The organism is Paraburkholderia phosphatilytica, assembly GCF_003443895.1.
GTDB lineage: Bacteria > Pseudomonadota > Gammaproteobacteria > Burkholderiales > Burkholderiaceae > Paraburkholderia > Paraburkholderia phosphatilytica.
On the sequence record NZ_QQOA01000036.1, the window covers coordinates 1 to 57360 of the forward strand.

Below are 57360 nucleotides of genomic sequence, written 5' to 3' on the forward strand. Positions count from 1 at the left end.
GACGCCTCGGTCTTGCCGACGATCACCGTCACGCGCTCCGCGTTGCCCGAGTCGTACACCTCGCGTTCGTAGGCCACCGCGCGAATCCGCGAGCCGGCCAGACTCGTGTGATAGAACACCGGAACGCGCGCCGGACCCGGCGGCCCTTCGAGGTCCGGGTTGCCGCCCAGCAGCCGGTCGCCGTTCACGACGACCTTGTAGAACACCTGATCCTTATACGGCGACTCGAAAATTTCGAGCGCCGCGGGCGGGATGACCGCGGTCAGCGAGCCATTGTCCCAGTCGACGTCTTCGATGATGGTGCGCGCCGACGACAGCAGCGCATTGTCCTGCAGCAGATCGGCGGTTTGCCGCGCCGCCTCGTACGACATGCTGCCCGTCACAAACACGAACGCTGCCAAAGGCAGCAGGAGCCACAGCAGCAGACGCGCGCGCAGGCTTGGCAACATCGGGAACTCTCCGGCATTCGTCATGCGCGCCCCGGACCGGCGCGACACGCTCTCTGTTTCCGCCGGACGGGAAAGCGATTCGCTTCCCGTCCAGCCACATCCTCGTTCAGAAGGCTGCGGGCCTCCACTTCAGCAGGCGCTTTTCCAGCGCCGTCAGCAGATAGTCGGTAGACAGCGCGACCACCGCCAGCACGATCATCGCCGCGAATACGCCGCTCGCATTGAACGCGCCCTGCGCGGTCGAGATCAGGAGACCGATACCCTGCTTCGAACCGAGAAACTCGCCCACCACCGCGCCGACCAGCGCGAAGCCGAAGCTCACGTGCAGGCTCGCGAGAATCCACGACAGCGCGGACGGAATCACGACGGCCGTCGTCACCTGACGCTTCGACGCACCCAGAATCTGTGCATTCGCGATCATGTAGCGGTCTGCTTCGCGCACGCCCTGGAACGCATTGCCGAACACGACGAAGAACACCATCACGACCGCCAGCGCCACCTTCGACGCCATGCCGAGACCGAGCGCGATCACGAACACGGAGCCGAGCACCACGCGCGGAATCGAATTCGCGACCTTGATGTAAATGCTGAAGACATCGGAGAGCAGCTTGTTGCGGCCCAGCACCACGCCGCACACGATACCCCCGGCGGAGCCGATCAGAAAGCCGAGCAGGGTTTCCTCCAGGGTCACCCACACCTGCACGAGCAGCGGCCCCTGCGAGGTGCCGTTCTGGAACCAGTCGACGATCTGCAGGAAGATCAGCGACGGCATCGAGAAGAAGAACGGGTCGATCCATTTCTGCCGCCCCGCCACTTCCCATCCGCCGAGCACGACGATGAGAACGAGGATGCGCAGGCCGATGATCAGCGCGTGCCGTTGCCGCAACTGGCGCTGGGCGATCTGCTCGGCCTTGGCCGGCGATAGGCTGTCGAAGGACATGTTCAAGGTGCTGTTGCGGGATGCCATGGGTTATTCCGTAGTTCTGACGGGTTACGCGATCTGCACTTCTTCGCGCAGGTCATGCCAGATGTCGCGCGAGATTTCGATGAAACGGGGTTCGTAGCGGATCTCCGACGTGATGCGCGGACGCGGCAGATCGATCTCGTAGACCTTCTTCAGCGTCGCGGGGCGCGCCGTCAGCACGAATACTCGATCGGCCAGCGCGATCGCTTCCTCGAGATCGTGCGTGACGAACACCACCGAACCCGCGTTCGCGGACCACAGTTGCAGCAGTTCGTCCTGCATCAGCGTGCGGGTCTGCATGTCGAGCGCCGAGAACGGCTCGTCCATCAGCAGGATTTCCGGCTTGTTGATGAAGGTCTGCGCGAGCGCGACGCGCTTGCGCATGCCGCCCGACAGTTGATGCGGATAGTGCTTCGCGAATTTTTCCAGACCGACGCGGCGCAGCCACTGGTTCGCTTCGTCGTAGGCCGCGGACTTCGAGCGGCCGCGAAACAGCGGGCCCGCCGCGACGTTGTCGATCACCGAGCGCCACGGAAACACCGCGTCCGCCTGGAACACGAAGCCGATGCGCGGATCGATGCCGTCCACCGGCGCGCCCATCACGCGCACTTCGCCGGCGGTCGGCTTCAGGAGGCCCGTGATCATGCTGAGCGTCGTCGACTTGCCGCAGCCGGTCGGCCCGACGATCGCGACGAACTCGCCTTGCGCGACGGACATGCTGAAATCGCGCAGCGCGACGGTCGCCTTGCCGTCCGGCGAAATGAAGCGGCACGACACCGAGCGAAACTCGATTACCGGCGTGTCCTGGGTTTGCTGGGATTGAACCGGGCTCATCAGGTATTTCCATTGAATGGCCGGCGCTGCGCGTGTCGCAGCCCCGGCGTCACAGTCGTATCAGGCACGCGTCGCCGCATGCCCGGAATGCAGGCACTCGTAGCGCAGCGTCACTTCGCGCTGACGAAGTCGTTCGTGTAGGTTTTCGCGAGATCGACGTGCTTGCCCTTCACCGAAGGATTGAAGGCCGACAGCACCTTCAGCACCGTTGCCGGACCGTCGGCGGGCATCTTGCCGTCCGGCGTGTACATCGGCAGCGAGGCCTTCAGCGCGCTCACGTAGAGCGTCTTGTCCTTTTGATAGTCGGCGGGCATCTTCGCGGCGATTTCGTCGGCGCTATGCGTATGGATGAACTGCATCGTGCGCGCGAATGCATGCGCGAGCTTCGCGGCTTCGGCCTTGTGCGAATCCGCCCACGCCGCCTGCACGTACAGGCTGGCGGCCGGATAGGTGCCGCCGAGCGCGGCCTTCGTGCCGTCCACGGTGCGCATGTCGACCAGCACCTTCGCTTCGCCGGTCTTTTCCAGCGCGGACACTGTCGGTTCCGTGGTCATGCCGGCATCGATGCGGCCTTGCTTGATCGCCGCGATGAAGGTCGCGTCGGCGCCCACCGGCAGCATCGTGTAGTCGCTCGTCTGCACGCCGTGCTGGCCGGCAAGGTACTGCGTGAGAAAGCTGGTCGACGAACCGAGGCCCGTCACGCCCAGCGTTTTCCCCTTGACGTCGCCCATCGAATGGATCGTGTCGGCCGCTTTCGTCGACACCATTTCGACCTCGCCCGGCACCTGGCCGAGCACGGCGATCGCCTTGACTTCCTTGCCCTTCGTCTGCAGATCGATCGTGTGATCGTAGAAGCCCACGACGCCTTGCACGGCGCCCGCGAGCAGTTCGTTTTCGGCATCGACGCCGGCCGGTTGCGACAGCAGTTCGACGTCGAGACCTTCGTCCTTGAAGTAGCCGAGTTCTTCGGTCAGACGGGCCGGCAGATAGATCAGCTTGGTGATGCCGCCAACCATGATCGTGATCTTCGACGCGTCGTCGGCCATCGCATGTTGCGACGCAATAGCGGCAAAGATGCTCGCGGCGAGCGCGATCTGGCGAAACGTGTGGCGAGTGGCGCGCATAGCTTGTCTCCGTTGTTGTCATCGCGGCGGACTGCCGCGTGTGTGTCGATGGCGGGATTCTATTGGCCGAAACCCTTCTCCCTGCTTTCACACCAAGCCGTCTGACGTAAGGGGTTTCCATGATCTTTAGCGGCCGCGTGAATCGATCTCGCTCAATCCTTAAGGGACGCTTAAGCGAACGGATTTTCTTGTTGATCTATGCGACAAACCACACCAATCCTCAAGAGACAGCGAAACGAAAGTCCCGCTTCACGGATAAGCCTTACGCGCGATGCACATTGACAATCCTTACCGCGCATTTCTCACTCGCAACCAACAGGAAGGGGGAGTCATGGAACGAGCAATACGAAGGAAACAACTCGGCAAGCTGGTAAGTTTCAGCATCGCGGCACTCGCTGCGATTCACTGCGCAGATGCATCCGCGGACGACGATCACGGGAACCGCGGCGATCGCCACGGCGACACGAAGCACGTGCTCCTGATCAGCTTCGACGGTCTGCATGAACAGGACGTCGCGCGTTGTATCGCCGGCAACACCTGCCCGAATCTCGCGGTACTCGCGAAGTCGGGTCTCACCTATACGAACGCACACACGCCTGGGCTGTCGGATTCGTTCCCGGGCCTCACCGCGCTTCTCACGGGGGGCTCGCCGAAAACAGCCGGCCTCTTCTACGACGTCTCGTATGACCGCACGCTGTACTCGCCGTCCGACCCGACGTGCTCCGGCAAGCAAGGCTGGAACGTCGTGTTCGACGAAACGACGGGCATCGATGCCGAAAACGGCGGCGTGTTGAAGAACCTGAACGGCGGCGGCGCGTTCAATCCGCAGGCCATTCCGCATGCGATGGTCAACGGCGCGTGCGTGCCGGTCTATCCGCACAACTACATCAAGACCAATACGCTTTTCGAAGTGGTCAAGGAAGACCGTCCCAATGCGCGCACCGCGTGGGCCGACAAGCACGCATGGGGTTACGACTGGGTCAACGGTCCCTCGGGCAAGGGCGTGGACGATCTCGCGCGCACCGAGATCAACTCGATCGACCCGGTGACGCAAACGTACTATCTCGACACCTATACGCACACCGAGGTGTTCGACAACATCCACGTGCAGGAACTGATCAACGAGATCGACGGCCTCGACTCGACGGGCAAGACGAGCGTTCCGGTGCCGACGGTGTTCGGCGCGAACTTCCAGACGCTGAGCGTCGCGCAGAAGTCGCCGGTCGCGGACAACGGCGGCTATCTCGACGCCGACTTCACGCCGGGTCAGCAGGTGAGCGGCGCGATCACGTACCTCGACAATGCGCTCGGCCGCCTCGTGTCGGAACTGAAGACGAAGAACCTGTATTCGTCGACGACGATCATCGTCACGGCGAAACATGGTCAATCGCCGACCGACCACACGAAGCTCGTCAAGAACGGCGACACGCTGACGAAGCTGCTGGAGACGAACAACTACCTGAACTCCGCAGGCAACTTCGGCCAGAACGCCACGACGACCGGAAACCTGAACGACGGTAGCGGTCTCGTCGGTACGGGCTTCGTGCAGACGGACGATGTGGGCCTCATCTGGCTGAACGATCAAAGCCAGCTGAGCGCGGTCGTGAAGACGCTGAAGGACAACCTGTCGTGCAACGCGCCGGGCATCTGCGCGGATGGTTCGCAGGCGTACATCCTGTACGGACCGCAACTCGCGGCGCGCTTCGGCAGTCCGCTGCAGGGCCGTACGCCCGACATCATCGTGCAGCCGAATCCGGGCGTGATCTATACGTCGAGCACCGCGAAGGATGAAGAGCACGGCGGCAACGCACCGGACGACAGCCACCTCGGCCTCGTGATCGAAGCGCCGGAAATCCATCACGGCGGACTCACGATCGATGACCGCGTGCTGACCACGCAGGTCGCACCGACGATCCTGCGCCTGCTCGATCTCGATCCGAACCAGTTGCATTCGGTCGCGATCGAAGGGACGCAGACGCTGCCGGGTATCGGTTCGCGGCGGTTCTAACGGCTAGTCAGCGCGCTTCTCAGTCGCCGGCGATGCTGTTCGCCGGCGACGAGGCGGACGCGGTCGTGCTCACGTCGTCGTGATGCGCGGCCGCCCACATCTCGCGGTTGTGCTGGATCACGGCCGGCGACGGCGGATAGTTGTTCCGGTTCGTCGGCAGCAGGCCATCGGCTTCCGCCTGCACGAGCTGCGCGCGAACCTGCGCGCGGGTCAGTTCCGGTGCGCTCGTCTGTGCAAAGGCGCTTGCGCCGAAGGCGAGGCCGAGTGCGGCGATAACAGCATTGGTCAGGATCTTCATGATGTCGCTCCAGTGAGATTGAGTAGGCATGGCACAGGCCACATGAGCCATTCTTCTCTCCCGACCTGAGGAGCCCCTTACCCGTGAATTACATTTTTGACATCTGCCGGCGGCCGCCCGCTCCGCTTGCGTTCCAGCCAAGATAACGAACCCGTAATGTGAGGGTCAGTATCGGGTAAAGCCCTGTTATTCACACTGCAGTCTCTCGAAGCCCGCGTCGCGCCGAAATTCGTTTCGCGCAACGCGCCGTCACTTCTCCAGAGACTTTCATGTGGATTGTCAGGCTTGCCCTTCGCAGACCGTATACGTTCGTCGTGCTCGCCGTCCTGATCTTCGCGATCGGACCGCTCGCGATCATGCGCACGCCGACCGATATCTTCCCGAACATCGATATTCCGGTCGTCAGCATCGTCTGGACCTACAACGGTTTCTCCGCGCAGGACATGGCGAACCGCATCACGTCCAGCTACGAGCGCGCGTTGACGTCGGACGTCGACGACATCGAGCACATCGAATCGCAGTCGCTCAACGGCGTATCGGTCGTGAAGATCTTTTTTCACCCCGGCGCCGACATCAACCGCGCGATTGCCGAAGCGGTGTCGAACTCCGAGTCGATCCTGCGCGTCCTGCCGCCCGGCACGCTGCCGCCGAACATCATCACGTACAACGCTTCGACCGTACCGATCCTGCAGCTTGGCCTGTCCAGCGACACGCTGTCCGAACAGCAGCTGTACGACCTCGGCAACAGCTTCATCCGCACCCAGCTCGCGACGGTACAAGGCGCCGCGGTACCGCTGCCGTTCGGCGGCAAGGTCCGTCAGATCATGATCGACATCGATCCGCGCGCGCTGCAGGCGAAAGGCCTCGCGCCGATCGACGTCGTCAACGCGGTAAACGCACAGAACCTGATCCTGCCCGGCGGCACCGCGAAAATCGGTTCGCGCGAATACAACGTGCAGATGAACGGCAGCACGGACAGCGTCGCGGCGCTGAACAACCTGCCCATCAAGACGGTGGCAGGCGGCGTGGTCTACGTGCGCGACGTCGCGCAGGTTCGCGACGGCTATGCGCCGCAAACCAACATCGTGCGCAGCGACGGCAAACGCGGTGCGCTGCTCACGATCGAGAAATCCGGCAATGCGTCGACGCTGACCATCATCCAGCAGGTCAAGGCGATGCTGCCGCACATCGCCGCGGGTCTACCCAGTGCGCTGAAGATCACGCCGCTGTCGGACCAGTCGGTGTTCGTGAAGTCCGCGATCACCGGCGTGGCGCGTGAAGCGCTGATCGCCGCCGCGCTGACCGCGATGATGATCCTGCTGTTTCTCGGCAGCTGGCGTGCGACGCTGATCATCGCGATCTCGATTCCGCTCGCGGTGCTCACCTCGCTGATCGCACTGGCCGCGCTGGGGCAGACGATCAACATCATGACGCTCGGCGGCCTCGCGCTCGCGGTCGGCATTCTGGTCGACGACGCGACCGTCGCGATCGAGAACATCACGCATCATCTGGAGAACGGCGAGCCGTTGCACGATGCGATCCTGAAAGGCTCCGGAGAAATCGCGGTGCCGACCTTCGTGTCGACGCTGTCGATCTGCATCGTGTTCGTGCCGATGTTTCTGCTCTCCGGCGTGGCACGCTATCTGTTCGTGCCGCTCGCGGAAGCCGTGGTGTTCGCGATGTGCGCGTCGTATTTCTTCTCGCGCACGCTGGTGCCGACGCTCGCGATGTACCTGATGCGTCCGCGCGATCCGAACGCGCCGCAAGGCAACGGTGCGTTCGCGCGCCTTGCCCGTTTTCAGGCCGCGTTCGAGCGCCGTTTCGAAGCGTTGCGCACACGCTATCGTGAGGTGCTGGCACGCGCGATCGCCGCGCCGCGCGTTTTCATCGCGTCGTTTCTGCTGATCTGTATCGCGTCGCTCGCACTCGTTCCGTTCACGGGCCGCGACTTTTTCCCCTCGGTCGATACCGGCGAAATCCGTCTGCACGTTCGCGCGCCCACCGGCACCCGTATCGAGGAAACCGCGCGTCTGACCGATCAGGTGGAGTCGACGATCCGCAGCGTGATTCCGAAGCAGGACCTCGCCGCGATGCTCGACAACATCGGCCTGCCGATCAGCGGCATCAACCTCACTTACGATTCGTCGGACCCGATCGGCTCCGAAGATGCCGACGTGATGGTCACGCTTGCCGCTCACCACCGTCCCACCGCGCAATACGTGACCAAGCTGCGCAACACGCTGAACCAGCGCTTTCCCGGCGTGACGTTCGCATTCCTGCCGGCCGACATCGTCAGCCAGATTCTGAACTTCGGACTGCCGGCGCCCATCGATATCCAGATCGTCGGCAACAAGCTCGATGCGAACCGCGCGGTGGCGAACCAGCTGCTCGCGAAGCTGCGCGGCGTGCGCGGTCTCGTCGACGCGCGTATCCAGCAACCCGGCGACGAGCCGTCGATCAACGTCGACGTGGATCGCACGAAGGCGATCGAAGCCGGCCTCCAGCAGCGCGACGTGTCGCAGAACCTGCTGATCGCGCTGTCCGGCAGCTCGCAGACCACGCCGAATTTCTGGCTCGACCCGAAGAACGGCGTGAGTTACCCGCTCGTCGCGATGGTCCCGCAATACGCGATCCATTCGCTGCAGTCGCTCGAAAACGTGCCGCTCGCGAAGAACGGTGCGTCGCCGGTGTTCACAACCGGCCCCAACGGTCCTCAACCGGCGAACCTGCTCGGCACGCTGGGCACGCTGTCGCGCGGCACGCAACAAGCGGTGGTCTCGCACTACAACGTGCAGCCCGTGCTCGATATCTTCGCGTCCGCGCAGGGCCGCGATCTCGGCAGTGTTGCAACGGACGTGACGAAGCTCGTCGACGAAGCGAAGGCGCAGTTGCCGCCGGGCTCGTCGATCGTGATCCGCGGCCAGGTGCAGGCGATGCACGACTCGTTCGAAGGTCTCGCGAGCGGCCTCGCGTTCGCGATCGCACTGGTGTATCTGCTGATGGTCGTGAATTTCCAGTCGTGGATCGATCCGCTGATCATCGTCAGCGGTTTGCCGGCTTCGCTCGCGGGCATCGCGTGGATGCTGTTCACTACCGGAACCACGCTGTCCGTACCGGCGCTGACCGGCACGATCCTGTGTATCGGCATCGCGACGGCCAACAGCATTCTCGTCGTCACCCGCGCGCGCGAGTTGCTGCACGGTGGCGATGCCCCGCTGCACGCGGCGCTCGAAGCCGGCTTCAGCCGGTTCCGGCCGGTCTTGATGACCGCGCTCGCGATGCTGATCGGCATGCTGCCGATGGCGCTCGGCCTCGGCGACGGCGGCGAGCAGAACGCGCCGCTCGGCCGCGCGGTGATCGGCGGTCTCGCGATCGGCACCGTCTCGACCTTGCTGTTCGTGCCGGTCGTGTTCGGGCTCGTTCATCAATGGCTCGCGAAGCGGCAGGCAGCGAAACCGCCGCGCGCCTCGGGCCAGCCGACGACGAACTGAGCGACGGCACATCGACACTCGCAACGAATCTCACGCTACGCAAGGAAGCATCATGTCCACCCGAATCTCCGAGGATTCGTCATCCTCCACAGGCACGGAAGCGGAACGCACCGCAGGCGTCGCGCCGGTTGCTATGCGGCGGCGTCTGCGCGCACCGCTCGCGCTTGCCGTGCTGGCGGCCGCGTTGCTTGCCATCGGCATCGTGCCGAGGCTGCGCGCCAGCACCGCGCTGACCGCGCAGACCGAAGCGCAGCAGTTGCCGACTGTGGCCGTCATCGCGCCGACGCTCGCGCCCAGCCACCAGGACCTGCTGCTGCCCGGTTCGGTCACGCCATTCGCGGAAGCCTCGGTGTACGCGCGTACGAGCGGCTATATCGCGCACTGGAACACCGATATCGGCGTGCACGTGAAGGCAGGCCAGGTGCTCGCGACGATCGAAGCGCCCGAACTCGACGCACAGCTTCGCCAGGCCCGCGCCGACGAAGCCACCGCGCAGGCCAACTACACGTACGCGAAAACCACCGCGCAGCGCTGGCAACAGATGTTGACGACGCAATCCGTCTCGCAGCAGGACACCGACTCGCGCGTCGCGGACATGCAGGCCAAACAGGCCGCGCTCGATGCGGCCCGCGCGAACGTCGCGCATCTCGCCGAACTGGTCGGCTACGAGCAGGTGCAGGCGCCGTTCGACGGTGTCGTCACCGCGCGCAACATCGACGTCGGCACGCTCGTCACGGCGGGCGGCACGCCGGGCAGCGCGGGCGTATCCGGCGAGCTGTTCCATATCCAGCAGACCGACACGCTGCGCGTGTTCGTCGACGTGCCGCAGGACGATGCGCCCTACGTGACGACCAGCACGGGCGTCTATCTGAAGACGCAGCAGTATCCTGGCCGCGAGATCGCGGCGCACGTCGCACGCAATGCCGGCGCGATCGATCCAGCGAGCCGCACGCTGCGCGTCGAAGTGGACGTCGACAATCGTGACGGCGCACTGATGCCCGGCGCCTACGCGCAGGTCCATCTGGCGCTCGCCACGACGCAGCCCGCGCTCGATCTGCCGGTCAGCGCGCTGCTGTTCCGCCCCGACGGCGTGACCGTCGCCACCGTCGATCACAACGGCCGCACCGCGCTCAAGACCGTGCACGTGGGGCGCGATTTCGGCACGCACATCGAGATCACGAGCGGACTTCAGGCAACCGATCGCGTGATCGACAATCCCGGCGATGCGATCACGAGCGGGCAGGCCGTGCGGATCGCCACGCAGCCCGCGTCCAATCCGCACGATGCGCAGCAGCAGCATGGTCATGCGTGAAATGAGCACACGAGACGCTACGATGCCGCGCCGCATGTTCCGCGTATTGCGCGTGTTGCCGGTCCGCGTTCGCCGCACGACTGCAGCGACGATGTTCGGCCTCGCGCTCACGGCATGTTCGACGATCCCTGACACCACGCCGCCCCAGGTCACAGTGCCCACGCACTATGCGAACGCGCCGGAGGCAGCGAGCGGATGGAAAGCCGGCACGCCCGCCAATGGTCAACCGCTCGGCCCATGGTGGACCGTCTTCAACGATGCCGAACTCAACACGCTCGAAGCGAAGGTCGACGTCTCGAACCAGACCGTGCGCAAAGCGGTCGCGCAATTGCAGCAGGCGCGCGCGATGGTCGACTATCAGCACGCGGGGTTCCTGCCCACCATCACCGCGGGCGCGGACGCGCAACGTTTCCGGACTTCGCAGAACGTCGTCGACCGGTCGCTTGCGGGCAAGACCGTGCCGGACTATTCGATGGGTCTGTCGGCCAGCTGGGAACCCGATCTGTTTGGTCGCATCCGCGCTGCGAATGCCAATGCGGCGGACACGGCACAGGCAAGCGCCGCGGATCTCGAAGCGGTGCGCCTGTCGGTCACGGCGGATCTCGCGAAAGACTACTTCGACCTGCGCTCGCTCGATAATCAAAAGCAGCTGCTCGATGCGTCCGTGAACGCATATGCCGCGGCGCTGCGACTGCTTCAGCAGCAGCTGAAAGACGGCGCGATCGACGCGTCCGCGATCGCACAGGCGCAAACGCAGCTCGAATCCACGCGTACCCGCGATGCCGACGTCGACGTCAGCCGCGCGCAGTTGCAGCACGCGATCGCGACGCTGATCGGCGAGCCGGCGTCGACATTCACGCTGCCGCCCGCGGTCGTCTCGTTCACAGTGCCCGCGATTCCGCCGGGACTGCCATCCGAGCTGCTGCAGCGCCGGCCCGACATCGCGGCTGCGGAGCGGCGCGTAGCCGCCGCCAACGCGCAGATCGGCGAAGCGCACGCGGCCTTCTTCCCGGACCTCGTACTGTCGGCGAGCGCCGGTCTCGAAAGCACGTTCTACGCACCGTGGTTCACCGCGCCAAGTCTCTTCTGGTCGATCGGGCCGCAGCTGGCCGGCACGCTGTTCGACGGCGGTAAACGCGAAGCGAGCCTGCATGCCGCCAACGCGCAGTACGACGGCACCGTCGCCGATTATCGTCAGTCGGTGCTCGTCGCGCTTCAGCAGGTCGAAGACAATCTGTCCGCGCTGCAGACGCTCGCAACCGAAGCGCAAAGCGAAGCGCGCGCGGTGTCGGCGGCGAACCTGTCGCTGACGCTGACGACGAACCGCTTCAACGCAGGCGCGGTCAGCTATCTCGACGTCGTCACGGCGCAGACGATCGCGCTGTCGAACCAGTTGCAGGCGGAAGACATCGGCGCGCGCAGGATGGACGCGAGCGTCGCGCTGCTGAAGGCGCTGGGCGGTCCGTGGCAGGATCGCGCCAGCGCGGGTTAGGTCGCCATTGCGCGTCGCAACGGCTATGATCGTCGTGATGCGGGCAAGAGGGGGAACGCAATGCGTATTCTGATAGTCGAGGACGAGCTCAAGACGAGTGCTTACCTGAAGAAGGGCCTCGAAGAATCGGGCTACTCGGTCGACGTCGCCAACGAGGGGCACGAAGGGCTCCTGCTCGCCGAAGAGGAAGAGTACGACGTGATCGTGCTCGACGTGATGCTGCCCGGCATCGACGGCTGGACGATCGTGAAGAAGCTGCGCGCGAGCCGGCAAACGCCGGTGCTGTTCCTGACCGCGCGCGATGAAGTGGACGACCGCGTGCGCGGCCTCGAACTCGGCGCGGACGATTATCTGGTGAAGCCGTTCGCGTTCGTCGAGCTGCTCGCGCGGGTCCGCACGCTCGCACGTCGTGGACCGGTACGCGAGACGAACGTGATCAAGGTCGGCGACCTCGAGATGGACATCACCCGGCGGCGCGTGAAGCGCGGCGATCAGCGCATCGATCTCACGCCGCGCGAATTCTCGCTGCTGCAACTGCTGGCCCGGCGCCAGGGCGAAGTGCTAAGCCGCACGCAGATCGCGTCGTACGTGTGGGACATGAACTTCGACAGCGACACCAACGTCGTCGAGGTGGCGATCCGCCGGTTGCGCGCGAAAATCGACGATGCGTTTGCGGTCAAGCTGATTCATACCGTGCGTGGGGTCGGCTACGTGCTCGAACCGAAACAGCCGTCATGATGCGGCGCCTTTCGCTGACCGCCACCCTCGCGATCGCGTTCGGCTGCACGACGCTCGCGGTGTTCATCGCTGTCGGCGGATTCGTGTATGAAGCGCTGGAACAGCGGATCGCCGCGCAGGACGACCTCGACATCGTGCTCGCCGCGCGTCACGCACGGCGGCTAACCGACGAGCTGAACACGCTGTCGGGTATCGAAGAGCACGAGGAGCGGCTCGAAAGCATCGTGCTGGGCAACCAGGCGTTGTACATGAAAGTTGCCGATGCGCAGGGCCATGTGCTGCTGACGCACAACGTCAGGAAAGAGGACACCGCGCCACCGCCTGCAACCGGTCCCGGTCTTGCGCCGGCTACGATCATGCAGGCCACGGCGCGCATCACCACCGGTTCGATCGCCCAATGGACCGATGCCGACGGCGAGCCGGTGCGCGGCATCGTCACGCTGGCCACGCTGCGAGACAACAGCACGGCGATGCTGCTGATTGCGCGCAGGATGACCGACCGCGTCGCGCTGCTCGATCGCTATCGCGACACGCTTAAAGCAGCCGGCGTAGCCGGCGTGCTGTTTTCGGCCGCGCTCGGTTACGTGCTGATCTGGCTGTCGTTGAAGCCGCTGCGCGCCATTTCCGAGCGGTCGAAAAACGTGACGGTCGCGAAACTCGACGCGCGGCTCGCGCTTGAGCACGTGCCGGTGGAGTTCGTATCGCTCGTCAATGCGCTCAACGCGATGCTCGCGCGGCTCGAAACGGGCTTTCAGCATATGCAGCGCTTCACGGCCGATCTCGCGCACGACATGCGCACGCCTGTCTCCAACATGCGCGGCGCGATGGAAGTCGCGCTCGCGCGGCCGCGCTCCACGGAAGACTACGAGCAACTGCTCGCGTCGAACGTGGAAGAATGCGACCGGCTATCGCGCATGATCGAAAACGTGCTGTTTCTCGCGCGCGCCGAGCATCCACAGTTCGTCAGGCACATGCAGGCGTTCGATGTGGGTGACGAGCTGGCGCGCATGTCCGAATACTTCGAAGGGCTCGCGGACGAAGCAGGCATTGCGATCCGCGCGACAGGCGGCGGCCGGCTCACTGCGGACGTCGAACTGTTCCGGCGCGCGGTCGGCAATCTGCTGGCGAATGCGATCCGTCACACACCGCGGAACGGCAGCGTCGAACTCTCGTCGCGCGAGACGCCTGATGGCTTGCAGGTCTCGGTGTTCAATCAGGGAGCGCTCGTACCCGACGCGGAACTCGAACGGATTTTCGACCGCTTCTATCGCGGCGACCCTTCGCGCAATCTTGCATCGGGATCGACGGGGCTGGGCCTTGCCATCGTTCGCGCGATCATGGAACTGCACGGCGGCTCGGCGCGCGCCGTTCGCGACGAACAGGGCATGCGGTTCGTGCTGCTGTTTCCTGTGCGAAGTCTTTTGTGAACATCAATGGAGACCGCATGCTGAAACGGATGTTGTTTGCGGTGCTGCTGATAGCGGGCAGCTTTGGCTTGACCGAATCTTGTGCAGCCGCAGAAACCGTTCTCACACTCACAATAGCCGGCAAAACACAGACGTTCGAACGGCAGGCATTGCTCGCCCGCAAGGATGCAGCGGATATCCACGTGCCGCGCGATATCGCGTACGGGATGCCGATGACGTACCGCGCGGTGCCGCTCGCGAATCTGCTAGACGGCGCCACGCTGCCGGCGGACAGCGTGCTCGAAGCGCGCGCCGACGATGGCTTCGCCGCGCAGCTGCCGATGGACCTGGTTCGCAATCGCGACGCTTCAACCGCCGTGGCATGGCTCGCGATAGAAGACCCCGCGCACCCGTGGCCGAAGCTGCCGGGCAAGACGGTCGACGCGGGGCCGTTCTATCTCGTGTGGGTCGGCAAGCAAGCCGCGTCCGTTCGCAGCGAGCAGTGGCCGTACCGGATCGTGCAGCTCGACACGCAACCGTCACCGTCCACCCGATGGCCCGCGCTTGCCGTGGATGCATCGCTGCCCGCCACCGACCCGATCCGTGCCGGCCAGAGTCTTTTCATCACGCAATGCCTGGCCTGCCACAAGCTCAACGGTGCGGGAAACGCGAACGTCGGCCCCGATCTCAACGTGCCGATGAATCCGGTCGACTATTTTCAACCCGCCGCGTTGCACCGCTATATCCGCAACCCGGCATCGGTGCGCAACTGGCCCGGCCGCACGATGCCGGGCTTCGCGCCGGACCAGCTGAGCGATCGCGAGATCGATCTGGTTATTGCGTATCTCGCCTACATGGCGCCGCGCAAAATCAAACCGTAGCAACCAACCGATATCACGGCACCAGCGGCAGGCAGATGTCGGTCAGCAGATGTGCCGGCGCGGTGTCTTTAGGGTTGTTCAGATATTCCTCGAACGCCGGCGCATCCGCGGCTTCGTAGATGGAATTCACGAGCCACTCGCCATAGAGCCACTGATAGGCCGCTGCCATGTCCGCATACGGCCCGCGGTGCCGCAGCACCGCGTACTTGCCGCCAGTAACATGCGTCACGCTCAGCGGGCTGCCGGACACATCCACCGCTTGCGGCAGCCAGACGCCGGCCTTCGAGCGCAGTTCGCTTTCGGCCACCACGGTCGGGTCGTCGTAGTAGAGGCCCATCATGCGCATCTCGCCGGAGAGCAAACCTTGCGATGCCAGCCATCCCATCAGGGAATCGAACGCCTTGCCGATCTGCATGTAGGGCCCGACGTGATCGATTGTCAACAGATCGAAGCCATCGATGTGGCGAATCTCGACATCATGCATGGTCATGTCATGTTCTCCCGGGTTCGCAAGAGACGGCCGGAAACGCGTGTGCGTTCCGGCTTTCCGATACTGCGCGGGCGGCATGCCGAAGACGGCACTGAAGGTCCGCGTAAAGGCCTGCAAGCTGCTGTATCCCGACCGCTCGGCAATCTCGGGGATCGGCATCGCGCCGTTCGCGAGAAAGCCCGCCGCGCGATGCAAACGCAACCGGCGCACGGTCGTCGCGACGCTTTCACCGTGCATCGCGTGATAGATGCGATGCCAGTGATACGGCGACAGGCACGCGATCTCCGCGAGTCGTTCGATGTCCAGCGGCTCGTCGAGATGATCGTAAATATGGTCGAGCACGCGGGCGAGTCGGGCCGCATAACGGGCGCGCTGGGCGATGTCGTTCATGACATTCGTCGAGAGAGGTCGATGAAGAACACGATAGCACGCGGCGATTTAGCAAATCCTGCTGAATCGCGGGGATCGGGTGCTGCTTCGCGCATACCGCGGAAATGGAAACGCCCCGGCGCGAATGCACCGGGGCGTGGATGGACCTGCTTGTGGCTTAGCCGCTAGCTGCCAGCCGTTAGCCTTGCAGCAGCTTCAGCACCTGTTGCGGCAGCGAGTTGGCCTGCGCCAGCACCGAGATGCCGGCCTGCTGCAACACCTGCGCCTTCGAAAGATTCGCGGTTTCCTGCGCGAAGTCCGCGTCGGTGATCTGCGATTGCGCGCTGGCCAGGTTCGTCGACGCGCTTTGCTGCGTCGACACGAGCGCGGCGAAGCGGTTCTGCGCAGCACCAAGCGTTGCCTGCAGGTTGTTCACCGTCGCGAGCGCATTGTCGATCGATTCCATCGCGGCGCTCGCGCCGGTCGTCGTGCTGATGTCGATGTTCGACACGAGCGGCGGCGCGCTGTCGGCCGAAATCTGCGTCAGCTCGGTGTTGATCGTGCTGAGCGCGGCCGAGCCCATCGCGGAGAAGCCCGCGCCGGACGAGAGCGACGCGAACGACGGCAACGAGGCCGATGCGGTGACGCCCGCGGCCTGCGTGAACGTGCTCGCGCCGAACATACCGCTGATCGCGCCGCCGCCGATCGTCTGGTTGTTCTGATCGGTGAAGGTGAAACCGCCGTTGCCGTCCGCGATCACGTTGACCGACGTGATTTCCGACGTCGACGACGATCCATACGCGCCGCCCGTCGAACCGTCGATCGCAAGGCCGCTCAGCGTGCCGAGCGTCGTGCCCGAAGCCGGGTGAGCGCCGCCCAGATTCGCCGCCGACATGTCGGTGCCGAGGTCCAGCGTCATCGTCTGGCCGGTGTTCGCGCCGATCTGGAAGTTGATGCTGCCGGCGGTGCCGTTCAACAGGCTCACGCCGTTGTACGTCGTCTGCGACGAAATGCGGTTCACTTCGCCGATCTGCTGCGACACTTCCTGCTGCAGCGCGGCCTGGTCGCTCGTCGAGAGCGAGCCGTTCGACGCTTCCACCGCCAGCGAGCGGATGGTTTGCAGCGACTGCGTGATCTGGCTCAACGCGCTGCTGGCCGTCTGCACGATCGACGTACCGTCGTTCGCGTTCGCCACGCCCTGATTCAGGCCGTTGATCTGCGTTTGCAGCGTGGTTGAGATCGCGAGACCGGCCGCGTCGTCGGCCGCGCTATTGATGCGCTTGCCCGACGAAAGGCGCGTAATGGCTTGCGAGAGGGCAGTGCCCGAACCGGTCAGGTTCTCTTGGGCGACGAGCGAGCTGATATTGCTGTTGATCGAAAGCATGATGTTTCCAACTGCGCCGGCGTCATCGCCTAAGGAGTCACTGGCTCGTGGCTCACCGGCCTAAATGTTCAGGAATGGCGCCGCGGCAGCCAGGGCCACCATGCGACGTGATGCCATTCTAGTTTTGCAGTGCAACGATCGAAGTCGCGAAGAGGCCGGGATTTTTCGCGCTTTTTGGTCGTTTGTGATTGCTTTGGCGGCCGCGAAAATCGCGCAATGCGAATGCCGCTACGCAGTCTGTAAAGATTAAAGCGCCGGCCGTTATTATTTTGATTCGATCCCTAAAGTCGTTGCGCGACACACCGTAATCCAGATCAGGTGAGCGAGGGCCTTAAGTACCGGTCCGTTTCGCTCACACTTCATCGACGAGAACGGAGACGGACAGATGGCAGCACATCGCACCCGCAACCCCGCAACGATTCGGACGCTACTCGCACGATCGCTCAGGGCAGCCGGCTTCGCCCTTTTCTGCAGCGCGACGATCGCGCCGCTCGCGCATGCCGATACGATCCCGATGGTGAACCAGTTTCCGTTCGCGATGCCCTGGGACTTCGGGCCGCGCATCGTGCGCCTGTTCGGCTCCATTCAGCCGGCCGATGCCGCGGTTCTGCTTGCCGGGCAACACGACATGGCGCTCGCGTGGAGTTCGCGCGTGAATCAGCCGTTCGGAGAATCGTGGCCGGCGCCGATCGCAGCGGCCTGGCCCGACGACGTCGCGAGCCTGCAGACCGATGACAAAGGCAACGGCGCATGGGCCATGAAGTCGCGCGAATTTACGTCGTGGCCGTGAGCGGTTCGCGCGCCGGCCGCCGCGCCGGCGAAGGATACAGCGTAAACCCTGACTGATCGCTGCTCGCCATGCTGGCATTGGCGAACAGCGATTTGTAAAGTACGTGGCGTTCAAGCCTCGCACGCAACATGTCGTTAAACGGTCCGAACTCACGCGATGAGTTGCATACCTGCACTCACCCTGCCCCGGAGAACGGACTCTCATGCTCGCATCGATCCGCGCACGAATTCTCGCGACCTGCGTCGCCATCGTCGTCACTGCGCTCGCCCTCACCGGCGGTCTCGTCTATGTCGTCGTCAAGCATCACAACGATCAGACGATCGATGAAAACCTGCAGTCGACCCTGACCGGTCACGCACTAGCCATCGACGAATGGGTCGCGGGTCGCGGCAAGCAGACCCAGGCGCTTGCCGACACGATCGCCGTCGGCGAAGGCGACCCGCTGCCGGCGCTGCAGCTGCTGCGCAAATCCGGCGGCTTCGAGATCATGACGCTCGGCCTGCCCGACAAGACCGCGTTCTCCAATGTGCCGCTCGCATCTGGCTACGACCCGACAGCGCGGCCCTGGTACAAGCAGGCCGTCGACGCCGGGCATCTCGTCGTTACCGCGCTGTACCGCGATGCATCGTCGGGCAAACCGGCGTTCGCGTTCGCCGCGCCGATCGTTCGCGACGGCAACGTGAAAGGCGTGATCGCGGCCAGCCTCTTTATGGAGAGCGTGAGCGGGATCGTGACGTCGGTGCATCCGACGCCATCGAGCTTCGCGTTCCTCGTCGACAAAAGCGGACGCGTGATCGCCGGCGCCAAGACCGATCTGATCATGAAGCCGGCCACCGACATGTCGGCAGGGCTGACGCCGGACATGCTGCAGTCGCTGCAGTCCGCATCCGCGCCGGTGGCGATGGACATCGACGGCGCCACGAAGCTGCTGCGCGCGAAGGCGATCGACGGTACCGACTGGAGCCTCGTGCTTGCGCTCGACAAGGCCGACGTCACGGCCGGCATGCGCGCGGTCGCAACGACGACGCTGATCGCGATGGTGGTCGTCGCGCTGATCGCCGCCGCGCTCGTCGGCGCGCTGACCAATGCCGCGTTCAAGCACATCCTGCTCGTGCGCGACGCGCTCAACGACGTCGCAAGCGGCAGCGGCGACCTGACGAAACGCCTGCCTGCGGAAGGTACGGACGAAGCCGCGCAGATCGCCCGCGCGTTCAACCTGTTCGCCGGCAAGCTGAGCACCATCCTGCTGCAGATCCGCGAGTTCAGCGAGTCGGTCAGCACCGCCAGCGCGGAAATCGCGCAAGGCAATCAGGATCTCTCGAGCCGCACCGAACATACCGCGTCGAATCTTCAGGAGACCGCAGCCGCGCTCGAGGAAATTGCCGGCACCGCGCGCAACTCCGCGGATGCAGCGACGCAGGCAAGCCACCTCGCGACGTCCGCGTCGGGCGTCGCGGTGCGCGGCGGCGAAGTGGTGAGCGAAGTCGTCTCGACGATGAACGACATCACGGCCGCGTCGGCGAAGATCGCGGACATCATCGGCGTGATCGACGGCATCGCGTTCCAGACGAATATTCTCGCGCTCAACGCGGCGGTCGAAGCGGCGCGCGCTAGCGAACATGGCCGCGGCTTCGCGGTCGTAGCGGGCGAAGTGCGCGCGCTGGCCCAGCGCAGCGCGCAAGCGGCACGGGAAATCAAGGAACTGATCCACTCGTCGGTCGAGAAGATCGAGGCGGGTTCGGGACTCGTGCAGACCGCCGGTACGACGATGGATGAAATCGTCGCGGGCGTGCGCAGCATCACCGGCGTCATCAACGAGATCACCATCGCCGCAAGCGAACAGAGCACCGGCCTCGGCCAGGTGAATCAGTCGCTGTCGCAACTCGATCACACGACGCAGCAGAACGCCGCGCTCGTCGAGCAATCGGCGGCTGCCGCGGCGATGCTGCGCGAGCAGGCCGCGAAGCTGTCGGAGACGATCGGCGAGTTCAAACTGGCCGCTGCCTGACGCGATTCGCCGTCAGGCGGCGCCGGCTGCGGCCGCGCGCACGCCGCGCTTCTTCGGCGCGTGGTAGTCGAGCAGCAGCAGGTCGCGAAAGCCCTGCGCGACGGCGGGCAGCGGACGCGCAGTCGAGCTGATCAGATACGCCCGATAGTCGACGCGCGGCCTGAACGCTGCCATGTGATAGCCGAGGTGCGCGAATTCCTCCGCGGATTCGCGAATCACGAGCGACACCCCCAGCCCCTGCGCCACCAGATGACAGACCGTCGACGCCCACGGCGCCTCCGCGCGGATGCGCCGCTCCACGCCACTCGAATCGAATATCGCATCGATCGACGTGCGCGCCTTCACCTTCGACGACATCGAAATAAAGTCTTCGCCGGATAGATCGGCGGGCTGAATCAGCTGCTTGCCCGTTAGCCGGTGCCCCTTGGGCACGATGCAGACGATTTCCGATACACAGATCTCTTCGCTGCGGATGCCCTCGCGATCCGATGCGCGCAGCGCAATGCCAAGGTCGACCGCCTGACGCGACACGGCATCGAACACGCTATCCGTCGACATCGGAATCAGCGACGTCAATACGTCTTCGCGATCGGCGACGTAACGCGTGATGCGCTCGCCGATCCAGGCTTCCGCGAACGCGGGAAAGACGCCGACACGCAGATAGCCGCGGCGAGCCCCGCCGATGTCCCGCGCGACCTCATTCAGATACTCGAGCCCACGATAAACCTGCGTCACCTCGGCGAAAAAGATCTCCGATTCGGGCGTGGGCACCAGTTTGCCTCTACGACGCTCGAACGCGACGAAGCCGGCTTCGTGCTCGAAGCGTTCGATCATCCGGCTGACGGCCGGCTGCGACACGTTGAGGTGCTGCGCAGCGGCCGTGATCGAGCCGTGCGCCATCACCGCAACGAACACTTCCATCTGCTTTGCGTTGAGCTTTGCCAATCGCTGTTCCTCCTGAACATTCGCGTCCGCCGGCCGCTTTTGCGCCACCAGGGGTCAACCCGGATGCATTACATAGTTTTAGTTTGAACGAACAAAATTGTAGTGGATGTAATGGTTTTGACTATCTATATTCGGCTTCAACGAATGCAATCGGCCGACGCAATCCGCTGGCATTCGCCCTGACCCACAGGCATCGCAGACGTGGTGTCCGCCGTTCCGAGCAGTGCTGGACAACTGGTTCCCAAGGATAGGCAAGTGAACATCGAAGCTCAAAACGACGTGCAGGACAATGCCGCGTTCTTCAGAGACACGGCCGATGCAGCGGCCGCGAGACCGGAGGCGCATCGCCCGCCGGACACGCTGCGCATCCACCCCCGCCCGAAAAAATCCGACTGGCTCTGGTACGCGATGCTGCTGATCGTCGTCGTGCTGTTCGTCGAGCTGGTGATTAACAACCCGAGATGGCAGTGGGACGTCGTCGCCCACTATCTGTTCAACAAGCGCGTGATGGCGGGACTCGCGAACACGCTGATCCTCACGATGGTGTCGAGCGCGCTCGGGCTGTGCTTCGGCGTGGTGATCGCCGCGTGCCGGATGGCCGAGAGCCCGGTGCTGCGCGGCGCCGGCTATGTGTACATCTGGATCATTCGCGCCACACCGCCACTCGCGATGCTGCTGTTCCTGTTCTTTCTGTCGGCGCTGGTGCCACGGCTGTATCTCCCCATTCCGGTGCTGCACGTCAACCTGTTCGACATCGACACCAACCGGCTCATCTCCCGCTTCAGCGCGGCAGTGATCGGACTCGCGATGTACCTGGGCGGCTATAGCGCGGAAATCTTCCGCGGCGGCATCTCGGCGGTGGACCGCGGGCAACGTGAAGCGTGCAAGGCGATCGGCATGAGCGACTTCCGGATGATGTGGCACGTGATCATGCCGCAGGCCATCCGCATCATCATCCCGCCGCTCGCGAACGAGCTGATCACGATGTTCAAGAACACGTCGCTCGTCACCGTGATCGGCTATGTCGAACTGCTCACCACGGTTCAGCTGATCTACGCGACCAATTTCGAAACCATCCCGCTGCTCACGGTGGCGTGCATCTGGTATCTGCTGTTGACGAGTCTCGCGATGGGCGCGCAAAGCGCGCTGGAACGCCACTTCCGCAAAGGAGTGCGGCAATGAACATGACGGCCAGAGACATGCACCTGTCCGCGGAAACGGCGAGCCTGCTCGACATGCGCGGGGTGACCAAACAGTTCGGCTCGTTCACCGCGCTCGACAAGGTCGATTTCTCGCTCGCCAAAGGCGAAGTCGTCGCGATGATCGGCCCTTCGGGCTCGGGAAAAAGCACGCTGCTCCGCTGCATCAACATGCTCGAACTGATCGACGCCGGCACGATCACCTTCAAGGGCGAAGTGCTCGGCACAGAAATGCGCGGCGACCGCTGCATCCGTCTGCCGAAGAAGACGCTGGATCTTCAGCGCCGCCACTTCGGCATGGTGTTTCAGGGCTTCCATCTGTTTCCGCACTACACCGCGCTCGACAACGTGCTGGCAGGCCCACGCATCGTCGGACGCAAACGCCGGCGGGAGGTGATCGAGCGCGGCGAATATCTGCTCGCGCGTGTCGGCCTCGCTGACCGCATGCACCACTACCCGGCGCAACTCTCCGGCGGACAGAAGCAGCGTGTGGCGATTGCTCGGGCGCTCGCGATGGAACCGGAAGTGATGCTGTTCGACGAGCCGACCAGCGCGCTGGATCCCGAACTCGTGATGGAAGTGCTGGACGTGATCAAGGAACTCGCGCAGACGGGCACCACGATGATCGTCGTGACGCATGAGATGGAGTTTGCACGAAAAGTCGCGAGCCGCGTGGTGCTGATGGATGGCGGCAGGATCGTCGACGAAGGCTCGCCGTCGTACATCTTCAGCGGTGGCGGTACCGAGCGCTGCAAGCGCTTTCTGTCGAGCCTGCGCACCTGACCTGCTGTCGCAACCGACTACATTGAACCAACGACCGGAACCAGAACATGACTACGAAAGACGGAAAGATGAGACTCGGGCTGTCCATGCGCTACCTGGGCTATCACATGGCCGCGTGGCGGCATCCCGACGTGCCGGCGGACGGCGCCATTCATTTCGACTATTTCCTGAGTACTGCAAAGAAAGCGCAGGACGCCAGACTCGACATGATCTTCTTTGCCGACGGCATCGGCATCCGCGCGAACGACAAGCCAAAAGGTTCGCTCGCGCGTGACGCGAAGAACGCCGAACTCGAGCCGCTTACGCTGCTCGCGGCCATCGGCGCGTGCACGTCCAATATCGGCCTCGTCGCAACCGCGTCGACCACCTATAACGAGCCCTTCCATATCGCGCGCAAATACGCGTCCATCGACCATATCAGCGGCGGGCGCGCGGGCTGGAACGTCGTCACGTCCTGGTCACAGCAGGAAGCATGGAATTTCAGCCGCGACGAACATCTCGGCTACGAAGAGCGCTATGAACGCGCGGACGAATTCGTCGAGGTCGTCAAGAAACTATGGGACAGCTGGGAGGACGACGCGTTCATCCGCGACAAGGCAACCGGCGTGTTCTATGAAGCGTCCAGACTGCACACGCCGAACCACAAGGGCAAGCACTTCAGCGTGCGCGGCCCGCTGAATTCGGCGCGCACCCCGCAAGGCCGGCCGATCGTCGTGCAGGCGGGCGCCGCCGAAGCCGGACGCCAGCTTGCAGCGAGAAACGCAGACGTGGTCTACAGCAACGCTGCGGATTTCGATGGCGCGAAAGCCTATTACGACGACCTGAAAGGCCGTCTTGCCGCGCACGGACGCGCGCCGGATCAACTGCTGATCATGCCCGGCATCACGCTCTACGTCGGAGAAACGCGCCAGGAAGCGCAGGACAAGTTCGACCAGCTGCAAGACCTGATCGATCCGTTGAGCGGTCTCGCGCTGCTCTATGGCGTGCTGGGCGATCTGTCGGAATACGACATCGACGGGCCGGTGCCCGACGTCGGCAATCAGCGCGTGCGCAGCATCGCGGAGAACCTGCTCTCCACCGCGCGCAAAGAGAATCTCACCATTCGCCAGATGTACAAGCGGGTCGCGTCCGGCAACAACCGGCAGCTGATCGGCACGGCCAAAGACATCGTCGACGACATGGAAGCGTGGTTCAAAGGCGGCGCGGCCGACGGCTTCAACATCTGCCCGCCTACGCTTCCGCAAGGTATCGACGACGTCGCGCGTTTCATCCTGCCCGAGCTGCGCCGGCGCGGCCTGTTCCGCACGGAGTACGAGTCGAGCACGTTGCGCGGCAACCTCGGCCTGCAGCCCCTGAAGTTCGGCGAATGACGCGTGACTGGCCGCTGCCCGCGCAGCGGTTAACCTTCCGATGAAGCGAGGCGCTTCTTATGAACACCAACACGACCGATGACGCTTTCAAAAACGCGATGGCGCGCTTCACGAACGGCGTCACAGCCGTCACCACGGCCGACAACGGTGCACCCGCGGGCCTGATCGCCACCTCGGTGTGCAGCCTGTCCGCCGATCCGCCGACGGTGATCGTCTGCGTCAACAAACACGCGAGCTCGCACGATGCGATCCTGCGGTCACGGTTCTTCGCGGTCAATCTGCTCGCGGCGGATCAGAAAGACGTGGCGCAGCGCTTCGCGTCGGCAAAAGGCGCGGCGCGCTTCGACCCGGCACAATGGACCGTCGGCAAAACCGGCGCGCCGATTCTGACCGGCAGCGTGGTTTCGCTCGACTGTAACGTGATCGCGACGCACAACGGTTACTCGCATACGATCTTCGTGGGCGAGATCACCGCGTCGATCACGCATCCCAATGCGTCAGCGAACTGCCTGCTCTGGCATCAACGCAATTTCGCTGCGGCTGCGGTCGCGGCGGCATAGGCGGGGTTTCCGCTGCATGCATGCAAATGAACTTGTCGACTTCATTCCACACGCGAAGCATTCCCACAACATGACCCAGCAAACCCGATTCGCACGTTCCGTCACCCATCTTGCGCTGGCTTGCTGCGCGCTCGCGCTCGGTGTCTCGCCGCTGTTCGTTGAAGCCGCGCATGCCGACGAATCCTCGATCGTGTCGCAGATCAAGCCTGATGCCGCGCTGTCCGCGCTCGTTCCGCCCGCCTACCGTCAGCGGCAACCCATCACGGTCGCGGTGAATCCCGAGATCGCGCCGGTCAAGTTCATCGACGACGATGGCGAGATCGCGGGCTTCGCGCCGGATCTGCTGTCCGCCGCGGCAAAGGAACTGGGCCTGCAGATCAGGTTCGTGCAGGCTTCGTTCGATTCGCTGATTCCGGGTCTTGGCGCGAACCGCTTCGACGTGCTGCTGTCGCTTGGCGACTTTCCTTCGCGCCACGGCAAGGTCACGTTCGTCGACTATCTGAACGTCGGGCAAACCATCGTTGCGTCGCCCAGCCGCAAGCTGGTGATCAAGTCGCTCGACGATCTCTGCGGGCTGCAGATCGCGTTCTCGCGCGGCACGGCGCCGATCGAACAGGCGAACAAGGTCAGCAGCAAGTGCGTGGCGAACGGCAAGAAGCCGATCACCATCGCAACCTACCCCGACACCAACATGACCCTGCTGTCGCTCACCAACGACGCGAGCCAGGCCGTATGGGTCGATTCGCCCGCCGCCAACTACAACGTGAAGAAGTTTCCCGACAAGTATCAGGCGGTGTTCTTCTACTACAACTCGTCGTATGGCATTGGTTTTGGCACCGACGACAATGGCAAGCGCCTGGCCGGCGCCGTGCAGCAGGCGCTGCTGAAGCTGAAGAAAGACGGTGTCTACGATCAGCTCATGCAGAAGTGGGGCATGCCGGTCAAGGACGGACGCCCCACGTTTCCGATCGACGACCCGCAGTACGAGTGACCGGCTGCGCGCTTTCCGTCGCTAGTTTCCGCCGCTAGTCGGCGAAGCAGCGATGCCCATACGGACCGGGATGGGTTCCTGGCGGACAGATCAGCCCGGTCCTCGCGCTTTCCACGCATCCAGCCATCGACACCAGCGCAGCGCCGCACAGCAGCAAGAACAAGACCTTCGCTTTTCCTTTCATGTGAGCCCCCAAAACTCAGTGTCGTTCGCCATAGATGGCGCTGCTATTCGCGTTCTCCTGCGTCGAGATCTGCCGCTGTTCCTGCGGCGTCAGATGCGAGCCGTTGACCGAAGCATCCGCACGTTCCTCAGTGCGGATCGAGTGGTCGTCCGCTCTGAGCTGATGCGCCTGCGCGTGCGTCAGCTGTCCGTCCTGCACGCCCTTCGATATCCGGTAGTTCTGCCGCGCGAGACGGGAGTTGTCGGACGCGCGCCATGGATGGTGGGCGGCCCAGGTCTGGGCGTGCGCCTCCGAAATAGTGAGCGGCAACAGCAGGACCGCGATCAGCTGGAAGATTATCCGTGGCTTCATGTGTTTAGCTCCTTCGACTAATCATCGTGCGTTGTCAGATAGCGATCACACTCGCGAGTGCAGTACGTGACGCGATATCTCGCGGTATGTACGGGAATAAACGGGTGAGGCGCGGAAATCTGTCGCGCGAACATGTAACAAATCTTTAGGGCCAACCGGGGGTTGGCGCATCGCAGTCCGACATTCGTGTTGAACGACCGCACTTCGCCTATGCTGTGAGCGTCGCTTCAACGTCTCTGCATACTGGCCATCTGCAGAGAAATTCAAAAGGACTTCGAACGATGTACGAAACAACCAGCCATCGTCTCACTTTGCGCGAGACGCTACAGATCAAGGGTCGCAACGATCGCGCCGCAGCGAAGCAGGCTACGTGCGCGAAGCGATTCAGCCGCATCGCGACAAGCGTGCTCGCGTTGCTTATCGGTCAGCACGCAGCGCTGGCGGCAGACGGCGCCGCGCCAGGCACCCCCACCCCGACACTCGCCATCCGCCCGATGACGACTGTCACGTCCAGCGGCAGCGGTTATTTCGAAGACCCGTACCCCGTCCATTTAGCAGGACCGCATGCGAACCAGGTCCAGGTTTTCTCCGGCACGACGAAAGCCATCATGCGATGCGCGTATCCCATCTCAGCGCGCTGCTTCAGCTGGACACCCGATACGGTCGACGTGAGCGGGTTGCATACGCAGATCGCCGCAGCCGGCGCGACCGTGACGAACATCCAGAACATCGATCTCTTCCAGGACGATGCGGGCGGCTGGCATGGCGTGGTCGCAATCGGCGTGCACAGTCCGAGCCATCCGGATCACTGGACCGTGCTCGTGCACGCGCACCCCACGAAACTTGCCGGCGACGGCGGCATCCCGCTCGCGTGGGCCGCGGACACCGTGCTGTCCGGCTCGTTCTCGAACCCCGTGGATGGCAACTACGACGGCAAGTACTTCGAAGACGACGGCAAGCTTTACCTGCTGTACGTGAAAAACTTCGTGCCGCGGCCGGCGTTACGCAACGGCATCGTGATTCAACGGATGCTGTCGCCCACCCAGGTCGCGCCCGAAGCGCCCGTCACGCTGCTGATGCCCGGCGACCGCTTCGGTCCGCTGAACTCCGAGTGGTACGGACAAACCCAGGCGAAACTCGTCGAGGCGCCGTACATCATCAAGCTCGCGGGCAAATACGCGCTGATCTATTCGACGGGCGCTTACCAGCAGGTCGGCTACAAGGCAGGTGTCGCGTGGTCCGATACGTTGTTCCCGGCAAACGGCAAGCGCTATCGCAAGGTGCTCGCGGCGGACCCCAATGGCATCTGGGGCAAGCCCGGCGCGCTCGAAGTCCGCTACCTCGTGCAGTCGCAGCAAACCAGCTGGCCCAACTACACGGGCACGCAGGTGATCAGTCCCGGCGTCGCGTCCGCGGCGCAAGGGCCGGGTGGCGCATGGTGGCTGTACTTCGCGGGCTTCGATCCGTCCGACCGGCCACTCGTCGCGCCCGGTGTCGCAGAGGCCGATCATCGTCGTCCGTACTTTGCCCCGCTGCGCGCCGAGGTGCCGGCGGACCGCAGCGTCGCGCAGGCGTCCGATGCGGAACTCGCGACCTGGCTGCAGCCAGCCTCGCAGTAGAACGAACGCGCGACGAGCGGCATGCTGAAAACCGCCGTCGCGCTCGCCAGAAATATGTACTGATTAAACCGCGCTTACGTACCAATACATCACGCTTAATGTATTATTTTCACTCGATGCGTGAAGGTACGGGAGCGTGGCGATGTTCGAGCTGACACTGGAAGAAATCCAGGAAGGCAAAGCGGATTCGATCCGGCGTGCGATCGAGCGCGCGATACTCGAAGAGCGGCTCAAGCCTGGCGACGCACTGCCAACGGTCCGCTCGCTCGCCGAAGACCTCGGCATCAACAAGAACACCGTCGTCGTCGCGTATCGGCTGCTTCAGCACGCGGGGCTCGTCACGTCCGACGGCAGGCGCGGTTCGATCGTCTCGAGCCAGGCTTCGCATCGGCAGAAGCGTGGGGCTTCGGCGCACGGCAACCGGCAAACGCTGTCGGTGCGCGACGGCAATCCAGACCTCGAATTTCTGCCGAACGAAACCGAGATCCGCGATGCGCTTGGCCGGATGAGCGTCGCGCACCATCTGTACGGCGAGCGGCGCAACCACGGGCCATTCCTCGACTGGGCCGCGCAATGCTTCGCGGCCGACAGCATCGACGTGCCACGCGGCGTGTTCGTCTCCGCCGGCGCGCTGGATCTGATCGAGCGGGCGCTGAACGCTTGCGGCCTCGCGCCGGGCGATAGCATCGCGGTGGAAGACCCGGGCTACATGACCCTGCTCGCGCTCGCCCGTTCGATGGGCTTCGAACTGCTGCCGCTGCAGCTCGACCAGAACGGTATCGTACCGGCGGACCTGCGCAGCGCGTTGAAACGTGGCGCCAAAGCCGTGCTCACCAGCAGTCGCGCGCAGAATCCCACGGGCGTTGCCACATCGAAATCCCGCGCCACGGAACTGCGGCGTATCGGGAATGGTGCGGGCGACGTGCTGTTCATCGACGACGATCATTCGAACCTGCTCGAGCTCGCCCCGTACCACGCATGGCACACCGGTGCGCAACGCTGGCTGACGGTGCGGTCGCTGTCGAAACTGCTTGGCCCTGACTTCCGCATTGCCGTCTCCACCGGAGACGCCGATACGATCGAGCAACTCGAAAGCCGGCAGAGCGTCGGGATGGGCTGGGTCAGCACGTTCCTGCAGCGGCTGGCATTCGAACTGCTCGCCAGCACGTCGGTCCAGAGAAAGATCGCCGCCGCCGGCGCAGCGTATCGTGATCGCTACCAATCGCTTCAGGCCGCGTTGAAGAAGAAGGGGTTCAAAACGATCGGCAGCGCCGGGCTCAATCTCTGGGTGCCGATCCAGAACGAAACGGAACTCGCGAAACGGCTGTTCGACGCCGGCTGGCTGGTCTCTCCCGGCCGCGACTTCTGTGTGACCGAACAGCCGGGCATTCGCGTGACGTCGGCGCGCATGACCGCGCAGCAGATTCTCGCGTTGACCGACGCGTTCGCGAGCATCCATCACGCCACGGCAACCACGCTGAGCGCGTGAAGCCGGCGCCTAAGCAACCTGCACACGCGACCGATACGCGCGACCCGTTGCCAACCGTTTCTCCGTGATCGCCCGCGCGCGCTCGGTGACCGTCGCGAGAATCGACGCCGGCGCGGTGGCGGGCGAACCCGCATTGAACGGAGGCTGCGGGTCGTACGCCATGTAGAGCTGCAACTCCTGCGCAACCGTCTCGCCGCGCAGCAGCGAGACCACGATCAACGACCCGTCGATGCCCGAGGTCACGCCGCCGGCGCTGATGAACTGACCGTCGATCACCACACGCTCGTTGCTCGGCGTCGCGCCATACAGCGGGAGCACGTCCATCGCGCTCCAGTGTGTGGTGGCACGCTTGCCTTCCAGCAGACCCGCCGCACCGCACAGCAATGCGCCCGTGCAGACCGAATACACGTAGCGCGCGCCCGCCGCCTGTGCGCGAATGAACGACAGCACGGTTTCGTCGTTCATCAGCGCTTCCTGACCGTGACCGCCCGGCACCAGCAGCACGTCCAGTTGCGGCGCCTCGTCGAACGTCGTATCGGCTAGCAGTTGCATGCCGGCAAGATCGCGCACCGGGTTCTTGTCCTTCCAGATCGTCACGAACGACGAGTTCGGCACGCGCGCGAGCGCCTCGAACGGACCCGTGAAGTCGCACTGATCCATGTTCGGAAAAATGATGCCGCCGATCTTCAGGTGGATGTCCGATGGGATAGTCATAATCTACCTCCTCTGCTTCGTTTGTACCAGTACGTACATGCATTTGTACTAGTTAACGAGCCAACTATATACCCATTCAAGATCATGTCAACTCGTCAGTTTCGACGCAAATATCCGGCGCCATTTGATTACATCGGATGTAATTGCGCGATATGAACGAGACTCGATACATTCCGGTATCCGGTCGAGTGTGCGCGCGTCGCGCCGCAATCGATTTTTTGTCTTAGTACATACAGGACTCGTCATGAGTGCAGTGAGCCTCGAACAGAAAGTGTCGAAGGAACTGGGCGGCCTGCTTCGCTACTGGCGGGAGGTGCGTGGCGTCAGCCAGCTCGATCTGTCGCTCGATGCGGGCATTTCGCAGCGGCAGATCAGCTTCATCGAAAGCGGACGAAGCGTGCCGGGCAGACAGACGCTGCTGAACCTCGCGCAGTCGCTCGACGTGCCGCTGCGCGAACGCAACATCCTGCTGCTATCGGCCGGGTACGCGCCGATGTATTCGGAAGCGGGATGGAGTGCGCAGGAGATGTCGCTCGTGATGAGCGCCGTCAGGCGTCAACTGCAGCAGCACGAGCCATTTCCAGCATTGCTGATGGACCGGTACTGGAACGTGCTGATGACCAACCGCGCCGCGCCAGACTTCTTCAACTGTTTCGTCGACATGGCCGCGCGCAAGGGGCCACGCAACATGCTGCATCTGATCTTCGATCCCCATGGCATGCGGCCGCATATGACGCACTGGGAAACGGTGGCGCGCAGCCTGATTCAGCGTGTGCATCGCGAAGCGGTGGGACATGTCGTGGACATGCAGACGCAGCAACTGCTCGACGCGCTGCTCGCCTACCCTGGCGTGCAGCCCGAATGGAAATCGCAAGGCATCGCAGGTTCTGCAAACAGCATGCCGATGGTGCCAATGGGTTTCAGCAAGGACAGCACGGTCCTCAACTACTTCTCGATGATCACCACCGTCGGCACGCCGTTGACGGTCGCCGCTCAGGAACTGCGAATCGAATGCATGTTCCCCGCCGACGACGAAACCGAAGCGCGGCACTTCGCGCTGTTCGACGCCATTCGCGAATAACGCGGCGGTCCTGATTACATGCCATGTAATTGGCGAGCCGCGCAAGCCTCACTAATCTGCACCTGTCGTTCGATGATTCTCGCCGACACGTTCAACTCTCAAGGAAACATCATGGCTCACTTTCCCATCTATACGCTCGACAACGCCCCGGAACAATCGAAGCCTTCGCTGAATGCCCTCGCGCAGGCATTCGGCATGGTCCCCAACATCGCCGGCGCCATTGCCGGTTCGCCGCATCTGATCAACGGCCTGGTCGGTGTGTTCTCGCAGGTGCATGGCGGCAGCTTTAGCGAGGCGCAGGTTCAGGTGCTGCTGCTGACCAACGCGGTCACCAACGGCTCCACGTGGCCGGTCGCGTTCCACTCGTTCCTGGCGCTCAAGGAAGGCCTGACCGAGGCCGACGTGCGAGCGATCCGCGAACGCCGCCTGCCGCAGGATCCGAAGTTTGCGGCGCTGTCGCGCCTTGCGCGCACGTTGATCGAGAAGCGCGGTCTCGTCGGCGATCAGGACATCGCCGCTTTCACGGAAGCCGGTTTCGATCAGGCGCTGGTGCTCGACGTGATTCTCGTGGTTGCCGCGTCGACCATGACGAACTACACCGCGAGCGTCACCCAGCCGCCGCTCGAAGACATGTTCCAGGCCCACGCATGGAAGGCTTGAGGTTCGAGTAAGCGACTCAATGCTTCGTTTGAGCCCTTTCCTGCATCGGGGAAGGGCTTTTTCCACACATGTCGTCAAACCCGCTGGGCAACGCAAATCGCAGCGCCCGGACAACAAGAAAAGGATCACAGCATGAGATGCTCCAATGTCATGAAGCGTATGACCCGTCATGCCATTCGCGCTGCCTTCCTGGCGTGGTGTCTGATTGTGGCGGCATTCGTCGCGGCACCTGCGCAAGCCGCTGCCGACGCGCAGAGTTCGGCTTCCGTGCAAAAGCCCACCATCGTGCTGGTGCACGGTGCGTTTGCCGATTCGGCGACATGGGACGGCGTGACCGCAAAACTGCAAACACACGGCTATACCACCATCGTGGTCGCCAATCCGTTGCGCAGCCTGAGCGGCGACGCGGCCTACGTGGCGACGATCGTGAAGCAGGTTTACGGGCCCGTCGTGCTTGTCGGTCATTCGTATGGCGGTGCGGTCATCACGAACGCGGCCAGTGGCGCGGACAACGTGAAAGCACTCGTGTACGTGGCCGCGCTCGCGCCTGATGAAGGCGAAAGCGCGTTCGATCTGATCGGTAAATTTCCCGGCAGCCTGGTGGGTGCGTCGCTGGCGGCGCCGGTGCCGCTAGACGGTGGCGGCAAGGATTTCTACGTCGATCAACGCAAATATCGCGAGCCCTTCGCAGCCGATCTGCCCGACGCGCGGGTGCGCGTGCTCGCAGCAACGCAGCGTCCGGTGACCGAAGCTGCGTTGAAGGACGTCAGCGGCGCACCGGCATGGAAGTCGATTCCGTCGTGGTTCGTCTACGGCACGGCCGACCGTAGCATTCCGCCCGCGCTTCACGAATTCATGGCTAAGCGCGCGAATGCCAGAGAGACGGTGGTCGTGAAAAGCGCATCGCACCTCGTGCTGATCTCGCATGCGGATGCGGTGGAGAAGGTGATCGAAGATGCGGCACACGCCGTGAATCCATGATCGGAGCGTGGACGAGCAGGCGTCGCGCGATCAACCGTCATTCGTGGACGCAAGTTCGGCGTCGCCGATCGCGAGTCCATGACGCTCGCGGGCAACGCGGCGCACCGCGTCGATCTCCTGCGTGACGCGCGCCGGTTCCCACTGCAACGTCCGGGCGGCGATCGCGGCGGTTTCCGCGACCACCGCATCGGTCAATTGCCCCGCGAGCGCGATGGCGGTCCGGCGGAACAGCAGGTCGGCGAGATGCGTGACCGTTTCGTGCTCACACAGATACTGGATTTCGCGGACCGAGTAAGCCGGTGCGCTGGCGAGCGGATGGTCGTCGAAGCCGCCGCGCACCGGCGAACAGAACGCGGCGATCACGGACGCAGTAGTGCCGTAACGCGCGAACAGCGCCGCGGTGCGTTCGACCGGAATGCCGCAACGCACCGCGAGCCCATTGATCCAGGCCGCGCGATCGTTCGGCGAGCGCGGGAAGGCAAGACCACCGCCGATCGGTTCCTGTCGCGTGCTGACCCTGCGCGAGTGCCCGAGGCGTTTGAGCACGTCATCAGCGACGGTTTCGGCGAAGCCGCGGAACGTCGTCCATTTACCGCCTACGAGCGACAGCACCGGTACGCGCGTATCGGGCAACTGATCGACGTGCACTACGTGATCGCGACTCACTTCGCCGGGATTCGCGGTATCGGAATGCGGCAGCGGACGCACGCCGCTATAGCGGAACGTGATATTCGACGCGTCCAGTTTCAGCCGCGGAAAAATTTCTCGCAGCACGCCGAGCATGTAATCGACTTCGCTGTCTTCGCATCGCACCTGGTCGGGATCGTCGACGCGGATGTCCGTCGATCCAACCAGCAGCCGGCCCATGAACGGATAGACGAGACAGATGCGGCCATCCTTCGAGCCGAAGTACACCATGCGACCGCGCAATTGCGCATGAAGCTCCGGATGATCGACGATCAGATGCGATCCTTTGGCCCCGCCGATGTACTTCGTGTCGAGGCCGAGCGAACGGTTCACGCTGTCGATCCACGCGCCGCCCGCATTGACGACGATCGTAGGCTCGACGCACACGCACCGGTCCGACACGAGATTGCGCAACCAGATGCGCTCGCCTTCCACGCGGTCTACGGTCATGTAGTTTGCCGCCGCCGCGTCCTCGCACGCGGCAAGCCCGTCCGCCACCAGCTCGTAGTTCAGCCGCTCCGCCTGCGTCACCTGTGCATCGAAATACGTGGCCGTGGCCTTGATCGCGGGATCGAGCAGCGGCAGGCTTCGCAGCGACCGCGTTCTGAACGCGAGATGGTGGCGCGGCATCGTCCTCGCGTGACGGCCGAGAAAATCGTAGATCGTCAATGCGAGCTCGGAAATCACCGCGCCGCGATCCGCCAGCTTCGAGCTGACGCCGAAGAAGCGCAGCGCGGACGCGACGATGCCGCCGAAGTACGAATGGATCGGCAGGATCGTCTCCAGCGGCTGCACGACGTGCGGCGCATTCTTCAGCAGCAGGTTGCGCTCCAGCGTGGATTCGGCAACGAGCCGGAACTCGCCGGTCTCGAGATACTTGAGGCCGCCGTGAATCAGCCGCGAAGGCGCCGAGCTCGCGCCGGAAGCAAAATCGGCCTTGTCGATCAACAGACAGTCGATCTGCTGCAACGACAGATCGCGGAACAGGCCCGCGCCGTTGATCCCTCCGCCGACGATCAACACGCTGATGCGGCCTCGCTGCGCAAGCCGGTCGAGAGCGTGTTCACGGGATCGTGCGGTCATGGCGTGTTGGGTCACGAAGTTGCGACGCCCGCGCGATCGAGCGCGGGCCACAGCGGGTTCATGATCGACACGAGCTTCATATAGCGCGTGTACGCATCGGTCAGTTCGACGTGACGTTGCGGGTTCGGCAAATGCGTTCGCTGCACACGGCACGCGCGAACGCACGCATCCTGCAGCGACGCATACACGCCCGCACTGATGCCTGCGCACAGCGCGGCGCCAAGCGCGCTCGCCTCCTGGCTTTCGGGAATATCGATCTGCATGCCGAGCACATCCGCAAACAGCTGCGCGAGCAGCGACCCCGACGATCCTCCGCCGGTCAACCCCGCACGCGACGCCGGGAACGCGCTGGTCAGCGCTTCGACGTGATACCGGTGGTTGAACACCATGCCTTCGAGCACGGCCCGCACAAGATGACCGCGATGGTGCCAGCTGCGGATGCCGAAGAACGACGCGCTCGCGGGCTCCTCGAACGGCGATCCGAACAGGAACGGATGGAACATCACCGAACTCGGCTCCGCGAACGCGGCCTGCAGTTCATCGTCGATCAGGTCGAAAAGTGAAGCCCCGCTCTCCGCGGCTTGATGCGCCTCGTGCATGAAACATTCGCGCAAGAACCAGTCGACGTTGCTCGACGACGCCGGCGAAATCGACATGTTCATCCACTGCCCGGTACGCAGACCATTGCGGCACGACCAGCGCGGATCCAGTTGCGGACGATCGGACAGCACCTCGTTGATGCTGAACGTCCCGGCGGTGATAGACAGCGCGCCCGCTTCGATGTTGCCCATGCCGAGCGCGCTGGAGGTCACATCGTGCAGCCCGCAGGCGACCGGCGTGCCCTCCTTCAGACCCGTGAGGCTCGCGGCTCGCGCGGTCACGCGCCCCGCAGCCGCGGTAGACGACACGATCTCCGGCAACGCGGGGCCGATCGACGCGAGACCGTACAGGTTCAGCACGGCGTCGCTATAGCGTTGCGTCCGGACATCCGTGAACGACGAACTGGCCTCGGTCGGATCGGTTGCGGGCACGCCCGTCAGACAGAGGCGCAGCCAGTCCTTGCAGAACAGCACATGGCCGATCTTCGCGTAGCGTTCGGGTTCGTTGAGCTGAATCCATTTGAGCAGGCTGATGGCCGCGTAGCAGTAGGGCTGCTGCCCGGTCAATTCCAGCGCCGGCTGCAACAGCCCCGCTTCGCGCCACTCGTCGCGCACGCTCACCGCGCGGCTGTCGAGCGACAGCATACCTGGGCCAAGCGGCACACCGTCACGGTCGACGAGGTAGAGTCCGTCGCCATGCCCGGTCACGCCGACGGCCGCAATCGCATCCGCTGGTACGCGGCCGGATTCGAGCGCATCGCGAATGGCGCCGGCGGCCGCGGCCCACGTCTCGTCCATGTCGCGCTCGACGTGACGCGGGCGCGGCTGTCGCTGCTCCACCCGTCGCGACCCCACGGCGACGGTACGCCCCGCGGTGTCGAAGATCACGGCCTTGGTCGCGGTGGAACCGCTGTCGAGCCCCAGCAGATACGTCTGCATCGCCTCTCCGGCCTAGCGACGGTGTCTGGAATCCACCGCGTTGATCGCCGCCACGTTGCCCGAGCTGCGGCCATGCTCGTCGAACGTCTGCTCGAGAAACGCCTCGGCGATACTCTTCGCGAGTTCGGGGCCGATCACGCGCGAGCCCATCGTGATGATCTGCGCGTTGTTCGACAGCGCCGCGCGTTCCGCCGAATAGGTGTCGTGGCACAGCGCCGCGCGAATGCCCGGCACCTTGTTCGCCGATATGCAGACGCCGATTCCGGTGCCGCACACCAGGATCGCGCGATCGTAGTCGCCGCGCAGCACGCCGGACGCGACACGGTCCGACAGCTCCGCATAGAACTCCTGAGGATCGTCCTCGTTGGTCGAAACCTCGAACACCTCGAAGCGGCTCTTCAGATGTTCGGCGAGCGCATGAGCGAGACCCGCTCCCGCGCTATCTCCGGCAATCGCAAGTTTCATGATGATCTCCTTCGGGTTTGGCTTCCACGCGCACCGTTACAGCACCGCCGCAACGCGCGCGAGAATGTCCAGGTATCCGGTGACGTCCCACGCCGAGCGGCCGATGAACAAGCCGTCGATATGCGCGCAGTCCGCGAGTTCTGCACAGTTGCCGGGGTTGACCGAGCCGCCGTAGAGGCACGGCACCCGGCGGCCGAGCACCCCTTCGGCAACGGCAATGATCTCGGCCTGGCGCGCATCGGCGTACTCCGCGCTCGCGGGTATGCCGTGCTCGCCGATGGCCCAGACCGGCTCGTACGCGAACAGGATCGGCGCGGCGTGCTGCACTGGCGTCAGGCGCGCCAGCGCGCCGCGCACTTCGGTTGCCAGCACGTCGGCGGCGCGACCGCTTTCGCGATCGGCGAGCGTCTCGCCGATGCAGATGAGCGGCGTCAGACCGTGGCGCACCGCGGCTGCCACTTTCAATCCAACCGTCGCATCGGTCTCGCCGAAATGTTCGCGGCGTTCGGAGTGACCGAGTTCGACGAGATCCATCGCGCAGTCCACCAGCATCGGCGGCGAGACCTCGCCGGTCCATGCGCCGCGATCGTCCCAGTGCATGTTCTGCGCGCCGACCTTCACGGTCGTCTCCGCGAGCATCGCCTTCACCTCGCGGATCGCGGTGAACGGCGGAATCACGAAGCGCTGGATCCGCGAGTCGGCTGTGCTGGCGAGCAGACCTTCGGCGAAAGCGCGCGCTTCCGCCAGCGTCTTGTTCATCTTCCAGCTCGTGCCGACCCAGAACGGGGAATGAGTCATGATGGTGTCGTCAATCGAATCCATGAACGGGTACCGCGGCGCGGCGCACCGCGATACCCGAACCGTTGCGTTACTTCGAGAGGGTGAACGCGGACGTGTACTTCGACACGTTGGCCTTCGTGATCAGCACGCAATCGAACAGCTGCTTCTCGGTCTTCGCGCCCGTCTTGCCGGTCTTGATGAACTCGTCGGCTTCCTGCACCGCCTTCACCGAGAACAGCGCGACCGGCTGCAGCACCGTGTATTGCAGCTCGCCGGCCTTGACCGCATCGACTGCCGTCGGCGAACCGTCGAAGCCGCCCACCTTGATGCTCGACAGCTTGCCGGCCTGCTTGAGCGCGGCGATCGCGCCAAGCGCCATTTCGTCATTGCCGCTGATCACGCCGACGATGTCCGGGTGCGCCTGCAAGAGGCTTTGCATTGCGTTGAAGCCTTGCGTGCGGTCCCAGTTGGCCACCTGCGAGCCAACCTTCTTCAGGTCCGGATACTGGCTCAGCACCGACGTATAGCCATTCGAACGCGTTGCCGCGTTGTTGTCCGACGGCGCGCCCAGCAGCTCGACGTAGTTGCCCTTCGAGCCGACGTCCTTCACCCACTGCTGCGCGCCCAGCGCCGCGCCCTGCGCGTTGTTCGACACGAGCTGTGCTTTCGCGAGACCTTCCGTGTTGATCTCGGCGTTCACGAGGAACACCGGAATGTGCGCGGCCACCGCTTTCTTCACCGCGCCGACCGAGCCGCTCGCATTCGCCGGATCGAGAATGATCGCGACCGACTTGTTGGTGATCGCGGTGTCGATCAGCTGGCTCTCGGTGTTGGTGTCGCCTTTCGACGCGACGACGTTGGTCGTGTAGCCGAGTTTTTTCGCTTCGGCCGCGGCGACGTTGCCTTCGGTCAGCCAGTACGGATTCGAAGGATCGTTGGTGATGATGGTCATCAGGCCGCCGGCCGCGTAAGCCTGCTCCGCGAACAGGGGGGTCACAAGGACGAGGGCGGCGAGCAGCAGGTTTCTTGTCTTGCTTGTCATGATGTGTCTCTGTCTCGATGGTTAGGGGTGGAGCCGGAGTCAGTCCGGCTTTGCTTCTCGGTGACCGGCGGCGCGGCTCAAGCCTTGCCGCCGCCTAATTGAGAAGTGGGGTGGCCGGCGGTCGGCGTGGGACGCTTGACGCGACGGCGATATTGGATGGCGTTGAGCAGCACCGCGAGCACGATGACCGCGCCGGTGAACACCGTCTGCCAGTACGACGAGATGCCGATGATCACGAGGCCGTCCGACAGGAAGCCGATCACGAACGCGCCAAGCAGCGTGCCGCGGATATTGCCGGTGCCGCCCATCAGCGACGCACCGCCGATCACCACGGCGGCAATCGCCGTGAGCTCGTAGCTGGTGCCGGCCGTCGGACCCGCGGAGGTCAATTGCGACGACAGAATCAAGCCGGCGATGGAAGCGCATACGCCCGACATCACGTACACGCTGACCTGTACCTTCTTCACCGGTACGCCGGAAAGCGCGGCCGCGCGTTCGTTGCCGCCCGACGCATAGAGCCAGCGACCGAACGCGGTGCGGGTGAGCATCAGGCTGCCGAGAATCGCGATCACCGCAAGGATCAGCACGCCCACGGGAATATCGAACAGGCGGTCGAAACCGAGCCAGTTGAAACCCGTGTTGCCGAGGTCGCTCTGGCCGCCCAGGTTGTTGTAGGTGAGGCCGTTGGTCATCAGCAGCGCGAGTCCGCGCACCACGTACATCACGCCGAGCGTCGCGACGAATGCCGGGACCTTGAAGCGCGCGATGAGCACGCCGTTCACGACGCCGATGAATGCGCCGAGCGCGCAGCACAGCACGACAACGACCCACACCGCGGGATACAGCACGACCCCGAACAGATTGAACGTCACGCCCTGCATGAAGAAGCCGGCCACCACGCCGGACAGCCCCAGCGTCGATCCGACCGACAGATCGATACCGCCGTTGATGATGACGAGCAGCATGCCGATCGCGAGAATCCCGTAGATCGCGACGTGCGAAGCCATCGTCAGGAAGTTTTCTAGTGCGAAATAATGGGGTGACAGAAAGGAAAATACGGCGACGATCACGATCAGCGCAAAGAATGCGCGCCCTTCGAGCAGCATCTTGCCGATGTCGAAGCCCTCGCCCGCGCGGCCGTTTCGGCCCGGCCCGGCGGCCTTGGTGGAATCGTTCATGTTGAAGTCTCCATGTCCTGGTGTAGTGCGATCAGGCGACCACGGCTTCGCCGGAGGCGGCCATGATCTGATCCTTGGTGGCGTCGGGCCCGAATTCGGCGGAAATCTTGCCGCGGCGCATCACCACGATGCGGTGCGCGATGCTCAGGCATTCGCCCACTTCGGAAGTGGAAAACACCACGGCGAGTCCCTGCTTCGCGCTTTCGCTCAGCAGGCGAAACACTTCGGCTTTCGCGCCGATATCGATGCCGCGGCTCGGTTCGTCGAGCAGAATCACTTTCGGGTGCGTGGCGAGCATCTTGCCGATCACGACCTTCTGCTGGTTGCCGCCGGAGAGCGATCCGATCGGCACGCCCGCGCCGGCCGTCTTCACGTGCACGTTGCGGATCGACGCGTCGACGATCTCCCGTTCGCGCGGGAACGACAGCAACATGCCCTTCACGAAGGTGCCGATGCTCGCGAGCGACAGATTGCTGCCCACCGTCATGGTCTGCACAAGGCCATCGCGCTGACGGTCCTCCGGCACGAGCACGAGACCTTTCGCAATCCGCCCGGCGATGCTGAGCCCGGCGAGATCCTGGCCTTTGAGCAGCACCTTGCCGCTGGTAACCGGCGAACGTCCCGCCACCGCTTCGAGCAGTTCAGTGCGCCCCGCGCCCATGAGCCCGTACACGCAGACGATTTCTCCCGCGCGCACGCTGAGCGACAAGTGATCGACAACCGACATGCCGGAGCCGGATTCGTCGGCCACGCTGACGTCTTCGATGGACAGCGCGACGTCGCCGAATTCGTAGCCGGTTGGCGGCGTGCCGAGATCGAAGTTCTCGCCGACCATGTTGCGCACGATCCACGCGAGGTCGATGTCGCGCGCTTCCGCGGTCGCGGTGATACGGCCGTCGCGCAGCACCACCGCGTAGTCGGTGATCTGCAGCGCCTCTTCGAGATGATGCGAGATGTACACGATCGACACGCCACGGCTCGTCAGATCGCGGATCACCTTAAACAGCACCTCCACTTCGGAAGCGCTCAGCGCCGACGTCGGCTCGTCCATGATCAGTATGCGCGACTGCACCGACAGCGCACGCGCGATCTCGACGACCTGCTGCTGGCCGAGGCGCAGATCCTGCACGCGCGTCAGCGGATCGATGTCTTCCTCGAGGTCCTCCATCAGCGCGCGCGTCTGCCGCGCCTCTTCCGCGAAATTGACGCCGGTCGGCGTGCGCAGTTCGCGGCCCATGAAGATGTTGTCGCGCACGCTCAGGTTCGGCGCGAGACTCAGCTCCTGGTGGATGATCGAGATGCCGTGCTCGCGCGCATCGGTCGACGACGAGAACGCAACGCCTGCACCATCCAGTTCGATCGAGCCGGACGTCGGCGTCTCCACGCCCGCGAGGATCTTCATCAACGTCGACTTGCCTGCGCCGTTCTCGCCGAATAGCGTGGTGACCTTGCCGCGATGCACGTCGAAGTTCACGCCTTTCAGCGCGTGCACGCCGCCGTACGACTTCACGACGTCGCGCGCCGACAGCACAACTCCGCCGACTGCCGGCGCCTGGTCTCGGGTTTCTGGCGTAGCCATCATTTCACTTCCAGCGTGGCCGGCGTCACGAGCCAGCCGTTCGGATTGATCAACTGAAAGACGCCCACGACCGAAATCGTCTTGCCCGTCAGCTTGCTGGTATCGACTTTCGACAGCACCGCCTTCTTCATCGCGGCGTTGATCGCATAGCCGGCGTTCTGATAGTCGATCTGGTTGGTGAACTGTTCGAAGCTGATGGTGCCGGTCGAATCGCGCAGATCGGTGCCGTTGATGGCCGGGCCCGTCTGCACGCGCACCACCAGCGAATCAGGTACGCCTGGCACCTTGACGGTGTAGACACCGCCGTCGTCAGCGCCCACCACGCCCGTGAATTTCACCGACATTTCCGGGCCAACACCGCCGCTCGCCACCCCGTACTGCTTGCCGGCTGCGTCCTGATCCTTCGCAATCGCGGCGGCGAGCGTGGTCGCATCCACCGCGCGCTTCTCGATCGCCGCCTGCGTCTTCGGAAACTGCTTCGCGCCGTAGGCGGCGGGATCGAAGCTCTGCACCTGCGTATCCGCCGACGATCCGATCTTCACGACCTTGGTGGACAACGCCATCGCTGCAATCAGGATCAACACCACGACGGCTGCAATGACCGTGCGAATACCGTGCCGATGTCGATGGCTCATCGAAGGGGCGAGCGTGCTCGTGCTCATCGGGACACCTCCTCTACGCTAGAACTTCAAGTTTTTCCCAGTCATCGGCGATCACGCCGACGATGATCGCGGCCGACGCCGCGCCCGGATCCACATGCCCAACGCTGCGCTCGGCCAGGCGCGATGCACGGCCTTTGGTCGCGACCATCGCGCGGGTGGATGCTGCGCCCGCTGTCGCGGCATCGCGCATCCTGGCCATGATCGCGGCGAGCGGCAGTCCGTCCGCCATGCTTTGCTTCACTGCGTCCGCGGCCGGCATCCACACGTCGACCATCGTCTTTTCGCCGGGCTCCGCCTTGCCGCGCATCCGGATGCCTTCGGCCATCGAAACGATCAGCAAAGGCGCATCGGCAAGCGGCATCTCTTCACGCGCGCCAGCGGTTTTCGCCGCATGCATGAATGCCGTCGCGTAAAGCGGCCCCGACGACGCACCAACCGCATTCAGGAAGCCCTTCGCCGCGGCATTCAATTGAGCCGCGAACGTCGTGTCGTCGGGCAGTGCGCCAACCGCGGTCGAAGCGGCGTTGAACCCTTGCGTCATCGCGATGCCGTGGTCCGCGTCGCCGATCACGCCGTCGAGCCGGCACAGTTCGTCGCGCGCCGCGCCGATGGTTGCGGCGAGTTCGCGGAACAGTCGCGCGATGTCGGCGGTGGTCAGCGTGCGCATCGGCTGGCCTCCTGCTGGAACATCGCGCATTCGCACGGGTGATCGATCAGGCGCTGCAATTCGTCGTCGAGATGCATCACGGTGATCGACGCGCCCGCCATTTCGAGCGACGTGCACAACGGTCCGACCAGCGTGCGATGCGTGACCAGCCCTGCGTCCTGCAGCCGTTGCGCGACGCGGCGATTGAGGATGTACAGCTCCATCAGCGGCGTCGAGCCGAGCGAATTCACCAGCACGACCACGCGGTCTCCGCGCGCCGCACCCATCTCGGCGAGGATCGCGTCCATGATCTCGTCGACCACGGCATCGGCGGGACGGAGCGCTTCGCGGCGCATGCCCGGCTCGCCATGAATGCCCATGCCGATTTCCATCTCGCCCGCTGCAATCTCGAAGTTCACGCGGCGCGTCTGCGGCAGCGAACACGGCGCGAGCGCGACGCCGAGCGTGTAAGTGCGCGCGTTCGCGTGACGCGCCACGCGCTCCACTTCGCCGAGCGGCATCATCAGGTCGGCTGCTGCACCCGCAGCCTTGAAAATGAACACGTTGCCCGCCACGCCGCGGCGCTGGTCGCGCCGATCGCGTGGCGCCGACGCGATGTCGTCGGTCGTCAGCACGGTGCGCGCCTCGACACCTTCCATCTGCAGCAGTTCGCAGGCCATGTCGAAATTCATCACGTCGCCGGCGTAGTTGCCGTACATGAACAGCACGCCGGCACCACCGTGCGCGGCCTGTGCCGCATCGACAGCCGGTTGCGGCGGCGGCGACGCGAACACGTTGCCGATCACCGCGGCATCCGCCAGCCCTTTGCCGACGAAGCCCAGAAAGGTCGGCTCGTGCCCCGAGCCGCCGCCGATCACGAGCGCCACCTTGCCGTCGCGCGGACCGTGGCGCGCGATGATCGCGCGCGGCGCGTCCGCGGATCGCGTCAGCAGATCGCCATGCGCGGCGAGCACGCCATCGAGCATTTCGTCGACTGCCGCGTCGCCGTCGTTGATCAGTTTCTGTGTCATCGCGCCAGGCATCGTCGTCGCGCTCCTCAGATGTTCAGGTCGGCTACGCCGGTATCGAAATGCGGCGCCCAGAACGCCACCGATTCGGCAATCTGCTCGACGACCTGCCGGTCTTTCGGTTCGCGTTCCTTGAACGACAGTTCCAGGCAGATTTCGTTATCCTGACCGCCGCCCGCTTTCAGCGCGGCGATCAGCGGTTCCGGCTGGATCCGGCCGCGCGCGTTGAACTCGGCGGTGAACGGATGGTGTCCGCCCTTGTCCATCAGCGACTGCTTGATATGGATGATCGGCGACACGCGCGGCACCGCGCGAGCCCATGCGTACGGATCGAAATCGTCGGGATTGCTGCTCGTGATGTCGCCGTGATCGATGTCGGCCATCATCCACATCGGCACGGCCATCTTCGCGGCGGACAGCCGCTCCTGCAGCGCCATGCACGCGGCGATGGTCTCGCCGAATTCGCGTCCCACCGACATCGGCTCCCAGAACACGTACTCGAGGCCCGCGCCCTTCGCGTGTTCCGCGACCTCGGCCCAGCAGTCGATCGCGGTCTGCATCAGCGCATCGCGCCGGCTGGCGTCGTCATAGTCGCGGTACGTGAAGATCGCGAACTGCGTGCCGATCGAGCGGCCGCCGAGATCGGCTGTGATGTCCGCGAAGGTCTTGAACCAGTCGACGTAATAGCGCCGCACGTCGGCATCAGGGTGACCGAAGTGATTGAGCCGCCCGTACGGGCCCGTCATGCCCGACGTGATCCGCACGCCGGTGCGCGCGAGCGCTGCCTGCATGGCGCGCACCTGGCGCCGCGTCACCGCGGCGGGCCACGACGGGTTGATGAATTCGTGCGTCAGCTGCACATCGCGGATCTTCATCCGGTGCGCGATCGTGTCGATCAGATCGTCCGGTTCGGCGAACCGGTTGACGAGCGGATTCGTGTTGAGCGCGAGGGTGAAAGCCATATTCATCTCGTGGGGTGAGTGGACGGCGCGCGGTTCGCTTCGAGCGCGCTTCGGGCCGCGCCGTCGTAGCGCGTGTCCAGCTTCGATCCGAACCACGCATCGAACGCGACAATCTGATCGGCGCTCATATGCAGCCCATGCTTGGTCCGCCGCGTCAGGATGTCGGCCACGGTCTCGGCCCATTCGTGCGCGATCAGATAGCGCGCTTCGGCCTCGTAAAACGTGGGCCCGAATTTCTGGCCGAGCTCCGCGAGCGAAGCAGCCCCATCGATCACCTGCGCAGTGCGCGCGCCGTAGGTTCGCGCGTAGTAGCGCATCAGGTCGCGCGGCATCCACAGATACTCGCGTTGCAGACGCGCGATGAAATGCGGCATGTCGGCCTGCTCGATGTCGCCGCCGGGCAGCGTCGCGTGTGCGGTCCAGTCGGGGCCCATGTTCGGGAACGTCGGCCGAAGCTGCTGCAGCGCGGATTCCGCGAGCCTGCGAAAGGTCGTGATCTTGCCGCCGAATACATTCAGCAACGGCGCGCCGCCGCTGGTGTCGAGATCGAACACGTAGTCGCGCGTCACCGCGGACGGATTGCCCTTGCCGTCGTCGTAAAGCGGACGCACGCCGGCGAAGGTCTGCAGCACGTCCTGGCGGCGCAACGGCTGCTTGAAATAGCGGTTGACCGCGGTCAGCAGGTAGTCGATCTCCGCGTCGTCGATCGCGACGTTGTCCGGCGCACCGTCCCACGGCACGTCCGTCGTGCCGATGAGCGCCTTGTCGCCTTCATACGGATTGACGAAGATCACGCGCTTGTCGTCGTTCTGCACGAGGTACGAATGCGCGCCGTCCCAGAACTTCGGCGTGACGATGTGACTGCCTTTGACGAGGCGCACCTTGCGGGTCGAACTAGCGCCCGCGCGTTCGATCACGTCGGCCACCCACGGGCCCGCGGCATTCACCAGCGCACGCGCGGCGACCACGCGTTTCGTGCCGTCGCGCGAGTCGCGCAGTTCGATCCGCCATGCGCCGCTTTCGCGCCGCGCCGACACGCATGCGGTGCGCGTCAGCACCTGGGTGCCGCGCTCGGCCGCATCCACGGCGTTGAGCACGACGAGGCGCGCGTCGTCGACCCAGCAGTCCGAGTATTCGAAGCCGCGCTGGAACTCGTCCTTGATCGGCGCGCCTTCGGGGCTGCGATGAAGATCGAGCGTGCGCGTGCCGGGCAGCTTCTTGCGGCCGCCGAGGTGGTCGTACAGGAACAGGCCGAGCCGCACGAGCCACGCGGGCCGGTCGTTCGGGCTATGCGGCAGCACGAAGCGCATCGGCCAGATGATGTGCGGCGCGGCGTTGAGCAGCACTTCGCGTTCGATCAGCGCCTCGCGCACGAGCCGGAATTCGTAGTACTCCAGATAACGCAGCCCGCCGTGCACGAGCTTGCCCGAGCGTGACGACGTGCCCTGCGCCAGGTCGTCCTTTTCGCACAGCAGGACCGACAGCCCGCGACCAGCGGCGTCGCGGGCAATGCCCGCGCCATTGATGCCGCCGCCAATGACGACGAGGTCGAATGTCTGGCCTTCGCTCATTGCACGGCCCTCGGTTCGGCTGCTTTCACCGCAGCCGCAGCCGTAACGACGGGCGCGGGATGAGACGGGGCCTTCGTGCGCTGCGCCATCTCTTCCCACACGGGTTCCAGCGCGCGCCGCGCATGCTGGTACACGGGAAAGAGCCGCGCGTAGGTTTGCACGAGGTCGGGATCGGGCATCTCGGCCTGCCCCAGCAGCGGCGTGACCCACTCGCCGATGCACGCCTGCATGTCGGGATACACGCCGAGCGCGACCGCCGCCATCATCGCGGCGCCGGCGGCGCCGGCTTCTTCGCGTTCGGAGATCCGCACGGGTGCGCCCGTCATCGCGGAAAGGACCGCGCGCAGCGCACGCGAGCGCGTCGCGCCGCCCGTCAGCCGCAGCTCCGACGGCATCGCGCCGCCCATCGCCGCATAACAGTCGCGCGCAGCCATGCCGAGTCCTTCGATCACGGCGCGCAGCAGATCGGGAAAACGCCCGTCGCTGGTGAGTCCGATGAAGCCGGCGCGTGCGTCGGCGTTGACGAACGGCCCGCGTTCGCCGGCTTCTGAGATGTATGGGTGAAACAGATACGCGCCCGGCCGCGCGGATTGCAGCCAGCCGTCGATGCGTTTCACGCGGTCGGTATGCGACAGCGTCGTGCCGAATTCCGCGAGCAGATCGCACGCGAGATTCAGCACCCAGTCGATATTGAGCGTGGCCGCCATGTTCGACTGCACCTGGCTCGACATGCCTGGAACCGGCAATGCGATCACGTAGCCGGTGCCCTCGACATTCAGGTACACGTCGGCGTTTTGCACCGCGCGCATATGCATGCCGGTCGAACCGACGATCGAGCAGCTCGCGCCCGCCACGCCGGCCGTGTGAATGCCGGCGCCAAGCGCGGTCATCACGATGTCGACGAAGCCGAGGCACACCGGCGTGCCTGGCAGAAGACCGGTCGCCGCGGCGGCTTCGGCCGTCAGCGGATGCAGGATCTCCGTGCCGTCGATGATGTCGGGCAACAGGCCGCGCCACGCGTCGAGGCCCAATGCTTCGATCACCTTATCGTCGTAGCGCCGCGTGCGGAAATTGCCGTAGGTGAAGCTCGCCTCCGACGGGTCGGTTGCGCGCACGCCGGTGAGGTTCAGATAGAGCCAGTCCTTGCAGTGCATCGCGACTTCGGCGCTGTGCAACACCTCGGGTGTCGTCGCGGCCATGTGTGCGATCTGCGCGCCCTGGCTGCATGCGGCCAGCCCGGTGCCGGTGGCTTCGAAACGCGCGCGGCGCAGCGGGCCGGTTTCCAGACGCCGCACGGTGCCGGCGGCACGCGCATCGAGCCACAACCACGCATCGGCGGCGGGCCGGTTGTTCGCGCCGACCAGCCACGTGCCGTCGCCCTGCCCGGTCACTGCGACTGCCGCCGTGCGTTCAGCAAGACGTTCGACCTTCGTGCCGAGCTTCTGCAGCGTCTGCGCGCAATCGGCCCATGCCTGCTCCATCGACTGGAACGCGGCGCCGTCGGCGCGCGTCGTGTAGTGATTCGGCACCGATGCGACGGCGAGCTGCCGTCCGGCCAGGTCGAAAGCGACGGCCTTGATGACCGACGTGCCGGCGTCGATGCCGATCAGGAGATCGCGTCCGGGGCTGTCCATCATGCACCTTCGGCAGTGGTGGCGTCGTCGTTGAGCGCGAGCGCCGTGGCCTCGTCGGTAATGAGGCCGCTCAGCAGGCCGCTATGCAGCACCGCGCGGATCGCGTCGATCTTTTCCGCGCCGCCGGCGATCGCGACGATGCGCCGCCCGGTCAGATCGACGAGTTCCGGCGCCACGGTGCGCGCCGCCAGCGAAGTCTCCACGACCTTGCCCACCGGGTCGAAGAAGTGACCCAGCAATTCGCCCGTGCCGCCCAGCTCGCGCACCTCGTGGATTTCATCGGGCGAGATCATCTGCGACGACACGAGTTGCGCGTCGGGTTGCGCGGTACCGATACCGACCACCATCAGGTCCGCATGCGCCGCGAGATCGAAGACCTCGCGCACGCCGCGCTGCGCGAGCAGCACCTGGCGGTCTTCGGCGGTATTCGCGAAGAACGGCAGCGGCATCACGTAGGACATCGCGCCGGTTTTTTCCGCAAGCTGGTGGATCACGTCGTACGGGTTCGCCGCGTAGTCGCGCGTCACGCCGCCGAGCAGCGACACGAAACGGACCTTGCCCGCGTCCATGTGCGGCATGTCGCCGACGACGGCCGCGAGCGTACGGCCATGGCCGATGCCGATCACGCCGCCCTGGCGGGCCGCGATCTCGCGCTGCAGGAACTGCGCGCCGGCAATGCCGAGCGCCCGCAGCGGCAGGCCCTGCTCGTACAGATCGGGCACGACTTCGCAATACGCGAGTTCGAAGCGCTTCGCGAGCGCCGTTTCCAGCACCACGCATTCCGCCACGTCGCCTTCGATCGTGACCTTCACCGCGCCGCTCTGGTTGGCCCGCGTGATCAGCCGGTGCGCCTTGACGTTGCTGACGCCCAGCCGCATGGCGACGTCCGCCTGGGTCTGCCCGGCGGCGTAGTGCAACCATGCAGCCCGGATTGCCAGGCTGTCTTCGGCATCGCGTTTGGCAACGGATTTCGCCATGTCTTCTCCAGATCAGAACGAAGTGAATTTTTTTTCTCTTGCTGTATTTTTTTTCAGTTTGAGGCAAGGATAGCAAGCGGATCGGGCGTCGCCATCCGCTATAACCCTGGGTCGGAGCGGGCTGCGCGCATCCGCCGCGGTTGCCGGCGAAGCGCGGCGTTTAGGGTCGGTTACGATGTGCGGATGGCCCGTCGCGCGGCGTTAGACGGGGGTTTTGCGCGTTTTGCGTTGTGTGTTTTTGGTGCGTCAGTGAGGAAAGGAGTCAGGCAGTGACCGTCGATCTCAACCATTTCACGCCCGGTCTGTCGCTGGCGGGCGGCCTGGTCATCGGTCTCGCGGCCGCCGTGCTGGTGCTGTTCAACGGACGCATTGCCGGCATCAGCGGGATCGTCGGCGGCTTGCTGGCCTCCGCGCGCTCGTCAAGCAGCGACATCGGCTGGCGCGTGGCCTTCGTCGCCGGACTGGTCGGCGCGCCGGTGCTCGCCGGTCTGCTGGGCGAGCCGGCACACGCGGACATCCAGGCAAGCTGGGGCCAGATTCTGGCGGCGGGATTTCTCGTAGGCGTCGGCACGCGCTACGCGGGCGGCTGCACGAGCGGCCACGGCGTGTGCGGTCTGTCGCGCGGATCGGTGCGCTCGCTGGTCGCCACGGCGACGTTCATGACGGCAGGATTCCTGACCGTTTTCGTGCGACTCCATGTGATGGGAGGCTGACATGGCCGCTCTCGCTGCGCCCGCTTCGGCGTTGCTCGCCGGCTTGCTGTTCGGTATCGGCCTGATGCTCTCGAGCATGGCCAATCCGGCGAAGGTACTGGGCTTTCTGGATCTGGCGGGCCGCTGGGACCCGTCGTTGATGTGCGTGATGGTGGGCGCGATCGCCGTCGGCGTGCTGGCGTTCTTCATCGCGAAGCGCCGCAGCCGATCGCTGCTCGGTTCGCCGATGCAGCTGCCCACCAGCACCACGATCACGCTGAGGCTGGTGCTCGGCAGCGCCGTGTTCGGCATCGGCTGGGGCGTGGCCGGGTTCTGCCCGGGGCCCGCGCTGGTCGCATTGGGCGCGGGCTATGCGAAGGGCGCGGGCTTCGTCGCGGCGATGGTGGCAGGCATGATCGTGTTCGAACTGGTCGAGCGCGCGAAGTCGGGCATGCAGCGGGCGTGAGTGTCGTCGCGACGCGTGTTCTTCTTTCGGACGCACGTTCCCGGCCTCGCGGGCGTGCCGCGGCGCGATGCCGGCACTCGAAGCGGGCCTGCCGCGAACGGCACGATGGTCCCGTTGTCCTACAATGAATTCAACGTATCGGCGGGTGCGCAATCACTAGCTGCTGCAAGGAACAACGTGATGGATCTATCTGACGAAGAACAGGTTCTGGCCGCGGCGAATCGGCATGTGGACGATGCCCGCCGGAGAATCGGTGCGTTGACGCAGCATCTCGAACGCTATCCTGCGGGCGGCCCTCCCGCAGCGGAAGGCGAGGCGTTGCTGGGCCTGCTGCAACAGGGGCTCGAAGCGATGCTTGCGCACCGCGACGCGGTTGAGCGCGAAGTAAAACGTCTGCGCGACGCCGAGCGTTCATCCAGCTCTTGAAGGGTCGCACGAAGGGTCAAGTCGGCCCTTTCGTGGAACGATTGATGCTCACTCGCCAACAGCCATTGCAACCGTGCCCTGTGGAGGTGTTATGGATACCAATGCTCTGGATATCAACCAGGCCTCTGTTCTGAACGGCCTGATCGAAGTCCTGAAAGACGGTGTGCTGGACTTCAACGACGCAGCCGGCGATGCGCACGATCCCGAACTGAAGCGCGTCTTCAATACGCTTGCGGAGGAATATGCGCACCGTTCGCAGGAGCTGCAACTTGCCGCGCTCGACCTCGGGATTCACGCGGAGGCGGACGGCACGATGGCAGGCGCGATGCGTCGCAGTTCGGCCTATCTGAAAGCGCACCTGGGTCGCCTGAGCGATGACGACATCCTCGCGGAATGCGAGCGTGCCGAGGACGCGGCGAACATGCGGTTCAGCGAGGCGCTGACCAGCAATCTGCCTGCGGAAGTCCGCACCCTGATCGGGCGGCAGCACGCGGAGATCGTCGGAGATCGCGACCGGATCAAAATGCTGAAAGCAGGCTACGCTGCCCGCGGAACGCACTAGGGCCGCGGTGCCCTAGTCACGCATCTCGAGCGCAATGCCCGCCTTCGTTGCGACCACGCTGGCCATGGTCATCGGATCGAGGTCGGTGCGGTCGAAGACGAGGCTCAGCTTCGGCAGCGGTGCAAGACCGGCTTCCCGGGACACGGCGGCGCCGGTTTCGCGACCAGCGTCTGTCAGCGTCACTTCGAACAGCCAGTCTGCGAGAATCCAGCGCGCCAGGCTGATCCATCCGGACGGGCGAAACCCGGTACATACGATCACCGCGTCGCCGGCACGCTGGAACAGTTCCGCCAGATAGGCGAGACGTCGTTCGTTCTCCCGCATCCCGGTTTTCGTCGATGCGGCCTCGCAGAGCCCGCCCAACAGCTGCGCTTCGTCGAGCAGCACCGTCCGGTAAGCGCGACGGCTCAACAGCAGATCGAGCTGTCTGGCCACACCAAGCGCTTTCGATGGACACTGCCCGGTCAGCCAGATCATCGGCAGAACGCTCGACTGGTCGCAATCAACCACGTCCAACGCTCGCGTCGATCTGCATCGCGAGGCTCGTGCGCAATTCGTGACGCTTGCGCCGCGTCGCATTGCCGTCGCGGTCCGCGAGATGGTCGGTCACATAGCGCGCAGGCGGCGTCAGGACATGCCAGTTCCGCCAGTGCGCGAGCGCGCCGCATTCGCGCGAGAGTTCGTCGTAGTCGGCCGCCACGCGACGCTTGCGAAGGCAATAGCGCCAGCTCGAGTAAATGTGCGAACGGGTCGACACGAGCAAGGTGCCGTGCGCATTCATCGCCGACGCGACGCACTGCGCGAGATAGATCACGAACACCTTCGGCCGCAACCCGTACCAACGCTTCGTCAACGCGCGAAACAGCTCGCGGCCGTTTAGCGGGGAGTCCGCACCCTGTACCGAGCCGATGCACATGCGCACGCGCGAACGTTTGCCGCTGAGGTAGGCAAAGCTGAAGGTGCAGGAGACCACACGCCGTCCCTCGCTGTCGCGAATGCACAGGGTCCAGTCGCCCTCCTTGCAGAACCGCTCGATCGATTCGAGCGTGACGGTCCATCGTTCGTCGCCGCGTTCGATGTGCGCAATCTTCCGGTACCCATCGCGGGCAATCTGCGTCGCAAGCCGCGGCGCCTCGCTCATCGTGATCGCCTGGTGATCGAGACTTGCGGCAAGACGTCTGCTCGCACCAAAGCGTCCATGCAGGAACGGACGGTGCATGCGTTCGTACACGATCGGATCGCGCCACGCCATGTCGCGCAACGGCGAGATTTCGCATTGCCTGAGCCAGACGACCGTCGCGTGCCACCAGACCATCGAACGCATCCACAGACGCACGCGGCGCCAGCGATGAAAGAGCGTCTCGCGTGGATAGAGCGCGTAGCTCGCGCGCCGGATCAACGCGAGCGAATCCGCGAATCTGGCGAGCCAGTGCGTGCGGACGCCAAGCCGGTTGATACGTATCGAGTTCACAGCAGCTCCATTCGGTATTGCGACGAACGGATGCTAGCTGTCGCGCGCGCTGGCTATGTCGAGTCGTGTCGAGAATTGTCGAGTTTTGTCGAGCGCATCCAGGTACCCTGGAGTGTCTCTGCTATGCTTGGCCGCCGCGCCCTGTTCAATTCCGACGCTACGCCCATGTCTTTCCGGATCCTGCTCGTCGAAGACGATAGCCGCCTGTCCGCGCTCGTCGCAGGTTATCTCCGCAAACACGACTATCAGGTCGACGTAGTTCTGCATGGCAACGAAGCCGTGCCGGCCATCCTGAAGGGACAGCCCGATCTCGTGATTCTGGACGTCAACCTGCCTGGCAAGGACGGCTTCCAGATCTGCCGCGAGGCTCGGGAGCAGTACGACGGCGTGATCATCATGGTCACCGCGCGCGACGAGCACTTCGACGAAGTGCTGGGTCTCGAATTCGGCGCCGACGACTACGTGCACAAGCCGGTCGAACCGCGCGTGCTGCTCGCGCGAATCAAGGCCCAGTTGCGGCGCGCGGTGGCGCGCGGTGCGGACGCGCCCGCGAAGCGGGAACGCTATACGTTCGGCAAGTTCGAGATCAATCGCACGACACGCTCCGTGACGCTGCCCGACGGCAGTCAGCCCGATCTGACCTCGGCCGAATTCGATCTGCTGTGGGTACTGGTAAGTCACGCGGGTGAAGTCGTGAGTCGCGACGAACTGATGCGGAAGCTCCGCGGAGTGGAGTTCGACGGACTCGATCGCACGATCGACGGCGGCATCTCGAAGCTGCGCCGCAAGCTGCACGACGACGCCAGCGTTCCGCAACGCATCAAGACCGTGCGCGGCAAAGGCTATCAGTTCAGCAAGATCGCGTGGGAATGACGCGCGCCGAACGCGTGGCGACAAAACTCTACACGGGCGGCGTGCAAATCGACATTCGCGCACACCATCCGATTTTTTGCAGTTTGCGAACATGAAGCCGACCGCGCAGAAGCTTTCCACCTTCCGTTACTGCAAATGGCGATGGCTGCGTTTCCGCCGTTCGTGGACCGATACGCGCGCCGATCGCATCCCAAGCTGGTCCCGGCTCTACGTGCGCGTCTATCTCCGTCTGCTCGGGCTCACGCTGCTTGCCGCGGCGGTGCCTTTAGTGTGGCTGTCATTCGCGCCGGACACGCGCAACGTCTGGCGCGCGTTGACGGCACTGCCAGGCGGCGTCGCGCTGCCCGTCGTCGTGCTGCTGGCAATACCCGCCATCGCCGCATACCAATGGATGCGGCCCGTCTGGCTCGATCTGGTGATGGTGCGCGAACGCGCGATCGACTTCACCGGCGGCCGTTTCAATACGCGCGCCCGCGAATCGCACAGCGTGATCATCGGTCCGCTGGCGCGCACGCTGAATGCGCTGGCCGAACGGATGGAACGGCTGATTGCCGCGCAACGCGATCTGACCAACGGCATCTCGCACGAATTGCGCACGCCGCTGGCACGCGTGCGTTTCGCGCTGGAAAGTCTGCACGAACCGTCCTCGGCGGCGGAATACGAGGGCGCGCTCGCGAGCATCGGTCAGGACGTGACCGAGCTCGACGAGTTGATCGACATGAGCCTGACCTACGCGCGGCTCGAATACAGCTCGCTGCAATCGAACCTCGAACCGACTGTGTTCGCCGCGTGGTTCGACACGCAGATCGACGATGCGACGCTGCTCTATGCCGACAAGGAAATCGTCCGGAACGTCGAGATCGATCGCGCATTGCGAGTGACGATGGACAAGCGCCTGATGTCCTACGCGATGCGCAATCTGCTGCGCAACGCCAGCAAATACGCACGTGCACGAATTCAGGTCGGGCTCTCCGTGCGGCATGGCAACGTCGAGATCTTCGTCGAAGACGACGGCAGCGGCGTGCCGGAAAGCGAGCGCCAGCGCATTTTCGACGCGTTCGTGCGGCTCGACCGGCACACGGGAGGCTACGGTCTCGGCCTCGCGATCACGCAGCAGGTGCTGCGCGCGCATCATGGCCGGATTGCGGTGACCGATCCGCGGACGTTGAACGGTGCTCGCTTCGAAATGCGCTGGCCGGCCGGCACGACGACGTGACGCCGTGCCCTCGCATCAATAGGTATGCCCCAGCTGGATATAGAAGTTGTGGCGCCCGCCCGGTGCGAACGCGACACCGACATAGATCGGCCCGAACGAACTGGTGGCGCTCGTGAAGAACGTGATGCTGCGTTTGAGCGGACCGCCGCCGTTCTGGATTTCGCCTTCCCACACGTTCCCGACTTCAACGCTCATACCGGCAAACAGGCCGTGGATCGGTGATGCGTCGAACGTCGCGAGCCGGTTCATGTAGGTGACCTGCGCGTAGAACATCGCGTCGCCGGCGAGCTGATCGGCCGCGTACGCCGACAGATGCTGGAAGCCGCCAAGCGTGAAGCCGAACGGATTGATCGGGTTGGTGTTGCCGAAGTCGTTGCCGCCTTCCACGCTCGCGTTGAAGCTATGGCGTCCGAAGCTCGCTGCCGCGATCGCTTTGCCATACGCCTCGGTAAAGCTGTTGGTCTGCGTGAACAGCGAACGCTCGCCGCGCAGTTCCACAAAATACCCCTGGCGTGGGAACAGCGGATCGTCGAGCTGATCGATCACGAGACGTGCGCGGGCCGTGACCTGGCGGCCGTAAATATCGGGGTACAGCATCGACGTGGTGCCGTCGCCGTTGTCCACCTGCAGGTTGTATTGCGGCGACGCAAAGCCGTGCGCGTACGCGACGCCGATCCGGAAATCGCCGAGATTCGACAGCGGCAACCCGAAGTCGAGACCCGCGCGCTCGGTTTGCAGCTGATACTGGGTCAGCTTGACCCAAGGGTCGTCCTGATAGATGTTCGCGTAGCGGCGCTCGAACTCCAGATACGGCGCGACGTAGTAGCCGAACGACTGCGATAGCGGTTGCCGCAGTTCCGCATGCAGGCTCAACAGATCGCTGCCGACGGTGCCGTCCACGCGTCCTTCGAGTCCCGACGACGTAAGCCACGGCCGGCGATAGCCGAGGTGCAGGCGGAACCCGCCTTCGTCCGACGAGCTTGCCGAGAGGCCCAGACCGAACAGCAGGAAGTTCGGCCCCCACGTCTTGTCGTGAGCATCGACCACGAGCGTGTTGCCGGCGCCGTCGCTGACAAGCTGCTGCGTGATGGTATCGAAGTCGCCGGCATTGGTCAGCGCAAGCAGGTCGCGGTTGAGCGCCTGCGGATCGTAGTTGTCGCCGGCCTGAACATGCAGCGCGTCGCGGATGATTTTCTCCGGTACCGCGCCGTGCGAGTGGACTTCGATTCGCGTGATGCGGACCGGACCGCTCGCCGGCAACGTGTGCGCCGCGCGCCACGCCGCGTATTGTTCGGGCGTCAGCGCGAGGTGCTGCAGTTGCGGCAGCGCCGCGCGCGCGGCGGCCTCGCCGGCGGCGATCGCCTGCTTCGCATTGGCGAAGTCGGCAAAACTCAAGGTGCCGAGCGACGGCTGGATCAGCACGTCGTCGCCGCGCAACTGCTCGCGCTGGCGTGCAACGTTCTGGTGAATCAGGATGCCGATCATCTGCTGCATCACGTCGGCGGGTGACGCGAGCGCATCGAGCGGCCGCAGCGGCGAACCGATATCGACCGCGATGATCGTCTGCGCACCCATGTCGTGCGCGGTTTCGACCGGCAGATTGCTGACGAGCCCTCCATCGACTAGCGTACGACCGTCCACTTCAGTCGGCGCGAACAGGCCTGGCAATGCCATGCTCGCGCGGATCGCCTGCGGCAGCGAACCGTGGTCGAGCACCACCTTCTCTCCGGTCTGCAGATCCGTCGCGATAGCCCGGTAGGGAATGGACAGCTGGTTGAACGACGCATTGCCTGGCACGGCGGACGTCCAGTCCTGCAGCAGCGCCTGCAGACGATTGCCTTGCACGAGTCCTGGAGGCAGTCGAACGCCGTTATCGCTCACGCCGAGCGTCAGGCTGTTCACGTAAAGCCGCTCGTCTTCCCGTTGCGACTGGGGCAGATCGGCGCGTTCGGTCACATCGAAGGCGATGTCCGCGAGATTGATCTGCGCAAGTCGGCTCTCCATCTCACGCGCGGTCATCCCGCTCGCGTAGAGACCGCCCACCACGGCGCCCATGCTGGTTGCGGCGATACAGTCCACCGGAATGCGGTTTTCCTCGAGTACCTTCAGCACGCCGAGATGCGCGTAGCCGCGTGCGCCGCCGCCGGACAGCACGAGACCGACGGCGGGACGGCCCGTTTGCCCGCCGAGCGCGGAACACGCGGTGCCTTCGGCGTGCGCGGATGGCAGCAGCCCCCAGAAAAACGCCATCAGCAATGCAGTGGCGCCGATCGCGTGAGTCGTTGTCCGGCGATGCCTGGTCAGGGCGATATCGTTGAATGCTTGTCTTGCCGAGGTCAAGGCCATGCGCGTCTCGACGTTTAAAAAACCGAGAGGTTACCCGGTTTTTGCGACGCCGCGATCAGGTTGCGTTTTTGCATGGCCGCGCTAGCCGGCTCTAAAGGCGCGTCGCACAGCGGATTCCAGACCTTAAGGGAAGCTTAAGAAATCCCGTGCTTCTCAGGTGGACCGACACGTTGCGAGGCACGGAAAAACGAAAGCAGGAATCACTGCGCGTGCGGAGCCTTAAGACAGGCTTAACAGCCGGCATCGACATGAAAAATATAGTGCTCAAGCGTGTTCCGGAACGCGCCGTTAAATTCCTTGCAGCACCTTACGTCCACCTCCGGAGCATCTCATGACGGTTCCCGCCATTCAGTCGGCCGGCCAGCCATCCGTGCAGTCCGCGCATGCCGGCAAATCCAGTTCGACCACCGCTTCATCCGCAGCTCAAACGTCCACGTCGTCGTCCGCTAACGCGCCAGCCAGCACTACCGCCTCCGCGTCGTACAAGGTGAGCATCAGCAGCGCCGCTCGC

Annotated in this window: 53 protein-coding genes (1 of these 53 only partly in view); 26 read left to right on the forward strand and 27 right to left on the reverse strand. The window is 64.3% G+C overall.

Annotated features, from left to right (window positions below; translation table 11 throughout):
* The 4 genes from DVS29_RS28345 to DVS29_RS28360 form a co-directional block, all read right to left on the reverse strand.
* On the reverse strand, positions 1 to 449 hold a 449-nt coding region (locus DVS29_RS28345), incomplete at its 3' end, for a sensor histidine kinase N-terminal domain-containing protein (protein WP_205962529.1).
* 106 nt (positions 450 to 555) lie between these two features.
* The gene (locus DVS29_RS28350) at positions 556 to 1389 is read right to left on the reverse strand and encodes an ABC transporter permease (protein WP_420816173.1); all 834 of its coding nucleotides are present in this window, start codon (positions 1387 to 1389) and stop codon (positions 556 to 558) included.
* A gap of 51 nt (positions 1390 to 1440) precedes the next feature.
* Complete coding sequence (locus DVS29_RS28355; protein WP_118183856.1) at positions 1441 to 2247, reverse strand: ABC transporter ATP-binding protein; 807 nt, start codon at positions 2245 to 2247, stop codon at positions 1441 to 1443.
* Positions 2248 to 2357: 110 nt separating this feature from the next.
* Entirely contained in the window at positions 2358 to 3371 is a 1014-nt protein-coding gene (locus tag DVS29_RS28360) for an ABC transporter substrate-binding protein (protein WP_118183857.1), read from the reverse strand.
* 331 nt (positions 3372 to 3702) lie between these two features.
* On the opposite strand from DVS29_RS28360, the gene DVS29_RS28365 reads away from it, so the two are divergent.
* Positions 3703 to 5379, forward strand: coding sequence for an alkaline phosphatase family protein (locus DVS29_RS28365; protein ID WP_118183858.1), 1677 nt, complete (start codon positions 3703 to 3705; stop codon positions 5377 to 5379).
* A 19-nt stretch (positions 5380 to 5398) separates the two neighbouring features.
* On the opposite strand, the gene DVS29_RS28370 is transcribed toward DVS29_RS28365, so the two are convergent.
* Positions 5399 to 5677, reverse strand: a complete 279-nt coding sequence (locus tag DVS29_RS28370; protein ID WP_118183859.1) for a DUF4148 domain-containing protein — start codon at positions 5675 to 5677, stop codon at positions 5399 to 5401.
* Between the two features lie 269 nt (positions 5678 to 5946).
* On the opposite strand from DVS29_RS28370, the gene DVS29_RS28375 reads away from it, so the two are divergent.
* The 6 genes from DVS29_RS28375 (at position 5947) to DVS29_RS28400 (ending at position 14997) form a co-directional block, all read left to right on the forward strand.
* A complete protein-coding gene (locus DVS29_RS28375; protein WP_118183860.1) occupies positions 5947 to 9168 on the forward strand; it encodes an efflux RND transporter permease subunit in 3222 nt (1073 codons plus the stop codon).
* A 52-nt stretch (positions 9169 to 9220) separates the two neighbouring features.
* On the forward strand, positions 9221 to 10480 hold the full coding sequence (locus DVS29_RS28380; RefSeq protein ID WP_118183861.1) for an efflux RND transporter periplasmic adaptor subunit: 1260 nt from the start codon (positions 9221 to 9223) through the stop codon (positions 10478 to 10480).
* A 91-nt stretch (positions 10481 to 10571) separates the two neighbouring features.
* On the forward strand, positions 10572 to 11972 hold the full coding sequence (locus tag DVS29_RS28385) for an efflux transporter outer membrane subunit (protein WP_240655825.1): 1401 nt from the start codon (positions 10572 to 10574) through the stop codon (positions 11970 to 11972).
* A gap of 60 nt (positions 11973 to 12032) precedes the next feature.
* Positions 12033 to 12710 carry a heavy metal response regulator transcription factor gene (locus tag DVS29_RS28390; RefSeq protein ID WP_118183862.1) on the forward strand — a complete coding sequence of 226 codons (678 nt, stop codon included), beginning with the start codon at positions 12033 to 12035 and terminating at the stop codon, positions 12708 to 12710.
* A complete protein-coding gene (locus DVS29_RS28395; RefSeq protein WP_205962530.1) occupies positions 12707 to 14137 on the forward strand; it encodes a heavy metal sensor histidine kinase in 1431 nt (476 codons plus the stop codon). Before DVS29_RS28390 ends, DVS29_RS28395 begins: the two co-directional genes overlap by 4 nt.
* Positions 14138 to 14154: 17 nt before the next feature.
* On the forward strand, positions 14155 to 14997 hold the full coding sequence (locus DVS29_RS28400) for a c-type cytochrome (protein ID WP_118183863.1): 843 nt from the start codon (positions 14155 to 14157) through the stop codon (positions 14995 to 14997).
* A gap of 13 nt (positions 14998 to 15010) precedes the next feature.
* Here DVS29_RS28400 and DVS29_RS28405 read toward each other — a convergent pair whose 3' ends face one another.
* Positions 15011 to 15877 carry an AraC family transcriptional regulator gene (locus DVS29_RS28405; RefSeq protein ID WP_118183864.1) on the reverse strand — a complete coding sequence of 289 codons (867 nt, stop codon included), beginning with the start codon at positions 15875 to 15877 and terminating at the stop codon, positions 15011 to 15013.
* Between the two features lie 178 nt (positions 15878 to 16055).
* Positions 16056 to 17240 (reverse strand): flagellin, encoded by a 1185-nt coding sequence (locus tag DVS29_RS28410; RefSeq protein WP_118183865.1) that lies wholly within the window; start codon positions 17238 to 17240, stop codon positions 16056 to 16058.
* A 385-nt stretch (positions 17241 to 17625) separates the two neighbouring features.
* On the opposite strand from DVS29_RS28410, the gene DVS29_RS28415 reads away from it, so the two are divergent.
* Both DVS29_RS28415 and DVS29_RS28420 read left to right on the forward strand, forming a co-directional pair.
* Positions 17626 to 18030: a hypothetical protein gene (locus tag DVS29_RS28415; protein WP_118183866.1), complete on the forward strand. Its 405-nt coding sequence runs from the start codon at positions 17626 to 17628 to the stop codon at positions 18028 to 18030.
* Between the two features lie 202 nt (positions 18031 to 18232).
* Positions 18233 to 20038, forward strand: coding sequence for a methyl-accepting chemotaxis protein (locus DVS29_RS28420; RefSeq protein WP_118183867.1), 1806 nt, complete (start codon positions 18233 to 18235; stop codon positions 20036 to 20038).
* Positions 20039 to 20050: 12 nt separating this feature from the next.
* Here DVS29_RS28420 and DVS29_RS28425 read toward each other — a convergent pair whose 3' ends face one another.
* Positions 20051 to 20983, reverse strand: a complete 933-nt coding sequence (locus DVS29_RS28425; RefSeq protein ID WP_118183868.1) for a LysR substrate-binding domain-containing protein — start codon at positions 20981 to 20983, stop codon at positions 20051 to 20053.
* Positions 20984 to 21238: 255 nt separating this feature from the next.
* Between DVS29_RS28425 and DVS29_RS28430 the strand changes: the two genes are divergently transcribed.
* The 5 genes from DVS29_RS28430 to DVS29_RS28450 all read left to right on the forward strand — a co-directional run bounded on the left by DVS29_RS28430 (position 21239) and on the right by DVS29_RS28450 (position 25886).
* Positions 21239 to 22165, forward strand: a complete 927-nt coding sequence (locus DVS29_RS28430) for an amino acid ABC transporter permease (protein WP_118183869.1) — start codon at positions 21239 to 21241, stop codon at positions 22163 to 22165.
* Positions 22162 to 22965 carry an amino acid ABC transporter ATP-binding protein gene (locus DVS29_RS28435; RefSeq protein WP_118183870.1) on the forward strand — a complete coding sequence of 268 codons (804 nt, stop codon included), beginning with the start codon at positions 22162 to 22164 and terminating at the stop codon, positions 22963 to 22965. The genes DVS29_RS28430 and DVS29_RS28435 overlap by 4 nt, the downstream gene beginning before the upstream one ends.
* A gap of 47 nt (positions 22966 to 23012) precedes the next feature.
* Positions 23013 to 24335 carry an LLM class flavin-dependent oxidoreductase gene (locus DVS29_RS28440; RefSeq protein ID WP_118183871.1) on the forward strand — a complete coding sequence of 441 codons (1323 nt, stop codon included), beginning with the start codon at positions 23013 to 23015 and terminating at the stop codon, positions 24333 to 24335.
* 59 nt (positions 24336 to 24394) lie between these two features.
* A complete protein-coding gene (locus DVS29_RS28445) occupies positions 24395 to 24895 on the forward strand; it encodes a flavin reductase family protein (RefSeq protein WP_118183872.1) in 501 nt (166 codons plus the stop codon).
* A 70-nt stretch (positions 24896 to 24965) separates the two neighbouring features.
* Positions 24966 to 25886, forward strand: a complete 921-nt coding sequence (locus tag DVS29_RS28450) for an ABC transporter substrate-binding protein (RefSeq protein WP_118183910.1) — start codon at positions 24966 to 24968, stop codon at positions 25884 to 25886.
* 199 nt (positions 25887 to 26085) lie between these two features.
* On the opposite strand, the gene DVS29_RS28455 is transcribed toward DVS29_RS28450, so the two are convergent.
* Positions 26086 to 26421: a hypothetical protein gene (locus DVS29_RS28455; protein WP_118183873.1), complete on the reverse strand. Its 336-nt coding sequence runs from the start codon at positions 26419 to 26421 to the stop codon at positions 26086 to 26088.
* A 281-nt stretch (positions 26422 to 26702) separates the two neighbouring features.
* Between DVS29_RS28455 and DVS29_RS28460 the strand changes: the two genes are divergently transcribed.
* Positions 26703 to 28040 carry a family 43 glycosylhydrolase gene (locus DVS29_RS28460; protein WP_118183874.1) on the forward strand — a complete coding sequence of 446 codons (1338 nt, stop codon included), beginning with the start codon at positions 26703 to 26705 and terminating at the stop codon, positions 28038 to 28040.
* Positions 28041 to 28182: 142 nt separating this feature from the next.
* Positions 28183 to 29529, forward strand: coding sequence for an aminotransferase class I/II-fold pyridoxal phosphate-dependent enzyme (locus DVS29_RS28465; protein ID WP_118183875.1), 1347 nt, complete (start codon positions 28183 to 28185; stop codon positions 29527 to 29529).
* 9 nt (positions 29530 to 29538) lie between these two features.
* On the opposite strand, the gene DVS29_RS28470 is transcribed toward DVS29_RS28465, so the two are convergent.
* Positions 29539 to 30243 (reverse strand): DJ-1/PfpI family protein, encoded by a 705-nt coding sequence (locus tag DVS29_RS28470; RefSeq protein ID WP_118183876.1) that lies wholly within the window; start codon positions 30241 to 30243, stop codon positions 29539 to 29541.
* A 244-nt stretch (positions 30244 to 30487) separates the two neighbouring features.
* Here DVS29_RS28470 and DVS29_RS28475 point away from each other — a divergent pair, with 244 nt between their 5' ends.
* The 3 genes from DVS29_RS28475 (at position 30488) to DVS29_RS28485 (ending at position 32965) form a co-directional block, all read left to right on the forward strand.
* A complete protein-coding gene (locus DVS29_RS28475) occupies positions 30488 to 31324 on the forward strand; it encodes a helix-turn-helix domain-containing protein (RefSeq protein ID WP_118183877.1) in 837 nt (278 codons plus the stop codon).
* A gap of 111 nt (positions 31325 to 31435) precedes the next feature.
* Entirely contained in the window at positions 31436 to 31984 is a 549-nt protein-coding gene (locus DVS29_RS28480) for a carboxymuconolactone decarboxylase family protein (RefSeq protein ID WP_118183878.1), read from the forward strand.
* A 267-nt stretch (positions 31985 to 32251) separates the two neighbouring features.
* Positions 32252 to 32965, forward strand: coding sequence for an alpha/beta fold hydrolase (locus DVS29_RS28485; protein WP_240655821.1), 714 nt, complete (start codon positions 32252 to 32254; stop codon positions 32963 to 32965).
* A 30-nt stretch (positions 32966 to 32995) separates the two neighbouring features.
* Here DVS29_RS28485 and DVS29_RS28490 read toward each other — a convergent pair whose 3' ends face one another.
* The 14 genes from DVS29_RS28490 to DVS29_RS28555 form a co-directional block, all read right to left on the reverse strand.
* Positions 32996 to 34735 carry a glycerol-3-phosphate dehydrogenase/oxidase gene (locus tag DVS29_RS28490; protein WP_118183880.1) on the reverse strand — a complete coding sequence of 580 codons (1740 nt, stop codon included), beginning with the start codon at positions 34733 to 34735 and terminating at the stop codon, positions 32996 to 32998.
* 11 nt (positions 34736 to 34746) lie between these two features.
* On the reverse strand, positions 34747 to 36273 hold the full coding sequence (locus tag DVS29_RS28495; protein ID WP_118183881.1) for an FGGY-family carbohydrate kinase: 1527 nt from the start codon (positions 36271 to 36273) through the stop codon (positions 34747 to 34749).
* A gap of 12 nt (positions 36274 to 36285) precedes the next feature.
* Entirely contained in the window at positions 36286 to 36738 is a 453-nt protein-coding gene (derI, locus tag DVS29_RS28500; protein WP_118183882.1) for a D-erythrulose-4-phosphate isomerase, read from the reverse strand.
* A 36-nt stretch (positions 36739 to 36774) separates the two neighbouring features.
* Positions 36775 to 37536, reverse strand: a complete 762-nt coding sequence (locus tag DVS29_RS28505) for a triose-phosphate isomerase (protein ID WP_118183911.1) — start codon at positions 37534 to 37536, stop codon at positions 36775 to 36777.
* Between the two features lie 70 nt (positions 37537 to 37606).
* Complete coding sequence (locus DVS29_RS28510) at positions 37607 to 38560, reverse strand: D-ribose ABC transporter substrate-binding protein (protein WP_118183883.1); 954 nt, start codon at positions 38558 to 38560, stop codon at positions 37607 to 37609.
* A 77-nt stretch (positions 38561 to 38637) separates the two neighbouring features.
* The gene (locus DVS29_RS28515; RefSeq protein ID WP_118183884.1) at positions 38638 to 39738 is read right to left on the reverse strand and encodes an ABC transporter permease; all 1101 of its coding nucleotides are present in this window, start codon (positions 39736 to 39738) and stop codon (positions 38638 to 38640) included.
* A 31-nt stretch (positions 39739 to 39769) separates the two neighbouring features.
* Positions 39770 to 41317 (reverse strand): sugar ABC transporter ATP-binding protein, encoded by a 1548-nt coding sequence (locus DVS29_RS28520; RefSeq protein ID WP_118183885.1) that lies wholly within the window; start codon positions 41315 to 41317, stop codon positions 39770 to 39772.
* A complete protein-coding gene (locus DVS29_RS28525) occupies positions 41317 to 41979 on the reverse strand; it encodes a DUF2291 family protein (protein WP_240655822.1) in 663 nt (220 codons plus the stop codon). The genes DVS29_RS28520 and DVS29_RS28525 overlap by 1 nt, the downstream gene beginning before the upstream one ends.
* Positions 41980 to 41992: 13 nt before the next feature.
* Positions 41993 to 42646, reverse strand: coding sequence for a dihydroxyacetone kinase subunit DhaL (dhaL, locus tag DVS29_RS28530; protein WP_118183886.1), 654 nt, complete (start codon positions 42644 to 42646; stop codon positions 41993 to 41995).
* Positions 42634 to 43656 carry a dihydroxyacetone kinase subunit DhaK gene (locus DVS29_RS28535; RefSeq protein WP_118183913.1) on the reverse strand — a complete coding sequence of 341 codons (1023 nt, stop codon included), beginning with the start codon at positions 43654 to 43656 and terminating at the stop codon, positions 42634 to 42636. Before DVS29_RS28535 ends, dhaL begins: the two co-directional genes overlap by 13 nt.
* 26 nt (positions 43657 to 43682) lie before the next feature.
* The gene (locus DVS29_RS28540; protein ID WP_118183887.1) at positions 43683 to 44615 is read right to left on the reverse strand and encodes a sugar phosphate isomerase/epimerase family protein; all 933 of its coding nucleotides are present in this window, start codon (positions 44613 to 44615) and stop codon (positions 43683 to 43685) included.
* A 2-nt stretch (positions 44616 to 44617) separates the two neighbouring features.
* Complete coding sequence (locus tag DVS29_RS28545) at positions 44618 to 46186, reverse strand: glycerol-3-phosphate dehydrogenase (RefSeq protein WP_118183888.1); 1569 nt, start codon at positions 46184 to 46186, stop codon at positions 44618 to 44620.
* Positions 46183 to 47823, reverse strand: coding sequence for an FGGY-family carbohydrate kinase (locus DVS29_RS28550; protein ID WP_205962531.1), 1641 nt, complete (start codon positions 47821 to 47823; stop codon positions 46183 to 46185). Before DVS29_RS28550 ends, DVS29_RS28545 begins: the two co-directional genes overlap by 4 nt.
* Positions 47820 to 48797 (reverse strand): sugar-binding transcriptional regulator, encoded by a 978-nt coding sequence (locus DVS29_RS28555; RefSeq protein WP_118183890.1) that lies wholly within the window; start codon positions 48795 to 48797, stop codon positions 47820 to 47822. Before DVS29_RS28555 ends, DVS29_RS28550 begins: the two co-directional genes overlap by 4 nt.
* A gap of 269 nt (positions 48798 to 49066) precedes the next feature.
* Here DVS29_RS28555 and DVS29_RS28560 point away from each other — a divergent pair, with 269 nt between their 5' ends.
* The 4 genes from DVS29_RS28560 (at position 49067) to DVS29_RS28575 (ending at position 50943) form a co-directional block, all read left to right on the forward strand.
* Positions 49067 to 49510, forward strand: coding sequence for a YeeE/YedE family protein (locus tag DVS29_RS28560; RefSeq protein ID WP_118183891.1), 444 nt, complete (start codon positions 49067 to 49069; stop codon positions 49508 to 49510).
* Between the two features lies 1 nt (position 49511).
* Positions 49512 to 49955 (forward strand): DUF6691 family protein, encoded by a 444-nt coding sequence (locus DVS29_RS28565; protein ID WP_118183892.1) that lies wholly within the window; start codon positions 49512 to 49514, stop codon positions 49953 to 49955.
* A 114-nt stretch (positions 49956 to 50069) separates the two neighbouring features.
* Positions 50070 to 50381, forward strand: coding sequence for a hypothetical protein (locus DVS29_RS28570; protein ID WP_124800724.1), 312 nt, complete (start codon positions 50070 to 50072; stop codon positions 50379 to 50381).
* A gap of 91 nt (positions 50382 to 50472) precedes the next feature.
* Positions 50473 to 50943 carry a PA2169 family four-helix-bundle protein gene (locus DVS29_RS28575; RefSeq protein WP_118183894.1) on the forward strand — a complete coding sequence of 157 codons (471 nt, stop codon included), beginning with the start codon at positions 50473 to 50475 and terminating at the stop codon, positions 50941 to 50943.
* Between the two features lie 12 nt (positions 50944 to 50955).
* Here DVS29_RS28575 and DVS29_RS28580 read toward each other — a convergent pair whose 3' ends face one another.
* Both DVS29_RS28580 and DVS29_RS28585 read right to left on the reverse strand, forming a co-directional pair.
* Entirely contained in the window at positions 50956 to 51420 is a 465-nt protein-coding gene (locus DVS29_RS28580; RefSeq protein WP_164708005.1) for an adenylyl-sulfate kinase, read from the reverse strand.
* Between the two features lie 25 nt (positions 51421 to 51445).
* The gene (locus tag DVS29_RS28585; RefSeq protein WP_118183896.1) at positions 51446 to 52414 is read right to left on the reverse strand and encodes a DUF535 family protein; all 969 of its coding nucleotides are present in this window, start codon (positions 52412 to 52414) and stop codon (positions 51446 to 51448) included.
* 165 nt (positions 52415 to 52579) lie between these two features.
* Here DVS29_RS28585 and DVS29_RS28590 point away from each other — a divergent pair, with 165 nt between their 5' ends.
* Positions 52580 to 53287 (forward strand): response regulator, encoded by a 708-nt coding sequence (locus tag DVS29_RS28590; RefSeq protein ID WP_118183914.1) that lies wholly within the window; start codon positions 52580 to 52582, stop codon positions 53285 to 53287.
* A gap of 91 nt (positions 53288 to 53378) precedes the next feature.
* Positions 53379 to 54503 (forward strand): ATP-binding protein, encoded by a 1125-nt coding sequence (locus tag DVS29_RS28595; protein ID WP_118183915.1) that lies wholly within the window; start codon positions 53379 to 53381, stop codon positions 54501 to 54503.
* A gap of 15 nt (positions 54504 to 54518) precedes the next feature.
* On the opposite strand, the gene DVS29_RS28600 is transcribed toward DVS29_RS28595, so the two are convergent.
* Entirely contained in the window at positions 54519 to 56753 is a 2235-nt protein-coding gene (locus DVS29_RS28600) for a patatin-like phospholipase family protein (RefSeq protein WP_240655823.1), read from the reverse strand.
* Between the two features lie 427 nt (positions 56754 to 57180).
* Here DVS29_RS28600 and DVS29_RS28605 point away from each other — a divergent pair, with 427 nt between their 5' ends.
* On the forward strand, positions 57181 to 57360 hold the 5' portion of the coding sequence (locus DVS29_RS28605; protein ID WP_118183898.1) for a hypothetical protein. The gene runs 114 nt beyond the window's last position; the window shows 180 of its 294 coding nt (coding positions 1-180); it begins with the start codon at positions 57181 to 57183; its stop codon lies off the right edge, out of view.

Coding starts and splice junctions, on each gene's coding strand:
- DVS29_RS28595 (WP_118183915.1), top strand. CDS start 53,379: ATGAAGCCGACCGCGCAGAAGCTTTCCACCTTCCGTTACTGCAAATGG.
- DVS29_RS28490 (WP_118183880.1), bottom strand. CDS start 34,735: ATGACCGCACGATCCCGTGAACACGCTCTCGACCGGCTTGCGCAGCGA.
- DVS29_RS28505 (WP_118183911.1), bottom strand. CDS start 37,536: ATGACTCATTCCCCGTTCTGGGTCGGCACGAGCTGGAAGATGAACAAG.
- DVS29_RS28495 (WP_118183881.1), bottom strand. CDS start 36,273: ATGCAGACGTATCTGCTGGGGCTCGACAGCGGTTCCACCGCGACCAAG.
- dhaL (WP_118183886.1), bottom strand. CDS start 42,646: ATGCGCACGCTGACCACCGCCGACATCGCGCGACTGTTCCGCGAACTC.
- DVS29_RS28535 (WP_118183913.1), bottom strand. CDS start 43,656: ATGACACAGAAACTGATCAACGACGGCGACGCGGCAGTCGACGAAATG.
- DVS29_RS28450 (WP_118183910.1), top strand. CDS start 24,966: ATGACCCAGCAAACCCGATTCGCACGTTCCGTCACCCATCTTGCGCTG.
- DVS29_RS28440 (WP_118183871.1), top strand. CDS start 23,013: ATGACTACGAAAGACGGAAAGATGAGACTCGGGCTGTCCATGCGCTAC.
- DVS29_RS28400 (WP_118183863.1), top strand. CDS start 14,155: ATGCTGAAACGGATGTTGTTTGCGGTGCTGCTGATAGCGGGCAGCTTT.
- DVS29_RS28480 (WP_118183878.1), top strand. CDS start 31,436: ATGGCTCACTTTCCCATCTATACGCTCGACAACGCCCCGGAACAATCG.
- DVS29_RS28520 (WP_118183885.1), bottom strand. CDS start 41,317: ATGGCTACGCCAGAAACCCGAGACCAGGCGCCGGCAGTCGGCGGAGTT.
- DVS29_RS28380 (WP_118183861.1), top strand. CDS start 9,221: ATGTCCACCCGAATCTCCGAGGATTCGTCATCCTCCACAGGCACGGAA.
- DVS29_RS28465 (WP_118183875.1), top strand. CDS start 28,183: ATGTTCGAGCTGACACTGGAAGAAATCCAGGAAGGCAAAGCGGATTCG.
- DVS29_RS28410 (WP_118183865.1), bottom strand. CDS start 17,240: ATGCTTTCGATCAACAGCAATATCAGCTCGCTCGTCGCCCAAGAGAAC.
- DVS29_RS28390 (WP_118183862.1), top strand. CDS start 12,033: ATGCGTATTCTGATAGTCGAGGACGAGCTCAAGACGAGTGCTTACCTG.
- DVS29_RS28350 (WP_420816173.1), bottom strand. CDS start 1,389: ATGTCCTTCGACAGCCTATCGCCGGCCAAGGCCGAGCAGATCGCCCAG.
- DVS29_RS28355 (WP_118183856.1), bottom strand. CDS start 2,247: ATGAGCCCGGTTCAATCCCAGCAAACCCAGGACACGCCGGTAATCGAG.
- DVS29_RS28515 (WP_118183884.1), bottom strand. CDS start 39,738: ATGAACGATTCCACCAAGGCCGCCGGGCCGGGCCGAAACGGCCGCGCG.
- DVS29_RS28600 (WP_240655823.1), bottom strand. CDS start 56,753: ATGGCGTTTTTCTGGGGGCTGCTGCCATCCGCGCACGCCGAAGGCACC.
- DVS29_RS28540 (WP_118183887.1), bottom strand. CDS start 44,615: ATGGCTTTCACCCTCGCGCTCAACACGAATCCGCTCGTCAACCGGTTC.
- DVS29_RS28445 (WP_118183872.1), top strand. CDS start 24,395: ATGAACACCAACACGACCGATGACGCTTTCAAAAACGCGATGGCGCGC.
- derI (WP_118183882.1), bottom strand. CDS start 36,738: ATGAAACTTGCGATTGCCGGAGATAGCGCGGGAGCGGGTCTCGCTCAT.
- DVS29_RS28360 (WP_118183857.1), bottom strand. CDS start 3,371: ATGCGCGCCACTCGCCACACGTTTCGCCAGATCGCGCTCGCCGCGAGC.
- DVS29_RS28435 (WP_118183870.1), top strand. CDS start 22,162: ATGAACATGACGGCCAGAGACATGCACCTGTCCGCGGAAACGGCGAGC.
- DVS29_RS28555 (WP_118183890.1), bottom strand. CDS start 48,797: ATGGCGAAATCCGTTGCCAAACGCGATGCCGAAGACAGCCTGGCAATC.
- DVS29_RS28590 (WP_118183914.1), top strand. CDS start 52,580: ATGTCTTTCCGGATCCTGCTCGTCGAAGACGATAGCCGCCTGTCCGCG.
- DVS29_RS28565 (WP_118183892.1), top strand. CDS start 49,512: ATGGCCGCTCTCGCTGCGCCCGCTTCGGCGTTGCTCGCCGGCTTGCTG.
- DVS29_RS28470 (WP_118183876.1), bottom strand. CDS start 30,243: ATGACTATCCCATCGGACATCCACCTGAAGATCGGCGGCATCATTTTT.
- DVS29_RS28405 (WP_118183864.1), bottom strand. CDS start 15,877: ATGAACGACATCGCCCAGCGCGCCCGTTATGCGGCCCGACTCGCCCGC.
- DVS29_RS28510 (WP_118183883.1), bottom strand. CDS start 38,560: ATGACAAGCAAGACAAGAAACCTGCTGCTCGCCGCCCTCGTCCTTGTG.
- DVS29_RS28420 (WP_118183867.1), top strand. CDS start 18,233: ATGCTCGCATCGATCCGCGCACGAATTCTCGCGACCTGCGTCGCCATC.
- DVS29_RS28460 (WP_118183874.1), top strand. CDS start 26,703: ATGTACGAAACAACCAGCCATCGTCTCACTTTGCGCGAGACGCTACAG.
- DVS29_RS28475 (WP_118183877.1), top strand. CDS start 30,488: ATGAGTGCAGTGAGCCTCGAACAGAAAGTGTCGAAGGAACTGGGCGGC.
- DVS29_RS28385 (WP_240655825.1), top strand. CDS start 10,572: ATGTTCGGCCTCGCGCTCACGGCATGTTCGACGATCCCTGACACCACG.
- DVS29_RS28415 (WP_118183866.1), top strand. CDS start 17,626: ATGGCAGCACATCGCACCCGCAACCCCGCAACGATTCGGACGCTACTC.
- DVS29_RS28370 (WP_118183859.1), bottom strand. CDS start 5,677: ATGAAGATCCTGACCAATGCTGTTATCGCCGCACTCGGCCTCGCCTTC.
- DVS29_RS28525 (WP_240655822.1), bottom strand. CDS start 41,979: ATGAGCACGAGCACGCTCGCCCCTTCGATGAGCCATCGACATCGGCAC.
- DVS29_RS28365 (WP_118183858.1), top strand. CDS start 3,703: ATGGAACGAGCAATACGAAGGAAACAACTCGGCAAGCTGGTAAGTTTC.
- DVS29_RS28375 (WP_118183860.1), top strand. CDS start 5,947: ATGTGGATTGTCAGGCTTGCCCTTCGCAGACCGTATACGTTCGTCGTG.
- DVS29_RS28545 (WP_118183888.1), bottom strand. CDS start 46,186: ATGAGCGAAGGCCAGACATTCGACCTCGTCGTCATTGGCGGCGGCATC.
- DVS29_RS28575 (WP_118183894.1), top strand. CDS start 50,473: ATGGATACCAATGCTCTGGATATCAACCAGGCCTCTGTTCTGAACGGC.
- DVS29_RS28455 (WP_118183873.1), bottom strand. CDS start 26,421: ATGAAGCCACGGATAATCTTCCAGCTGATCGCGGTCCTGCTGTTGCCG.
- DVS29_RS28580 (WP_164708005.1), bottom strand. CDS start 51,420: ATGATCTGGCTGACCGGGCAGTGTCCATCGAAAGCGCTTGGTGTGGCC.
- DVS29_RS28550 (WP_205962531.1), bottom strand. CDS start 47,823: ATGATGGACAGCCCCGGACGCGATCTCCTGATCGGCATCGACGCCGGC.
- DVS29_RS28395 (WP_205962530.1), top strand. CDS start 12,707: ATGATGCGGCGCCTTTCGCTGACCGCCACCCTCGCGATCGCGTTCGGC.